This window comes from Lysinibacillus xylanilyticus (assembly GCF_001708185.1).
Lineage (GTDB): Bacteria > Bacillota > Bacilli > Bacillales_A > Planococcaceae > Lysinibacillus > Lysinibacillus xylanilyticus_A.
The window spans coordinates 1-57,671 of the sequence record NZ_MDDN01000015.1 but is presented as its reverse complement, the minus strand read 5'-3'; the positions used below and the strand labels follow the sequence as shown (position 1 = coordinate 57,671).

55 protein-coding genes and 4 pseudogenes are annotated in these 57,671 nt (G+C 35.1%); 19 read left to right on the top strand and 40 right to left on the bottom strand.

Going from position 1 to position 57,671, the window contains the following annotated elements; translation table 11 throughout:
* Positions 1 to 90 precede the first annotated feature (90 nt).
* From BFJ97_RS19415 to BFJ97_RS19325, 19 genes and pseudogenes are all read right to left on the bottom strand, one after another.
* On the bottom strand, positions 91 to 438 hold the full coding sequence (locus BFJ97_RS19415; RefSeq protein ID WP_254660212.1) for an ABC transporter: 348 nt from the start codon (positions 436 to 438) through the stop codon (positions 91 to 93).
* Between the two features lie 165 nt (positions 439 to 603).
* Entirely contained in the window at positions 604 to 969 is a 366-nt protein-coding gene (locus BFJ97_RS19410; RefSeq protein ID WP_068986293.1) for a DUF2750 domain-containing protein, read from the bottom strand.
* 172 nt (positions 970 to 1,141) lie between these two features.
* Entirely contained in the window at positions 1,142 to 2,596 is a 1,455-nt protein-coding gene (locus BFJ97_RS19405) for a hypothetical protein (protein ID WP_068986292.1), read from the bottom strand.
* A 46-nt stretch (positions 2,597 to 2,642) separates the two neighbouring features.
* Positions 2,643 to 2,900, bottom strand: coding sequence for an SMI1/KNR4 family protein (locus BFJ97_RS19400; RefSeq protein WP_068986291.1), 258 nt, complete (start codon positions 2,898 to 2,900; stop codon positions 2,643 to 2,645).
* A gap of 108 nt (positions 2,901 to 3,008) precedes the next feature.
* Positions 3,009 to 3,338: a hypothetical protein gene (locus BFJ97_RS19395; protein WP_254660211.1), complete on the bottom strand. Its 330-nt coding sequence runs from the start codon at positions 3,336 to 3,338 to the stop codon at positions 3,009 to 3,011.
* Between the two features lie 633 nt (positions 3,339 to 3,971).
* Positions 3,972 to 4,229, bottom strand: a complete 258-nt coding sequence (locus BFJ97_RS19390) for a hypothetical protein (protein WP_068986329.1) — start codon at positions 4,227 to 4,229, stop codon at positions 3,972 to 3,974.
* 1,290 nt (positions 4,230 to 5,519) lie between these two features.
* Positions 5,520 to 5,863 (bottom strand): annotated as a pseudogene (locus BFJ97_RS19380) (DUF6176 family protein).
* Between the two features lie 57 nt (positions 5,864 to 5,920).
* Entirely contained in the window at positions 5,921 to 6,532 is a 612-nt protein-coding gene (locus BFJ97_RS19375; protein ID WP_068986289.1) for a hypothetical protein, read from the bottom strand.
* Between the two features lie 312 nt (positions 6,533 to 6,844).
* Entirely contained in the window at positions 6,845 to 7,114 is a 270-nt protein-coding gene (locus BFJ97_RS25310; protein ID WP_254660210.1) for a transposase, read from the bottom strand.
* Positions 7,115 to 7,131: 17 nt separating this feature from the next.
* Positions 7,132 to 7,650 carry a transposase gene (locus BFJ97_RS25305; protein ID WP_254660209.1) on the bottom strand — a complete coding sequence of 173 codons (519 nt, stop codon included), beginning with the start codon at positions 7,648 to 7,650 and terminating at the stop codon, positions 7,132 to 7,134.
* 315 nt (positions 7,651 to 7,965) lie between these two features.
* Positions 7,966 to 8,121, bottom strand: a complete 156-nt coding sequence (locus BFJ97_RS24885) for a hypothetical protein (protein WP_175401812.1) — start codon at positions 8,119 to 8,121, stop codon at positions 7,966 to 7,968.
* Between the two features lies 1 nt (position 8,122).
* Entirely contained in the window at positions 8,123 to 8,947 is an 825-nt protein-coding gene (locus BFJ97_RS19365; protein WP_068986288.1) for a sugar phosphate isomerase/epimerase family protein, read from the bottom strand.
* Positions 8,944 to 9,915 carry a DUF6005 family protein gene (locus BFJ97_RS19360; RefSeq protein WP_068986287.1) on the bottom strand — a complete coding sequence of 324 codons (972 nt, stop codon included), beginning with the start codon at positions 9,913 to 9,915 and terminating at the stop codon, positions 8,944 to 8,946. Before BFJ97_RS19360 ends, BFJ97_RS19365 begins: the two co-directional genes overlap by 4 nt.
* Positions 9,916 to 9,928: 13 nt before the next feature.
* Positions 9,929 to 10,186, bottom strand: coding sequence for a petrobactin biosynthesis protein AsbD (gene asbD / locus BFJ97_RS19355; RefSeq protein WP_049666019.1), 258 nt, complete (start codon positions 10,184 to 10,186; stop codon positions 9,929 to 9,931).
* Entirely contained in the window at positions 10,183 to 11,415 is a 1,233-nt protein-coding gene (locus BFJ97_RS19350) for an AMP-binding protein (protein WP_068986286.1), read from the bottom strand. Before BFJ97_RS19350 ends, asbD begins: the two co-directional genes overlap by 4 nt.
* 2 nt (positions 11,416 to 11,417) lie before the next feature.
* Entirely contained in the window at positions 11,418 to 13,172 is a 1,755-nt protein-coding gene (locus tag BFJ97_RS19345) for an IucA/IucC family protein (protein ID WP_068986285.1), read from the bottom strand.
* On the bottom strand, positions 13,144 to 14,967 hold the full coding sequence (locus BFJ97_RS19340) for an IucA/IucC family protein (RefSeq protein ID WP_068986284.1): 1,824 nt from the start codon (positions 14,965 to 14,967) through the stop codon (positions 13,144 to 13,146). Before BFJ97_RS19340 ends, BFJ97_RS19345 begins: the two co-directional genes overlap by 29 nt.
* 1,683 nt (positions 14,968 to 16,650) lie before the next feature.
* Positions 16,651 to 18,333: a hypothetical protein gene (locus BFJ97_RS19330; protein ID WP_068986283.1), complete on the bottom strand. Its 1,683-nt coding sequence runs from the start codon at positions 18,331 to 18,333 to the stop codon at positions 16,651 to 16,653.
* A gap of 446 nt (positions 18,334 to 18,779) precedes the next feature.
* Positions 18,780 to 19,409, bottom strand: a complete 630-nt coding sequence (locus BFJ97_RS19325; protein WP_068986282.1) for a GNAT family N-acetyltransferase — start codon at positions 19,407 to 19,409, stop codon at positions 18,780 to 18,782.
* Between the two features lie 130 nt (positions 19,410 to 19,539).
* Between BFJ97_RS19325 and BFJ97_RS19320 the strand changes: the two genes are divergently transcribed.
* Positions 19,540 to 20,358 (top strand): MerR family transcriptional regulator, encoded by an 819-nt coding sequence (locus tag BFJ97_RS19320; RefSeq protein ID WP_068986328.1) that lies wholly within the window; start codon positions 19,540 to 19,542, stop codon positions 20,356 to 20,358.
* A 15-nt stretch (positions 20,359 to 20,373) separates the two neighbouring features.
* Entirely contained in the window at positions 20,374 to 20,481 is a 108-nt protein-coding gene (locus BFJ97_RS23845) for a hypothetical protein (protein ID WP_083227102.1), read from the top strand.
* Positions 20,482 to 20,659: 178 nt separating this feature from the next.
* Here BFJ97_RS23845 and BFJ97_RS19315 read toward each other — a convergent pair whose 3' ends face one another.
* The 7 genes from BFJ97_RS19315 to BFJ97_RS19285 form a co-directional block, all read right to left on the bottom strand.
* The gene (locus tag BFJ97_RS19315; RefSeq protein ID WP_068986281.1) at positions 20,660 to 21,760 is read right to left on the bottom strand and encodes an ABC transporter ATP-binding protein; all 1,101 of its coding nucleotides are present in this window, start codon (positions 21,758 to 21,760) and stop codon (positions 20,660 to 20,662) included.
* A gap of 292 nt (positions 21,761 to 22,052) precedes the next feature.
* Complete coding sequence (locus BFJ97_RS19310; protein ID WP_068986280.1) at positions 22,053 to 23,015, bottom strand: sugar phosphate isomerase/epimerase family protein; 963 nt, start codon at positions 23,013 to 23,015, stop codon at positions 22,053 to 22,055.
* Between the two features lie 259 nt (positions 23,016 to 23,274).
* Positions 23,275 to 23,985, bottom strand: coding sequence for an HAD family hydrolase (locus BFJ97_RS19305; protein WP_068986279.1), 711 nt, complete (start codon positions 23,983 to 23,985; stop codon positions 23,275 to 23,277).
* A gap of 108 nt (positions 23,986 to 24,093) precedes the next feature.
* Positions 24,094 to 25,446: an ABC transporter substrate-binding protein gene (locus tag BFJ97_RS19300; RefSeq protein WP_068986327.1), complete on the bottom strand. Its 1,353-nt coding sequence runs from the start codon at positions 25,444 to 25,446 to the stop codon at positions 24,094 to 24,096.
* A gap of 25 nt (positions 25,447 to 25,471) precedes the next feature.
* Positions 25,472 to 26,299: a carbohydrate ABC transporter permease gene (locus tag BFJ97_RS19295; RefSeq protein WP_068986278.1), complete on the bottom strand. Its 828-nt coding sequence runs from the start codon at positions 26,297 to 26,299 to the stop codon at positions 25,472 to 25,474.
* Between the two features lie 3 nt (positions 26,300 to 26,302).
* Positions 26,303 to 27,169 (bottom strand): carbohydrate ABC transporter permease, encoded by an 867-nt coding sequence (locus tag BFJ97_RS19290; RefSeq protein WP_068986277.1) that lies wholly within the window; start codon positions 27,167 to 27,169, stop codon positions 26,303 to 26,305.
* 243 nt (positions 27,170 to 27,412) lie between these two features.
* Complete coding sequence (locus tag BFJ97_RS19285) at positions 27,413 to 28,321, bottom strand: DUF2268 domain-containing protein (protein ID WP_068986276.1); 909 nt, start codon at positions 28,319 to 28,321, stop codon at positions 27,413 to 27,415.
* A 276-nt stretch (positions 28,322 to 28,597) separates the two neighbouring features.
* On the opposite strand from BFJ97_RS19285, the gene BFJ97_RS19280 reads away from it, so the two are divergent.
* Complete coding sequence (locus tag BFJ97_RS19280; RefSeq protein WP_068986275.1) at positions 28,598 to 29,788, top strand: MFS transporter; 1,191 nt, start codon at positions 28,598 to 28,600, stop codon at positions 29,786 to 29,788.
* Between the two features lie 187 nt (positions 29,789 to 29,975).
* Here the strand turns inward: BFJ97_RS19280 and BFJ97_RS25300 are convergent.
* Positions 29,976 to 30,445: pseudogene (locus tag BFJ97_RS25300) on the bottom strand (radical SAM protein); the annotation flags it as partial.
* A gap of 101 nt (positions 30,446 to 30,546) precedes the next feature.
* On the opposite strand from BFJ97_RS25300, the gene BFJ97_RS19275 reads away from it, so the two are divergent.
* The 6 genes and pseudogenes from BFJ97_RS19275 to BFJ97_RS19245 all read left to right on the top strand — a co-directional run bounded on the left by BFJ97_RS19275 (position 30,547) and on the right by BFJ97_RS19245 (position 36,521).
* A complete protein-coding gene (locus BFJ97_RS19275) occupies positions 30,547 to 31,230 on the top strand; it encodes a GntR family transcriptional regulator (protein ID WP_068986274.1) in 684 nt (227 codons plus the stop codon).
* A 21-nt stretch (positions 31,231 to 31,251) separates the two neighbouring features.
* Positions 31,252 to 31,885, top strand: a pseudogene (locus BFJ97_RS19270) (sterol desaturase family protein).
* A gap of 954 nt (positions 31,886 to 32,839) precedes the next feature.
* Positions 32,840 to 33,277 (top strand): LytTR family DNA-binding domain-containing protein, encoded by a 438-nt coding sequence (locus BFJ97_RS19260; RefSeq protein WP_068986271.1) that lies wholly within the window; start codon positions 32,840 to 32,842, stop codon positions 33,275 to 33,277.
* A 14-nt stretch (positions 33,278 to 33,291) separates the two neighbouring features.
* Positions 33,292 to 33,726 (top strand): DUF3021 family protein, encoded by a 435-nt coding sequence (locus BFJ97_RS19255; protein ID WP_068986270.1) that lies wholly within the window; start codon positions 33,292 to 33,294, stop codon positions 33,724 to 33,726.
* A 288-nt stretch (positions 33,727 to 34,014) separates the two neighbouring features.
* Positions 34,015 to 35,319 (top strand): alpha/beta hydrolase family protein, encoded by a 1,305-nt coding sequence (locus tag BFJ97_RS19250; RefSeq protein WP_068986269.1) that lies wholly within the window; start codon positions 34,015 to 34,017, stop codon positions 35,317 to 35,319.
* Positions 35,320 to 35,519: 200 nt separating this feature from the next.
* Positions 35,520 to 36,521, top strand: coding sequence for a LysM peptidoglycan-binding and 3D domain-containing protein (locus BFJ97_RS19245; RefSeq protein WP_068986268.1), 1,002 nt, complete (start codon positions 35,520 to 35,522; stop codon positions 36,519 to 36,521).
* A gap of 310 nt (positions 36,522 to 36,831) precedes the next feature.
* Here BFJ97_RS19245 and BFJ97_RS19240 read toward each other — a convergent pair whose 3' ends face one another.
* Positions 36,832 to 37,620 carry a DeoR/GlpR family DNA-binding transcription regulator gene (locus BFJ97_RS19240; protein ID WP_068986267.1) on the bottom strand — a complete coding sequence of 263 codons (789 nt, stop codon included), beginning with the start codon at positions 37,618 to 37,620 and terminating at the stop codon, positions 36,832 to 36,834.
* Between the two features lie 359 nt (positions 37,621 to 37,979).
* Here BFJ97_RS19240 and BFJ97_RS19235 point away from each other — a divergent pair, with 359 nt between their 5' ends.
* Complete coding sequence (locus BFJ97_RS19235) at positions 37,980 to 38,378, top strand: glucosamine 6-phosphate synthetase (protein WP_068986266.1); 399 nt, start codon at positions 37,980 to 37,982, stop codon at positions 38,376 to 38,378.
* Between the two features lie 158 nt (positions 38,379 to 38,536).
* On the opposite strand, the gene BFJ97_RS19230 is transcribed toward BFJ97_RS19235, so the two are convergent.
* A complete protein-coding gene (locus BFJ97_RS19230) occupies positions 38,537 to 39,313 on the bottom strand; it encodes a class I SAM-dependent methyltransferase (protein ID WP_068986265.1) in 777 nt (258 codons plus the stop codon).
* 555 nt (positions 39,314 to 39,868) lie between these two features.
* On the opposite strand from BFJ97_RS19230, the gene BFJ97_RS19225 reads away from it, so the two are divergent.
* A complete protein-coding gene (locus tag BFJ97_RS19225; RefSeq protein ID WP_068986264.1) occupies positions 39,869 to 40,240 on the top strand; it encodes a hypothetical protein in 372 nt (123 codons plus the stop codon).
* 196 nt (positions 40,241 to 40,436) lie between these two features.
* On the opposite strand, the gene BFJ97_RS19220 is transcribed toward BFJ97_RS19225, so the two are convergent.
* The 5 genes and pseudogenes from BFJ97_RS19220 to BFJ97_RS19200 form a co-directional block, all read right to left on the bottom strand.
* The gene (locus BFJ97_RS19220; RefSeq protein ID WP_068986263.1) at positions 40,437 to 42,200 is read right to left on the bottom strand and encodes a M60 family metallopeptidase; all 1,764 of its coding nucleotides are present in this window, start codon (positions 42,198 to 42,200) and stop codon (positions 40,437 to 40,439) included.
* Between the two features lie 554 nt (positions 42,201 to 42,754).
* Positions 42,755 to 42,988 (bottom strand): hypothetical protein, encoded by a 234-nt coding sequence (locus BFJ97_RS19215; RefSeq protein ID WP_068986262.1) that lies wholly within the window; start codon positions 42,986 to 42,988, stop codon positions 42,755 to 42,757.
* A gap of 152 nt (positions 42,989 to 43,140) precedes the next feature.
* Positions 43,141 to 43,661: pseudogene (locus tag BFJ97_RS19210) on the bottom strand (GNAT family N-acetyltransferase).
* A gap of 101 nt (positions 43,662 to 43,762) precedes the next feature.
* The gene (locus tag BFJ97_RS19205; protein ID WP_254660208.1) at positions 43,763 to 44,626 is read right to left on the bottom strand and encodes a GNAT family N-acetyltransferase; all 864 of its coding nucleotides are present in this window, start codon (positions 44,624 to 44,626) and stop codon (positions 43,763 to 43,765) included.
* A 203-nt stretch (positions 44,627 to 44,829) separates the two neighbouring features.
* On the bottom strand, positions 44,830 to 45,327 hold the full coding sequence (locus BFJ97_RS19200; protein ID WP_175401815.1) for a hypothetical protein: 498 nt from the start codon (positions 45,325 to 45,327) through the stop codon (positions 44,830 to 44,832).
* 110 nt (positions 45,328 to 45,437) lie between these two features.
* Here BFJ97_RS19200 and BFJ97_RS19195 point away from each other — a divergent pair, with 110 nt between their 5' ends.
* Positions 45,438 to 45,902 carry an NUDIX domain-containing protein gene (locus BFJ97_RS19195; protein ID WP_068986259.1) on the top strand — a complete coding sequence of 155 codons (465 nt, stop codon included), beginning with the start codon at positions 45,438 to 45,440 and terminating at the stop codon, positions 45,900 to 45,902.
* Between the two features lie 47 nt (positions 45,903 to 45,949).
* Here BFJ97_RS19195 and BFJ97_RS19190 read toward each other — a convergent pair whose 3' ends face one another.
* Both BFJ97_RS19190 and BFJ97_RS19185 read right to left on the bottom strand, forming a co-directional pair.
* Positions 45,950 to 46,393 carry a GNAT family N-acetyltransferase gene (locus BFJ97_RS19190; RefSeq protein WP_068986258.1) on the bottom strand — a complete coding sequence of 148 codons (444 nt, stop codon included), beginning with the start codon at positions 46,391 to 46,393 and terminating at the stop codon, positions 45,950 to 45,952.
* Between the two features lie 25 nt (positions 46,394 to 46,418).
* The gene (locus tag BFJ97_RS19185; RefSeq protein WP_068986257.1) at positions 46,419 to 46,736 is read right to left on the bottom strand and encodes a MazG nucleotide pyrophosphohydrolase domain-containing protein; all 318 of its coding nucleotides are present in this window, start codon (positions 46,734 to 46,736) and stop codon (positions 46,419 to 46,421) included.
* 77 nt (positions 46,737 to 46,813) lie between these two features.
* Between BFJ97_RS19185 and BFJ97_RS19180 the strand changes: the two genes are divergently transcribed.
* Positions 46,814 to 47,389: a TIGR00730 family Rossman fold protein gene (locus BFJ97_RS19180; RefSeq protein WP_068986256.1), complete on the top strand. Its 576-nt coding sequence runs from the start codon at positions 46,814 to 46,816 to the stop codon at positions 47,387 to 47,389.
* A gap of 350 nt (positions 47,390 to 47,739) precedes the next feature.
* On the opposite strand, the gene BFJ97_RS19175 is transcribed toward BFJ97_RS19180, so the two are convergent.
* Positions 47,740 to 48,069: a DUF6241 domain-containing protein gene (locus BFJ97_RS19175; RefSeq protein ID WP_068986255.1), complete on the bottom strand. Its 330-nt coding sequence runs from the start codon at positions 48,067 to 48,069 to the stop codon at positions 47,740 to 47,742.
* Between the two features lie 401 nt (positions 48,070 to 48,470).
* On the opposite strand from BFJ97_RS19175, the gene BFJ97_RS19170 reads away from it, so the two are divergent.
* The 5 genes from BFJ97_RS19170 to BFJ97_RS19145 all read left to right on the top strand — a co-directional run bounded on the left by BFJ97_RS19170 (position 48,471) and on the right by BFJ97_RS19145 (position 52,507).
* On the top strand, positions 48,471 to 49,061 hold the full coding sequence (locus BFJ97_RS19170; RefSeq protein ID WP_068986254.1) for a hypothetical protein: 591 nt from the start codon (positions 48,471 to 48,473) through the stop codon (positions 49,059 to 49,061).
* Positions 49,062 to 49,624: 563 nt separating this feature from the next.
* On the top strand, positions 49,625 to 50,053 hold the full coding sequence (locus BFJ97_RS19160; protein ID WP_068986252.1) for a cytidine deaminase: 429 nt from the start codon (positions 49,625 to 49,627) through the stop codon (positions 50,051 to 50,053).
* A 294-nt stretch (positions 50,054 to 50,347) separates the two neighbouring features.
* The gene (locus BFJ97_RS19155; RefSeq protein WP_068986251.1) at positions 50,348 to 51,199 is read left to right on the top strand and encodes an alpha/beta fold hydrolase; all 852 of its coding nucleotides are present in this window, start codon (positions 50,348 to 50,350) and stop codon (positions 51,197 to 51,199) included.
* Positions 51,200 to 51,920: 721 nt separating this feature from the next.
* Positions 51,921 to 52,118, top strand: a complete 198-nt coding sequence (locus BFJ97_RS19150) for a helix-turn-helix transcriptional regulator (protein ID WP_068986250.1) — start codon at positions 51,921 to 51,923, stop codon at positions 52,116 to 52,118.
* A gap of 5 nt (positions 52,119 to 52,123) precedes the next feature.
* Positions 52,124 to 52,507 carry a hypothetical protein gene (locus tag BFJ97_RS19145; RefSeq protein WP_068986249.1) on the top strand — a complete coding sequence of 128 codons (384 nt, stop codon included), beginning with the start codon at positions 52,124 to 52,126 and terminating at the stop codon, positions 52,505 to 52,507.
* Between the two features lie 1,050 nt (positions 52,508 to 53,557).
* On the opposite strand, the gene BFJ97_RS19140 is transcribed toward BFJ97_RS19145, so the two are convergent.
* From BFJ97_RS19140 to BFJ97_RS19125, 3 genes are all read right to left on the bottom strand, one after another.
* Positions 53,558 to 54,253, bottom strand: a complete 696-nt coding sequence (locus BFJ97_RS19140; protein WP_068986248.1) for a potassium channel family protein — start codon at positions 54,251 to 54,253, stop codon at positions 53,558 to 53,560.
* Positions 54,254 to 54,689: 436 nt separating this feature from the next.
* Positions 54,690 to 55,355 carry an HAD family hydrolase gene (locus tag BFJ97_RS19130; RefSeq protein WP_068986246.1) on the bottom strand — a complete coding sequence of 222 codons (666 nt, stop codon included), beginning with the start codon at positions 55,353 to 55,355 and terminating at the stop codon, positions 54,690 to 54,692.
* 19 nt (positions 55,356 to 55,374) lie between these two features.
* Positions 55,375 to 55,563: a transmembrane Fragile-X-F protein gene (locus BFJ97_RS19125; protein ID WP_068986245.1), complete on the bottom strand. Its 189-nt coding sequence runs from the start codon at positions 55,561 to 55,563 to the stop codon at positions 55,375 to 55,377.
* Positions 55,564 to 55,831: 268 nt separating this feature from the next.
* Between BFJ97_RS19125 and BFJ97_RS19120 the strand changes: the two genes are divergently transcribed.
* On the top strand, positions 55,832 to 56,995 hold the full coding sequence (locus tag BFJ97_RS19120; RefSeq protein ID WP_068986244.1) for a hypothetical protein: 1,164 nt from the start codon (positions 55,832 to 55,834) through the stop codon (positions 56,993 to 56,995).
* Positions 56,996 to 57,671 lie beyond the last annotated feature (676 nt).

Genomic DNA, 57,671 nt, shown 5'->3' with positions numbered 1-57,671 from the left:
TTAGTTTAAATAGAAAAAGGCTCTACTCCTTATCGGACCATTTCGCACAGCTATACTGCACCGTTAGTTAAACAAGGTTGGAACGGAATCTCATTCTTTTATTCTTAGCTGTCTCGTTAGTTCTTTAAATGGACTAGCATAAGATTCTTCATATATCATAAGATGTTGTTTTAATGGAGACCAATTTCTTTCGAGGAATGGATGTATCTGTGTGGTATCCGCAATACTATACAGTTGCATTAAAAAGTGAAGGGTTTCCCATATCAAATAGTCATCGTCCAATTTAAATAACACCTCAATCACATTCGGAATGTAGTTAAAGGCTTCTTCTGAAGACATTCCTTTGTAAATTGATTCGAAAGAATTACTAAAATACCACTCGTCATCACCTAACTTATCTTCCCACCCAACAAATATTTCCAAAAGTCTACAATCCATTTTAATCACACCCTAAAGCCGTCTTGTATAAGACATAATTTCACGTAATAAACCTGTTTACCTTCTTCAAGTCACTTGCACCGTTAGCACAATGAAAAAGTGAGCTGTCTAAACAGCTCAATATTCTTCAAGTAAAGCACCCTGTTGCATATGGAACAATTATTTCTAACTGATCTTACGTTCTATTTCACTAAATAATTCAGCAGGTTCTATTTCTAAGCCAATTAACTTTGCATTCCAGTTAACGCCTACTAATAAACCATCTTCATTCATTCCATAAAGCCAGCTATTCATAAATTCTTCTAATGGTATGGGAGTTGGATGATAATTTGACCAACCCTCTATCGCACATTGGCGTGCATACGCTTCATCTGACCAAAATGGCATTACATCAGTGTCTTCATATTCATTTGATTCACATACACACCAACCTTTTTCATTCGTCAAACCCCAAACCAATTTACTCTTCGAAACTCTTTCGATAAATTTTTCATATCTTCTTTTAGAATTTATTGTTAAATCAAATGACATTTTACTTCTCCCTTTAATTAATACTTCAACAATATCATTTAATTATTCTTATTGAACTATACTGCCCAGTTAGTCAAACGAAAAATGCTCTACTCCTTATTGAAGTAAAACCCTCGTTAGCTTAAGTGTTTCACAATACATCTTTTTCATGGATATACACTTCAAATTTTTATCATGTCTGCGGTATCTCCATTTCTTCCCACGAATAATTTGGTATAGTTGCAATCCATAACGTATCTCCCATGATATCGACATCCAAAACGACGAAATCCACCGCATCAAACACTTTTTCAGGTTTTCTTTCGTCTTTCGTGTTGATGGAATAAATAGCTTCACCTCTATGTGTGTATCCGAATAATTTCTTTCCTTTTTTAATGAATTTAACTACCTCTTCATCAACTTTAATTTTTCTCCAATTTCCCTCTTGAAGATCTCGGATCCAAATTCCACTTTGTGTCGTAATAATTAGTCTATTATTAATCACTTTCAAATCTAGAGGTTCATCATTACTATTCGGCATAGTTATCTCGGTCCACTCGTCATTGGTCTTTTGAAGAATCTTCCTTTCTTCTGTGAGTCCTACCAAGTCACCATTATCCGAGATTTGAACCACATATAATGGTTTAGGTACTATAGCTTGTTCCCATCTCTCTCCTTGATTGGTCGTACAATAAACTTTTCCATTTGATAGCACAGCTACATGGTTGTTGGTTGAATAATCGATTTTCTCGATTGATTGGTCTAATGAAAGGATTTTCGTACCTTTACTTTTTGATGTAGTACCTGCCCATAATTCTTTTTCCGTAGCTACATATAATTGATCGTTCATATCAAACCACGCGTGTGTTACATAATTATTAGCATGGAGTTCTGTCCATGTTTCTCCATTGTTATGGCTCCATTCAATAAAAGGTTGCTTGGTTGTACTAAATTGTGTTGGCTTTTTGTCTCCCCAAACCACTAAATTGTTGTTTCCAGCGATAACCCCCATAATCGCCATCCCTTTTTTTGTTAGGTTTTCGGTGCCAATACGTTTGGATATTAATCCTCCACCGTATGGTAATTTATGATTAGCACTAACCACATCTCCATTTTGGGCATTGAATGAAATTGAAGTAAAACGGCTATCTCGATCATTTCCAAACACTTTTAGAATGGGCGTACCATCGATACTATCAAGTGTAAAATGATATCCTGTCGCCCAATCCACCCCTTTTTGTAAATCATATTTTTCCTTTGCGATTTTCAATAAATAAGGACTGTCAAAATTAATATCATCTAATTTTATTGCTCCAGAACTAGGTCCCTTCCCCTCATGAATTCCACTTATTTCTCCTTTTGAAATAAATATAAATAATTGTTTATCGGTACTTGTAGTCTCAAAACTCAAAGTCCATTTATATCGTTTCCCTGTTGCTCCCCTTGTTCCTCCCATGTCTTCATCAACACTTGTTAACATTACTAAATATGCATTTTCATCCCATTTTTTCGCCCTATCTAATCCAAGTTGGATGGCCTCTTTTAGCGTAATTTCACGATCTGAAGCGATTCCTTCATGACCAATCAAATTTACAATAACTAAAAAAATAACTATCAAAAAACAAGTGATTATTTTTAAGAACTTCAAAATTACCACCATCCTATGAATAATGTGCCTATTTAGGATGGAGTAATTACATCGTTATATACCTTCTTAGATCCAAAACAAACAAAATACTCCTTTTATCATAAGAAGCATATAGCTCTCCCCATTCATTTCGTTGCCCGTTATGTATGAGCAATAATTCCTTCAAACTATTGGGAAACGTAACTCCCATCTTCTGTTCAGCCTTTGTAATTTCAGCTTTAGCAGCTGGTTCATTAAAACTGTCTACTATCTCTTGACAATTTAATTCCAGCCATTTCTCGAATTTACTCCAAAGCTTCTTCACATCATAACTCCCCTTACTTAACAAAATTAAAGCCATACAAAAACTTTGATTTTACATCAATTATAAGAAACGCCTTCTTTCACTAATCTGCACCGTTTGTACAACAAGCTAATCTTCACATAACTTAAATACACTTTCAAAAGTACCATCAACTAACAAGTTTTTTATAACCACTTCAATATCAATTCGAGTGATTTTCCTCACCAAAATCATTTCACTTGCCCAAAAATAACTACCTCTTAAACATTCTCCTGTTTCCTCATTTTTCTTTGCCATGCTAAAAATATTTTGATAAGTAAAGAAGGTTGCCATCCACTCGGAACCATCCTCAAACCTTACGACCACGTCAGTATTATCATCATCTTCATTCCATAACTGTTCCCACTGTTCAGCTTCAATCCAAACGGAATACGGAATATTTGTCACATTAATTCCCACTATTGATACACCTATGATATTTCACTAACCTGCACAGTTTGCTCAATGATCTTCAAGTAAAGCACCCCGTTAGCCATCCATGTCGCGTAAAATCAACGTTACACCACAGAAAATGAAAGATGATTAAGTTCTTTCATGGGAGTTTAATAAAGTTTACTCTAATATCAACGTTACATTTTCGTTTTCAAGGATAATTTCCTCTGTATCGCAGTTATAGACCCGTACATTCAGAAGTTCGTCAGCTTAACCCTTTCTTTTAGGTTTATTCGCATTCTCACCATATTCATTCAACTCAAGCATCATGATTTACACCACCCCCGCGGGTAGGCTTTCGTCAGCCGAACTGTTACGGTAAATTCTCACGCCTTTTCGCCGAGCTTATAACACTTTCATTCTTACTAAATTCAGTGCTATTCGACTAAGAGAGAACCCTTCTGAGCGTTACCTCTTCATTTGATTCTTCGAAGGAACTGCCTAGCTTTACCAGAGTAATGTGACCATTCTCCATTTGAGCTAGGAACATTTCGCACAACTATCCTGCTCCGTTCAATAAAGAAAAAAAGAGCTGCATATGCAACTCATTGTTCTTCAAGTAAAGCACTCGTTAGTTGAAAAAGCTAACATCAGAAGAAGCTATTCTGTTGGATTAGAAAAAGATTGCTGTTTTTCCCAATCAGAAGAACCGATTTTCATCCAATACTCCCCTTTTTGTTTATCAAAAATGATAAAGTAATCGGATGCTATTGTGATAAAATCATATCTATTTTGTTCGTTATCAGTCTTTTCAATATCTATATGATTGGTTATTAAAGATTGGGAAATTAACCATGAACTTAAAACAATACATATTCCCAAGAACACAATAGAAAAAGGTTGTAAACTTTTACTCATTAACCTTTCCTCCTCGTATAAAATTGATTTCTCTAACCATTCATTATTTCCTTCTTCAATTAACCTATAAATCATAATTGCCTACGACTCCTACGTACTCGAATCGTTGCTCTGAATATTCATTTCGTTGCCCATTATGTATGAGCAATAATTCCTTAAAACTATTGGGAAACGTTATTCCCATCATTTATCAGTTTTAGCAGCTGGTTCATTAAAACTTACTACTATCTCAAGTTTTTTATAACCACTTCAATATCAATCCGAGTAATTTTCCTCACCAAAATCATTTCACTTGCCCAAAAATAACTACCTCTTAAACATTCTCCAGTTTCCTCATTTTTCTTTGCCATGCTAAAAATGTTTTGATAAATAAAGAAGGTTGCCCTCCATTCGGAACCACCCTCAAACCTTACGACAACGTCAGTATTATCATCATCTTCATTCCATAACTGTTCCCACTGTTCAGCTTCAATCCAAACGGAATACCGGAGTATTTGTCACATTTATTCCCCTCTTGATACACCTATGATATTTCAATAACTGCACCGTTAGCCATCCATGAAGTGCAAAAATCAGCACTTCACCACAGAAAATGAAAAATGATTAAGTTCTTTCATGGGAGTTTAAGAAGAACAGCGAAGCTTATTAAACAATCGCGCGCTATTGTTGAAGATCACAAAATATAAAAAGTGACGACTGCATACATACGTTGTAATGAAATAAACTAAACTAATAAAGTACAAATGATTTTGGGCTTTATTAGTTTAATTTGACTCTTCACTAGGAGTTGGATAATTACGGAATATGAGGTAGGAATTATTAAGAAAAGAAGGAGAGATAGGATGTTCGATCAAGTTGCGTATTTTATTTTTCAAGCCCTGGTAATTCTAACGGTTTTGGTTGTTATAATTGGAATCCCTCTTGGGGATACACTGTTGAGAAAAAAATAAGGACGCTAGGACATAAGTATATTTCCAAAGCAAAATTTAAAAATTTCATATTAAAAAGCGTGAAAAATCAACGTCTCTAAAATTGATTTCTCACGCTTTTTATGATTTGGGTCAGTTATGTCCCAGCATTTTTTTGATTTTACGTCTTCCTTCGTTTCTATAATAGATTTAGGGATTGGTGAAAAATAGTGGACCATATTGAAGTAAAGCCCCACTAGCCATCCATGAAGTGCAAAAATTAGCACTTCACCACAGAAAATGAAAGATGATTAAGTTCTTTTATGGGAGTTGAATAAAAAATATGAGTTGTCTAAACATCTCAATATTGTTTAAAAAGTGCTTACTTCATAGAATTTCGTACTTTTTCAGGAATCATCACTACCTCAGTTTGTAAAGCTACAGGTTTAAAGCTTTTATCAATACATTCATCCCAGTATTCAATGTGTTTTTTATCAATCCAATGTTCTGATTCATCGACATCAATTCCGCCTGTCCCTTGAACAACATACCAATACAAATATTCTTCTCCATCTAAAATTTCTCGAAAAATCGTTTCAACGTACATTTTCTCGCCTTCAAGGGTAACTAGTACATCTTCCATATTTTCATTCAGGAAAGCCAACCACTCATTACTTTTTCTGTTTTATTTTGTTTCACTCGATATCGCGTGCACTCAATATTCATTGTACTTTGTTCCTTTCTTTTAATAATCCACATTCATTCTGCTATATTTTGCTTTATTTAAAATTCCGTACTCCATCCTTCAGTTTCATTATCATACAAAAAATTTACATATGCATGTTCAACATTCAATTCATGCTGTAAATAATCAATAAAAGATTGAAACATTTCTTCGTTTACTTCTTCTTTTTTGTTATTTAACCTAATAATAAGCGTAGGTGTACCTCTTGTATGATATGTAGGCGTAAATGAAATACTTTCCGGTTCCCCAAATGTTTTAGTTATATAACTATGAACTTTTGGTCTTAATTGTTCTATGAATTTTGCTTCTTCTTGAATTGTTATATCGTCTTCTATTTGTTTCGTATTTTTATTTTCATAAACCTTGAACGTTTTTTGTGTTTCTGTATTTAAAATCATTGCAGCATATTCAAAATCAGGGTATTGATCATCACTATCATGAAGGACATGGGAAATTTCGTATTTCATAGTTGGATATTTCTTTTGTATATATTGTTCTGCTTGTGAAATTACCTTTTCCTCCTCTTTTTCATCTGGTATCAACGATGCCTTATAATTAAATAATGAAAAGACAGTCCCGAATATTAGTAATATCACTATTCCTCCAATTGAAAAAATGAATATGCTCCAACCTCTTAGCCATTTACTCATCGTATTACCTCCTAATTTATTTACATAATGAGGTTTATTAGAACTTAGGAATATTATTGTATCCTTCAATGATATCCCCAAATCCTTGGTTGATGAGAGAATTCGCTACCGGTCGAAGAATTTCCTGCTTGGTTTCCACAAGATATTGTCATCCGTGTAAAACCTACGAATGATAAGGGTTTGGTATTATTCTTCTTCATTCCTTGTGTATGAAGAAATTTCAAACAAACATAGGCAATAAGGGCTGCGAATAGCTGATTGAATACGGCATTTTTCGTTGTACCGAATAGTACAGGTACGTTCAAATTTTGCTTAATCCAACGAAAAAAAGCTTTCAATCGCCCAACGCGACTTATACATGTTGGCAATTTCTTCAGCGATGATATCCTTTAAACTTGTCACGACTCGTATTACTTTGCCCTCATGATCCATGAATTGAACGACACGATGGCGCTTTTTCGTTTGTTTTTGTGATGTTCCAAGCGTGCAAGTAAAATCAGCTGTCACATTGGAATCGTTGGTACGACTACCTTGGAGCGATTTTTTGCGATTTAATTGCACATTGTCTTTTAAACGCAACACGAAATGTTGATGTTCTTTCAGGTAATATCAATAGAAAAGTAGGTACGGTCACAAACGAGGATAAACCTTTTATCTTCAAGGAATTCTCCAATGGGACCATCATGTTTTAAACCGGTTGTTTCTACAACTTTTAAGGGCATCGAAGTTTCATTAGTAAAACTAACATGTAATTTGATACCTGAATGTTCGCCGTGATATACAGCCCAAGGTAAACGTGTTTTGCCTACTGTAATTGTAGTTGAATCAACGGCTAATAACGTTTTCGGCATCTTCAACTGACGACGAGCTGCACAATTGAGTTTCCTGACAATCACTTCAAAAATACGTTTGATGATGCCGTAATCGAGTGCCTTTAAATATTTAGAAAGCGATGAATGATTCACCGAAACAAGACCGTTACTTGGACCCACATCCGCTGCGTGGCGTAAACTTTTCCACTCGTTCTTTGCAGCACCAATTAAATAAGAAATGAGTATAGGAACCGCACATTTTCGTGCTGTTTCTACATAACCGAATTCCTTAAGATTGATTGCCATTCTGCCTCTGAAAGAAAGTTTTGAATGAGCGTAAAAATCGTGTTATTCTTGTTCAAGAGAGATTCCTCATTTCGTAATTGTTTGTGTCGTAACTAACATTTTACATGAGAATCTCTCTTTTTATTTAATTTTTATTGGAAGAAACTAGATAATCAACACGCGTGGTATTTTATTTAAGTTTGTTTTTTTACTTCTTATTCTGATCTCCATCAAATTGGCTTATTGCTCCCGAGTGTACCTATTCGTGCTAGTTAAATAGCTTATACCTTCTCTTTAAATACCGCTGGTTTGCTTACTGAACTACTCACTATATTTTTAACACTTAATTCCAAGAGCTTCACTAAGTTGTTTTATTCCTTCCTCTATCGTTAATGTACCTGCCTCTACTTGGTTGAAAATTTCTTGTGCTTTGTTTTTAGAAATCTCAACTATGTTCGCTGGTTTACTTACTAGTTTTTTATCTCCCTTCATATTATATTTGCACCAACTGCACTGCCTTCTTAACCTCCTGAACATCTTTTGCTAATACACTCTTCACATTGGCTCCAAACCATTCCAATGACGCATCTACCTCCATGTTTGAATCTACTTCTGCTAGGAATTCACCATAATCAACTGCACCTTCAAACAATGGAACCATCCCTTCTCTAGACCCTGCTGCAGCATAAACATTGTTTGGAGCAAAAACACCAAGTTGTGCACGTGAGGCAATATTTTTAAAGTGAAAATGAGAGATATATGGACGAAGTTGCTTCATGGCGACAATAGGGTCCATCCCTGATTCCCATATATGTAAAACGTCAAAATTCACTCGTAGGCTTGAGTGATTCATTTCTTCGAGTAACTGCATTGTTGAAGGAAGATTATCTGTCAATGTGTTCGGATGAGTTTCAACAAGCAAATATTGTCCTTTTGACTCAAGATAATCACAGAGCATACTAAGTCTAAAAATAAGTTCTTCCCTTTCTTTTGTACTCGTGTCTGAGCTGCCCTTCTTTCCTACAAATGTACGAATCTTATTTGTTCCCCAACGCCTTGCAAGTGAAGATAACCTCTCTGTTTCAGCCATCATCACAGAAACTGGTGCTTCTAATGGCAAATAATCACTAAGCATGCTTGTTTCCAAACCGTAGGAGCTTAGCCAATCTGCTCCATAATGAAGTTCATCTGCCAAGTTCTTTGCATGAACACCCCAGAGCTCGATTCCTTGAAAACCTTGCGTTTTTGCAAATTGGGCTAATTGGTCAATCGAGTGGAGATGGTGCCGAAACGAGATTGTACAGATAGATAGTTTCATACTATAACCTCTTTCTTGTGCTGTAATGTTAACCATGCATGAAAGCATTCTTGTAATCCTTGCTTAATCTTGAACTCAAGGAGATTTTGTTCTTCTAACTTCACAAAAATATCTTCCGCTAATAACAAATTTTCCGTTAGCGCAAGCTTCATCGCTCGATACTGAATCGTTGTATAGCCATTCACTAGACGCTCAATTTCATCACACCATGTGTCAAAGCCTTCCTCTTCGCGGCCAAGCGCTTCCCAAAAAAATGCAAACGCATGCTCATATGCATACTTTCTAATCGCTATAACCGGCAATTGTTTTAATGCAGTCGGAAGTTTTTTCATCCTTTCTTTTTTTCCTTCGATATACTCTTTAATAATTTCGGTAATTGCATCTGTCAACGGATTACAATGAAGCTTTATACATGTATTAAAATATGCTTCAACCGTCTCTGTAGTTGGAGGAATAATCGTCTTTGCATCAAAGTAATAACCACCTTCGACAGTTGGCTCTTGAATTGCAGCTAAAATTCTCTCCTTCGGTAAAATCCCTTCCCAGCGAAAATCAGGGTCATACATAAACCATTCTTCTTCATTTTCTGTCGATTCTAGCATCACATAATGAGGGAATGGACGTTGATGAAATTTATTCTCTCGCTCTGGAAGCATCGATAAATCCAGCATCACCATCACATGTTGATGTGGAGATTTATTCTCTAATAATCCTAGCAGTTTGTTTATATTTTCTTGTTTTGATTGCTTTTCGTCATACCATTTGTAAAGCTTGATTCCATAGAGCATTTCATACCATGTTTGAAAGAAATGATGATCAATTTGATCAGAGTGGTATGCTAGCACTCCGTTATCAAGCACATCAAAGTCTGCGTCCCATACGCCAAAATAGTAGGGCCTATGATCGACGCCTTTCGTTTTCTTAATAACCTCACAAACACAGCTTACAAAACAATGAACTTTTATCATTTTTAGCCTCCGATTATTCTACCTTTTGCTGTTTTTCTAAAAAGCTTGCTAGTGTTCCTACTGTTTTGAAATCTTTTGGAACGAGAACCTCATCGGGAATGGAAATGCCAAGATCCAACTCTATATGAAGAATCAGTTGAAGGACCATAATTGAATCCATATACAAATCCTCATTTAATCGGGCATCTTCATTAAAAGAGGACAATGTCTGCAACTCTAATGAATTTTCCATAATATCATAGATGCTCTTGATCAATTGTTGACGCGTCATACTGGTATGCCTCCAAGTTTTTTTCTACTTACTTTTCCGTTAGGCAGCTTTTCAATTTCATGAACAAACACAAACTCCATCGGAATTTGGTGTGGCGCGAGAAATTTCCGGCACCATTCTCTAAGTTCCATATTATCGACCGGTTCACTAGACACATATTGTGCGCATACTCGCTCTCCTGATAAGTGGTCTTGTTTCTTATATACGACTACTTCGACTATTCTTGGCTCATCCATTAACACGGTTTCAACTTCTTGCGGATACACATTCAAGCCCGCTACATTAATCGTGTCATCTATTCTTGCAAGAAAAGAAAGAACATTATCTTCTATATAACCAAGATCTTTCGTATAAATCGTTTGTGTAGACGATTCAATGATAATTTCGCTCGGTGTTTGTTTGTTACCAGCTGTTACCTTTACATGAGGAAGGGGATAACCCATTTCTTTCGGATCTTCCACATTAGGGTGAATTGCAACACACCCTGATTCAGAGCATCCATACTGCTGTAATACTTGGTTAGATTTCTCTCTTAACGATGTCAACCAGCTATGTGGCATCACAGTTCCTGACGTCATCACACGATCAAAATGTTGTTCTTTAGGTAATAATCGACTTAGTGTATAAAGTAATGCTGGAGCCCCATAGAGTATGTGTTTAGGATATTCTTTTAGCTTTTTCAAAATATATTTAGGATTACTGTTCGTAATAATAACTGGCTTTGCTCCTCTTCTTATGCAAGCAAGGACACCACAAATGAATCCATAAGAATGAGTAACCGGACAAGCGACAACAGAATTTGTCAAGGAATCAACAGGTAACGTCTTCACATAGCTTTCAATCTCTTCTTCTACTGAGCTCCACGTTCGTTCTATACATTTCGGAGCTCCTGTTGTACCTGAGCTCATTTGAACTAATACTCCTTCTTGGTTATTGGAATGATTGAATAGTTCAATGAAAGAATCAATTGATTGGAACAACAAAAGATGACTACCTGCTGAAGAAGCAAGCCGTACAGATCCCTCTTTTGGCGTCGCAGGATGGATTGGGACAACTGATCCACCTTTTTCGCGAATGTATAAACAAAGAGCTATATATTGGAAAGTATCATCCGTACAAATAGCTAGCCTGCGATTGTTACACTCCCTTAGATGAGGTAAGCTTTCATATATTTCAAATTGCTTCTCGATATCTTCTACTGTATAAAATTGATCATTGACATAAAACATCATCATTTCCCCTTTTCATCCGCTTGCGCCAACGTATTGTTGACAATATGTCGAAAATTACCTTCTTCTTGATTTTGAACTTTCTTTGTTAGCAAAGATTCAACATAAATATGTGTGCTAGTATGCTGAAGCTGTTCATTTCTTGAGCATAATGATGGAAAACGTTCAAAGTGCTTCTGTATTCCGTTCTTAACTAGACTCCAAAAACGCGTTTCTGCAAATCCATACTGCTCTTCTAGCAAATAAGATAGTTCACTTAAATGAAACACGAATAGTGTATCCATAGCTAACTCTCGTAAAGCCTCTACAGAAGACATCCAATAATAATGATCGACAGGTGCATCTTTAAAACATTCGTGTATCGTTTCAAAGTCTGGAACGAGGCTTCTGTCTGCAATGAATTCTTCCATATATTCAATACTGTCATGGAAATCCCTCAGTACAACTCGAGTTGGCCAGCCATTTTGATGTAATAAAATCATATTTTGCGCATGTGCCTCAACAGCAATACCGTGAGCGACAAGCAAGTGCCACACAGGAATAACACTCACTTCGATCAAGCATTTTACCCACTCCTTCGTTCCATATCGGGAAAGCCAATCATCAATAAATGGACGCCCATCTTCCTCCATCATCATTAGTACCGTAAACGGTACCGCTTCCTCTTCATCCTTCATATACGAGCGCACACTTTCTCGCCATATGGAGCCAAGCTGACCTTCTAGTTTGCTGCTATGCTTTTTTACATTCGGTTCAAAAATAATCCCTGCATATTCTTCCAGTACAATAAGAGACGCTTCATTATGTAAATAGTCGTCTAATTGAATCACCCGTTTAAGCCATGCTGAAATATGAGGAGCTGCACAAACAGCATGAGAATGTAACTTTCGTAATGAAGAAGTATTCACCATATTCATCGAGCATTTTAATTGCGCCTTTTTTGGATTTGAAAAATTCCATAATGTTCGCACTGATTGGGTTGCCCTATAGTAATCTCCTTTCACATTTAGAGGTATTAGATCTTTTTGCTCCATTAATCCAGCTAGTTCTTGCTTCATGTTATGCCATTGCCAAGGATGAACCGGTAAGAACGTATATTCTTCAAATGTTCCATCGAATACCGCAAGCGTTGCAAGAAGGTCTTCCCACAGCAAATGCCCTAGCTCTCTTTTCCAAAAGTTCTCTTCCTCTTCAAGAACAGAAATTCGTACGTAGCTTCTTCTCACTGCAACCCATTGAAGGGTAAAAGATTGCTTTGCCTCAGGGCCATAGTCTTTATGGTCGTCGATCGTAAAACCGGTTCTGGATTTAAAACAAGGGTGATATGGATGTCCTTCAGTAATTTCTGATTCTAATTCTTCATAGCTCGAAATTCTTCTCGACATCGGCATTGGGAGATGTCGATCATTCCATTCACAAAGCTTACTCGTCAAATGAAGTTCTTTCAGTAACCGATCTTTGTCATTACGAGTCGAAAGTAATTCATCTACTAGATCCTCAAGCGTTGCTTCTAATAACGTTCCATCTTTTCCTACTAAAAAAATACTATCTCCCTGTATTCGGATGCGATCAAATGCCATTTTTCTTCCTTCACAACGATATGTGCACTTCTGACCACCAAGAGTAAAAATTGAAATCCCTTTATCTAGACGTGTTTCTTCATATTTAATTAGTCCTTCAAAAATCATTGCTTCTACAAGCTGCCGCCTTACACGTAGCTCTTCTTGTTTAGAAGCTAAAGGCTGTAGCTGCTGCATATTCTGCCTCCTTATGTTGAAGAACAAACGGATTTGGAATTTTCGTGTATACTGCTTGTTCTAGTTCGGCTTCTAGTTCATCTACATCATGAAACCTTGTTAATAAATTTGCTTTGAACGCAAGCTCTTCTTGTTTTAGAATGTTACAAACAAATGTCTTCCCGAAACCTGTAAATTCTTTTTCTAATAAGTGCAGTTGATCGATAGACCACTTCAAAAGAATTTTTTCATCGATTAGCTGATCTGCTCCGAATCGAGATATAACGGGAAACAGTTGATTCATAAACAAATAATATGTAAATCTATCATGAATAAGGGTATCTTCGTAAAATAGCTCTTCTGTTTCATGTAAAGAAGGCTCTATTGAAAGAAGTACTTCTTTATATGTTTTTGATAAGTAATAACCTTGGTTATCACGATAAAAATAAATAGTTGGATAACCAGAAGAAATGTTTAACAGACTATTTTGCTGGTGTGCTTCGAGAGCTACCCCATGCTCATCGTATAATCTTAATAATGATTCAATAGCACATTTCCAATAGTCTTTAAACCAGTCTAAACTTACACTCTCTATTGAGCGGAATTCTGATTGAGAGATTTTCATAATGAGCTGACACAGTTTTGATTTTTCGTTTGGCAAGGGCTCTTGCACAAGAGTAGCGATCATGCATATTCCTTCATCATGCCCTTTAGGAAATACGTTTGAGCGAAAAATAACCTCAAACCCTGACTCCGTCTGATTTGGGAACTCTACAGTCATATAGGCTGGATCATCAATCATCCGGAAAGATGGATGGTTCTGTAAGAAATCAATCTTATTCATTAACCGAGCCATAACAATTCCAGCTTTTAGTTCATGAGTTCTATTTACCCTCAATGAATTCGTTATCTTTACAGGAATTGAAAACTTATACATCATTTCTTCATTTGAGCTATATACCGTTCTAATTGAAGAGGTTGCTGTATAAAATGCCCCAAGCGCACCTTCGTATTTTATCAACCCTTCAGCAATCGCTTCTTTTACATACTGTTGCTGTAAAAGCCACTGTGCTTGAAGCGGGTGCATCGGAATGAGGCAATGCTTCTCTGACATAACAAAATCAGGTTGTGATTTTGTTAAAGACTGAGTAATGAGTTCACTTGCACTTTTTTCTAACTCAGAAGACTCTTTCACAATTTTACGGTCGACACAAAAATAGTGAAGTTGGAAAGAGCCTTGTAACTCTGGAGCAAAACTCGTTTGTTGCCAATCTGCCATCCCTTGTCTGCTTTTCGGTGTCGGATGAAGCCAATGTCCAAGTAAGAGAGACTGCTCAGCTTCAATAAACGTACAGTTAGCTCCATTTTGTTTCTTACCTTCCAAACTCTTTTCAATATAATTTGCCATCGTTTGATAGCTCTCTATTATGCGAAGAATGAGTTCATCAAAATGGGAAGAAATCCCAAGACATCCATCCGCCTTAGCCATAAAATGTAATTCCTGAATGAGCATGATGAGTATCGTTAATTTATCTTCGACAAGCCATTGTTTTTGTTTCGTACAATACTTCAACGAGACACCAAATATATGTCTTCCAACAAGAGATTTGTATTCCATGCCAAATGCAAAACGTGTGTTTTGGATCGGCAACTTAATCTCTAACATATGTGCCTCTGTAATCAGGATAGATAGTCGCTGTTCTTTTATCCACTCCTCCTTTCTGACCCAATGTCCGCTACTTACCTCTCGTATATAACAATTCATAAACGCCTGAAACGTTGCATTTTCTGCAATCTGTTTAGCTATCTGTTGCATGTAATTAATCATCCTTTCACAAAGTCTTCTCCCTATAAAATGATAATGATTATCACTCACTGCAAAAAAAATTAGTCTCTCTTATAGAAAGACTGATGATAAAAGTGAACGGGCACAAATGTGTTACCGAAAGCAATTGATAATGATTATCACTTTCAATTACTTTTACATAGTATAGGAAAGTTGGAAATGACTCAACTGTCTAAAGACCTATATAGCAATATAAACCATCGAATTAGCTAAAAATGTAGAAGAATATTTCGTTTCTTGTATCACATGCGCACGATAATTGATATAAGGTACGGTGTGACGACAAAATATTATGCAGAACTAGAAAACATCAAAAAAGTTCACATCATTTATGTGAACCTTGTTTGACGTTTTATAATGAATATTTACTCAGCTAATACAAAAATAATTTATATTATCACGGCTGTGCAATTACCGTAAGAATGGCTTTCTGGTTGAACTAGAAGTGATTGCAGTTACACGGACATTTTATGAGCCAACACAATGGCATTAATCGCTGATACGGTATCTTTAGTTACCATCTGTTCATCCAGCTTCAACTGAAGTTGAAATGTAGAGACTGGTGGTATTTTAGTAGAAATCTTGAGCTCAACATCCTGAGATGAAAGCACCTTCGCTTGCACGATTTGCAGCCAGGGAATAAGATCCGGTAATGTTTTATCCTCCTAAAGGCCCATTTCTGTACCATCCGTCCTAATAGGTGAATACCCATCGAAATACCCAATTCTTAGCACAGCATTAGAGGGGGTACTGTTCCTATTCAAGGTAGTGGCCGCTCCCATCCGATGACGGGAGTTTTTTTAGGACCGATAATCAGATTCCACACAATGATAAACATAGAAGGAATAAGGAAGCCGAGCACCTCCAACACTGGAGGTATTGACATAGACGGTAAGAAAAATGGCTGCGGACAGAATCGCCAGCAACCATATGTAGAGCTCCTTCCGCCATTTGGACTGCAGCTTCCCAGATGTTAGGGGAATAGACTGTGCTAGCTGAATTTCCGAATTTGCTTTAGTTGGATTACCGTACGTTCTCTCTATGTTAAATGTTCCCCATTCAGCATATAGGAGTTATCGGCTACTCCCTGCCAGACCTTCTCCTGCGATGGATGCGGCGACTGCCAGTGAGTAACGTATTTTTCAATGTCTTTCAGATAGAGAGTGGGATCACCTGTGAACGAGAAATATTGCGAAAGCTCCAGATGAATAACGGCAGCTGAATACTGCTGTACATGGGTTGATAAGGTTTCTAGCCACTCATTCACAGAAGTTGCTAGCGATCCTACATTGCTGGTGATGGTTAACGCCATTTTTGGGGTTTATGAGTTAAAAAAGATCACCCTACAATAGGTGATCTTGAATACTTCGTTTTCATAATTTATTACTATTTACCAAACGAAAGGAATTAGTTTTTTAGTTTCCTGTTTATATATTGTAAATTGTTCTCCGTACTTGTTTTATAAGTAATCATCAGACTTTGGAATATAATCAAAAACAAATACTAAGAATAAACTTAGAGGGATAAGCAAACTATAAATATTGTTGGAGATTAGCGCGAATCCTAGTACCCAAAGACAATCTCCACGATCATTCACGCTCATCTATAGAGTAAGAACAACCTTTATTTGCCATCTTTACATAATGAGGTTTATTAGAACTTAGGAATATGATTGTATCCTTCAATGATATCTCCAAATCCTTGGTTGATGAGAGAATTCGCTACCGGTCGAAGAATTTCCTGTTTGCTTTCCACAAGATATTGTGCCTTCGAACGAATGAGACGATCAAATATTTCACTTCGTTTTTCTCCAACTGCCTCCCATGATTGTTGAGACTTCAGTAAATCTTCTAAGGTCAAGAGAGGATAATCCGTTCCTTCAAATGTGAAATCACCATTTACTTGATACCACACATCCCCATTCTCTCGTAACCATTTTTCTCCGATGTTTTCAACGCCCCGTCTCATATTTCTGGCTACGTCTAAATAGGATTCTTCTTTTGTTTGTTGATAGGTTTCTAGTAAGAAATTCATTTCTCCTAAAGCGTGGTTTAAGGATACATGTGTCTTCTTTGTCTGCAGAGGAGAATAATAATCGGTCACAAGGTAACCACCTTTGGGAACTTCAATTTTGTTTCCATTTTCCGCCTGATTGACCAAGAAATCCGCATAGATGATGGTTGAGTTTTTAAGTTCTTTGATGTCAAGCATGTCCCCAGCTTCTTTTAGGAATAACGCGATTTTTTCGTTATGCCTAGTATCGATATAAGGAGCATTGATTCCGTAATCCTTTTTCAACCACGTACTCGTATATTCCGTTTCCCATAACCCTTTTTTATCTCCTTGAAAAATAAATAAGTTAGCAACAGAATTTAATAGCAAATCGTAGAAGTATCGCTCCTGTGTAGTTTCATAGTAATTTAATGCTTTTCTATCTTGGACCCTCACTAGGTTTCTCCCATATCCTAACTTTGTTTCAGGTTCAATCGACCACGGGAGTTTTGTATAAGGCCCTTCGTCTGTATACCATTTGTTAGTTTCTTTGTAATGTTTGGTACTTTGACTAATCCATTCATCGAGAGCTTGTTCTTTTTTAAACAGAGGCTCTTGTGAAACTAGCATCCAGTTTTCAGATAAATCATTTCCTACTGCGTGAAGTGGAAGAGTGACAGTAAGGCCTTTATAATCTTTAATTAATTCCAAGGACTTATTTTCACTCGTCAATTCCCGGACCACACTCTTGTCTCCGTTTTCATACTTTTTAATCCGTTCTTTCGATACATAGTTTCGGCTTATCATCATATTAGTAACTAGGTTTTCGTTTTCGTGTTCGTGTTCCTTTATTTTTAACAGACCAATAGGATAAGTGGTTGGATCTACGCCAGATACATTATCGTGCTCATGTTGAATTTCCTGTCGTTCGAAATCTATCAAATCATACCGTACATTTCCGCTGATAGGGTATGAGATTGTAGCACTACACCCTTTACTGCTTTTGTTTTGTAATTGAGTGAAAATGAAAAAATCCCCATTATCGATTTCTCGAACAGTAACCTTGATGGAGCCCATGTTTTCTCCATCTTCAAATAAATTAAAGACCGTTGTTTGATCCATTGAACGAATATACGTTTTATACGAACTTGTTGTTTTTTGCAGTAGTAAACCATTGGCTTCCAAATGTAATTGTGTGGAATTCGGTAACGCTAGAGAAACCCTCTCGCTAGGTTCATATATTTTATACTCATCGTCACCTGTTCTGTTAAATGAAATTGAAATCAAGATCATTAACACAAACATGGAGCATAAAATTTTGCACCAGATTTTTCTTTTAAGCAAATTGGCCCCCCCGATGTAACTATTCTTTTATATGAAATTTCCAAAATTATACCAGTATCAAATAAGAAAAACAATGTATGAACGTTTTCTCTACCTGAAGTTTTTATCGGACAGTGGGAGGTTGGTTTGGTGTTCGATTTCTAGGGGGCAATTTATGAATCATTTGTAGCAATTGTTCCTATATCTTTTTCGGTCAATTATTAACAAAACTTGATTTTGATTAAAAAATCAAGGATAAACGGCTATTCATGATCTGTACTAAAAACCTATTAATTGTCCTCAATGCAAATTATTCATCCTTGTCCGTGAAAAATTGGAATTCATAATCTTGTATCGTATGTGTTTGTTGTTCATTTTAAGCAAAAACAAGCGCACACCTGTCATACGGTGTGCGCTTGGTTCTATAGGTGTTGGCAGCGAATTGTCCAGCTCCTTATCGCTATTAATTAAAAATCATAACCATATATAAACACGTTAAGTTTTTCCTTTGTTGAATCAAATTGAATTTCTTTTTCACCTATACGATCGAAGTTTTGACTGTCATAATATCCATAGTTACATCTATTATCTGTATATAAATATAAAGATTTCACATCCATACTTTGCGTATAATTAAACAAATCATTCATTAGAGCCTTACCAACCCCAAGACCTCTAGATTCCCCCGATACAATAAATAATTCTATACAACCTTGAAAATCATCTTCTTTTCCGTGTATCAGTTCTTTATATGCCTTTTGAACCTTTCCATACTCTTTCATAAATTTTTTATTTTCCTTATTAGTTAAGAGGACTTTTATTATGGAATAGGCAAAACTGAAAATATTATGGGCTTTTTTTAAACGGTTTTTGTCCTTTTTCGCATGGCCCAAAATAATACCAATAACCTTATTGTCTTTTTCTGCTACTTTGCTAAATGAGCTTTCTAAAATGCAACCGTGTAAGTAGATGTTTAATACTGAATCTAAAAATTTCTTATCCTTAATAAATTCATTGAAACCAAATGCTTCACCAATCAATTCTTTAACCGCTTCATAATCTTCTTTAACTAGACTTCTGTATATTACTTTTTCCATATTTAAAAACTCCCTGTTATATAAGTAAATTCATTTAGTATTTCTTGCAAATGCCCTATAATGATCATAAGGTCTCCCCTAAGAGGAGAGTCAACGATTCAGTAAGAAAAAATATAAGGAAGTGATGATGGTGCAACACTTATTTTCTATTGGGGAAGTTTCGAAAATGAAGGACATTACAATAAAAGCTTTACGCTATTATCATAAAATGGGGATTCTTATTCCAAAATATATTGATGAAACAACAGGCTATAGATATTATTCTATAGATCAATTTATTCATATAGATATAATAAAAAGCTGTAGAGAATTAAAAACAAGCATTGTCGAACTTCAAGAAATTTTTAAGAACTGTAATACTGATGAATTACTGGCATTTTTACAATTAAAAAAATATGAAGCTGAAGAACAAATAAAGAAAATACAGGAAGTCATCAAAACCATTGATCGTTTAAATATAAAGGTAGAGACTTCTAAAGATATTTTAATTAATGATGACATATCTATTCAGTTCTTTGAACAGCGTTCTGTAGTTGTAGCACCGTGTAAAGAAGTAGGAAGTTTACAGGAGTTACTATATTATTCAGACTTAGAGAAGAGCATTCAAGATAAAGGCGGAAAAATGTCACTTGAAAGAGGGATCCTCTACAACGTTAATGCAGAGTCGAATGTAATACCAATGTATGTTTTTAGTAGACTTCAAGGAGATGCTGCTTTAGAAGCTGAACAAAATATAAAAACATTACCAAAAGGAAAGTACTTAACGATAGCTTATAGTAAAAAAAATGAAGAGGAGCGTAGAAATAAAATAATTAAATTTGTAAAAGAGAATAAGTTAACAGTAAGAAGCTTCATTGAAGTAGAGTTATATAACGATTTCTTTAATACAGAATCTTATAGTTGTCAAATTCAAATATTTATAGAAAATAACGAAACTGTTGATTGTTAGGATAATTCACAGGAGATGGCAGCAACTATTGGTATTAGTGAATTTACTTTACAAGATTATGTTCGTTCTGCCATTCGCAAACTGATACATTCAATCGTGTCCAAGGAGTTCCCGAAGCATTAGGAAAGCGAGTAGCCCGTAACGGAAATCCGAGTTTCACGATCGATAAAAATAGTTAATCAACACACCTGATTATGCGCAAAAGTAATAAAGTAGTATTTGATAAAGCAAAAAGAGATTTAGGTCTTAAGCTAAATCTCTTTTTATATCTTATATAGAAAGCTACTTCAATAATGATGATTTATAAAATAATTCTTTTTTCAGTTTGAGCATCAAAATAATGAGCTTTCTCCATATTCAACATAAGGTCCATCTTTGATTGGCTTTGCACATCGGTTGAGGAGTCAACACGTGCAACGAAAGATTGACCATCATGATTCGAATAGAGATATGTTTCCGAACCCATTAATTCTGCCACTTCAATATGGACTGTTACCTTCGTTTGATGTGGTAAGTCTTCAGATGTTTGACTAACAGAGAAGTCTTCTGGTCGTATACCTAAGATGATTTCTTTATTCATATACCCGTTATTTTTAAAGCACTCTAGCTTCTCTTCTGGCACCTGAAGCTTCCAATCTCCCACAATAAAAGCACTTTCCGTTAATGTTCCTTTGAAAAAATTCATTCCAGGAGAGCCAATAAAACCTCCTACAAATACGTTCGCTGGTCTATCATAAACTTCTTTAGGTGTACCCACTTGTTGGATGATGCCGTCCTTTAACACAACAATACGTGAAGCCATCGTCATCGCTTCGATTTGATCGTGCGTAACATAGATCGTTGTTGTTTGCAATTGGTGGTGTAATTTTGAAATTTCGGCACGCATTTGAACACGAAGCTTTGCATCTAAGTTTGACAACGGCTCATCCATTAAAAAAACTTTTGCATTCCGAACAATCGCACGTCCTAATGCCACACGCTGCCGTTGTCCACCTGAAAGAGCTTTTGGCTTTCTCTCCAAATATTCTTCAAGCCCAAGGATTTCCGCTGCATGTTTTACACGTTCTTCAATCTCTTTTTTGCTATACTTTCTAAGTTTTAAACCGAATGCCATATTTTCGAAAACCGTCATATGTGGATAAAGAGCGTAATTTTGGAAAACCATTGCGATATCTCGATCTTTAGGTGCAACATCATTCATCCGCTGTCCATCAATATAAAAGTTTCCATCTGTAATCTCTTCAAGACCTGCAATCATACGTAAAGTCGTCGATTTCCCACAACCTGAAGGTCCTACAAAAACGATAAATTCTCCATCCTGCACTTCTAGGTTAAAATCTTTTACGATTGTTGTATCATTATCATATTTTTTATAAATATGTTCGAATAATAGCTGAGCCATCATTGCCTCCTAATATTGTGATTTTCAAGTGAAGATTAGCTCATTACCATAATGTTGGGTTGATTTCCGTTCCGGCTGGGCGCTTTGCCGCTGACGCTTCGCTTTCGCGCAGAGCAGAGCTTCCTGGGGGCGTCCGATGAGCCGCTTCACTCGCGTTGCTCGCTGCAGGGTCTCATCTGTGACGCTGATCCCCAAGGAGTCGCCCAGCCTCCACTCCAATCAACTTATAGACATTGCATATGTTTTAACAAATATAATTCCTAATTTTTGGTGATGAGATTAAAAATTGACGTTATCTACAATACTTATCTCTAAGCGCTATTGCATGTTTAATCGATTGTTCAGCACCTTGAATTTGTTTTTCGATCAGCTCTTCTAAATGTTCTTCAGCAGGATAGTAATAATTTTCTGGCTCGATAACATTTCGATCAAATGGAGGATCCTCTACTTTGAACGCACCTTCGCCTACTTCAAAAACCCCTCCTGTACCTTTTTCCCTTTTAAACTGAGCTACATAAGGATAGCACATTTCAATATTAATTCTTGTTAACGGAGAATGCTCCACCATAATTTTAAAGATTTCATCTAAATCAATATTCCCTTGCCCTGCTGGAACACCGCACACTTTATAACCATCTTTTGCTTCGATGATAATATGATCTTTAAAGTGGGTTGTATACGTATATGGAGCGAGCTTTCTTGCTGCTTCCACAGGGTCTTCCCATGCCATCATTGAATTTCCAAAATCACAATGAGCGCCTACCCAATAGCTGTTTACCTCATTGACAATTTGTATGATTTCATCAGCTATTTCTTCCTCGTGGTTTTCAACGGCAAGTTTAATTCGATATTTTTTTAGAAGTGGCACAATTTTTTTTATATTATTCGGTGCTTGATCTAGTAATTCTTTATCATATTTCCCTGGACAGCAATACGTCCGAATCACATCTGCCCCAATTTTATGTGCTACTTCGATAACCTCTGATAAATGGTCAGGTTCTGTTCCTCTTGCGTCAATCTCAGCGTATAATCCATATTTTTCGATTTCCTGACGTACCTTCTGCAAATGATCCGGTTCAGCGCCACCAAGAGCTCCCCACTTAGGATGCAAATATTTATCGCCAGGATAAGCAATGACATTAATCATGACGCCATCTAATCCATGTTCTGCTGTTGTTCTAATAAAATCAAAAATATCCATGTGACCATTTTGAAAAAGTAAGTGATAGGTTTCTGTTTCTAAGCCTAATTTCATCCGTTTCACCTTCTGTGTAATAAAATTTTTGAATATCAGACAATAACATTTACTAAGAGCACTTATAACCCCTTAATATTTTACTGTCTTCCTAGAAAATTTAGCTTCAGCCCATTATCTGGCTTTTTTACCTGTTTTTTATTGAGTTAAGAGACTTCTGTAGCTGACCTTTGCTTTCGCTACAAAACCATTAGCTGAAAGAAGTTAAAATAGTCATTGTTTTTAGTTGGCTTGACCTCTCTCGTTTAATAACAATGTGCTATAAAATCTTTTGAATATCTTTAACACTATCTATAATATAATCCGCTTTTCCTTCAAGATCTTCCTTCCTACATGCACCAGAAAGAACTCCTGCAACTTCAATATTACTATTTCGTGCAAATCGAATGTCAGTTAATGTGTCACCTACCATTAAAACTTCTTCATCATTCAGTAGAAATTTATCTTTGAACTTATGATAACAATCACTATAAGGTTTAGGTTTGTTGATTCCATCATCAGCACTTAAAAAATCTATATACTCGTAAAGCTTAGTCATTTTAAGTGAATGAACAGCTGCATCAATATCATCTGCTGTCACAATACCGATAATATACGCATGATCTTTTAAATATTTTAGTGTTTCTTGTGCACCTTGTACTTCTGTAAATACGAGGTCATCTGATGTTGAATGCTTTTTGAATGACGCACACACATCATGTATAAATTCCCCTTTTTTCACATTCTTTTTTTCTTCTACTATTGAATACCATGCCGCTGCAATAAAGGAATTCGTTTGACTAGCTAGTAAGCTCGTACTCTCAAAATCATTATTGTCCATTCCAATAATTTGCAAGTATTCATTTCGTTTGTTCTTTTCATTCGGATACTTTTGAAAGACGTCATGAAGTACACAATCAACGATTTTATACCAAACCGAATCGAGCTGTATTAATGTGCCATCCTTATCGAAGATGATTCCTTTTTTCATTTTTTTGCCTCCTCTAACTTAAAACCTATTATTTTGTTCTAACTGTAAGACAATAAAGGTACTTCTTCCATTCAAAAGAGAAGCACCACCATTTCTCTTCGAAAAGTTTTATTTATTTACTTTGTCTAATTCTTGCTGGGCAATTGTTGCTGCTTCATCTAATGCTTCCTTAGCAGAGATCCCTTCGATTTCTACTTTATCTTTCGCTATATCTAGTGCATCATAGATTTTTCCGCCTGTTGGATCAATAAATGGTGAAACGCCATATTCATTCGCTTGCTCTAACGGAACTAACGCCTGTGGTTGTTTTTTTACGAATTCTGCATAAGGCTTATAATCAGTGACATTATTTTGAACAGGGATATAGCCTGTTTCCATTGACCATTCAGCTGTTTTTTCAGTAGTTGTCGCAAATTTCATAAACTCATATGCACCTTGTGCTACTTCTGGATCAATATTTCTAGTTAATGTGAAAAAATATGCTTCTAATTTCGGTGCTGGCTTATGATCACCCCAGCCTGGTTGCGGAACGGCTCCAAACGTAGCCAGTCTTTCCGCCTCATCCATCCCCTCACCTAACGATTTGTAGACAAATCCTTGGTCACCAGATGAACCTGTATATCCTAACGTTTTACCTTCAACAAAATCAATAATTGTGTTATCCCAATATTCCCATCCAGTACCACCTGTATGAATGTTCATGATTTTATCTTCATGAAGCCACTTACGGTATTTCTCCCATACCTTTACCCATGTTTCATCGTTAATTAAAACTTTTGTTCCGTCTTCACTTAATACATTTCCTCCAGCACTTCGAACCGAATCAATTAAATTTGTCGTACCCCAAATTGGCATCCACCCTGCATATTGAACGTTGCCATTTTCATCACGTTTTGATACTTTTTCAGCTACCTTCTCAAGCCCTTCCCATGTCTTTAAGTCATCCGTAGTAAAGCCATTTTCCTCTAATACTTTTTTATTATAATAAAGTATTTGAGTTGTACCATATAGAGGAATTCCATATATTTTCCCATCTACTGTTGCTTGACTAACAAAACCTTTACCATAATTCTCTATTTTCAATTCTTTATCATTATTGATAAATGGATCGATTGGGACAACTAAATCTTTGTTAATGTAGTTTTGAATAACGTCTGAACCTAGTAAAGCTATGGCTTCTTGATTGTTTGCCGCAAATCCACTTTGAAGCTTTTGATAAGACTCATCGTAGTTGCCTGCTTTTGTCGTTTTTACAACGTACTTGTCCTGACTTTCATTGAATTCCATCACAATCTTATCTAAACGATCCGCAAGGGACCCCCCAACTCCGTTAATAAATGGGACAACGATTTTTTCCCCTTCTTTCGTTACCTTAACTGTATTTCCTTCTCCTCCAGAACATCCTGCTAGTACACTAACAAATAATGATACAACCATAAAAAGCGTTAATAATTTCTTCATCATGAAATGCCTCCTTTAAAATTAGTTAACCTTTTATTCCAGAATCAGAAACACCTGAGAGGAACCATTTTTGCAATACTAAAAATACAAGTAAAAGTGGGACTGTAGCGATTGTACTTGCAACCATAATGTGTGACCAATCCCTACCTAATGAGCTATTAATGAAATAATCAGCAATCCCATTTGTGATTAATTTTTTATCGTTATCTTTTAATACTAACGCTGGCCAAATATAGTTATTATAGTTTTCTATAAATGTCACTAAACCTAGTGTTACAAATGATGAACGTGTCACCGGAAAGACAATCTTCCAAAGGATTTTCCAATCACTAGCTCCATCAATTTTGGCTGCTTCTACAATTTCATAACCAACTTTAAGGAACGCTTGTCTTAAATAAAAAATCCCAAATACACTAACTGCTAAAGAAATAATATATCCGAAATGGGTATTAAGAATTCCCATTTTTGCTAACATCACATAAACAGGAACATACGATACAGCACCTGGAATCATATATGTTGCCATGACAACGCCAAACGTTAATTCTTTCCCTTTAAATTTATAAAATGCCAACATATAAGCAAAGAGCGCTGACGAAATAAGAACATAGATTGTAATCAGCAAAGAAGTATAGAAACTGTTAAAGATATACGTGTGAAAAGGAATGATTTCTAATACTTCAGAATAATTTTCCCAATGGAATTCTTTTGGCCAAAAACTACCTTGTAGTACTTCACTGGATGTTTTAAACGAACTAAGGATCATCCATATAAAAGGAAAGACAAACAAGATACTTGATACAGCTAAAAAGAGATGCTTGAAAATCAATGGCGTCTTTTTTCGATTACTCATGTCTTAATAATTCACCCACTTGTCACCTATTATCTTGTTTAAAAACGATAGTAGGATTGTAATGATTAATATGATAAATGCGATGGCTGTCGCTGATCCCATATCAAATTGTTCAAATGCTTGTTCAAAGAATAAATAGAGTAATGTTCTTGTCGAACCACTCGGCCCACCTTGTGTTAAGATTTTAATTTGATCGTATGCTTGCAGCGATACAATCGTATTCACAACAATTAAGAAAAAAGTTGTTGGTGAAACCATTGGGAGTGTGACATGTCGAAACTTTTGCCATGCATTTGCTCCATCGATACTCGCCGCTTCATATAAGCTATCAGGTACTTTCTCTAATGCACCAATATAGAAAATCATTGTCCATCCAACTAGTTTCCAAACCGTTACAATAATAACTGCTAGCATTGCGGTTTCACTGCTCTTAAGCCATTCCAAACCAGGTATTCCTACTAAACCTAACAGCTTATTGATAACACCTAGTTCCGGTTCATATAGAAGTGACCATACAATCGATACAGCTACTGTTGGTGTTACCCATGGTGAAAAAATCATCAATTTATAAATGGCAGAGCCTTTGAAATTTTTTCTAAAGAACAGAGCAAAACCTAATCCTAATACAGTTGTTGGAATAACTGTCCCAAATCCAAAATAAAGAGTGTTTAGCAATGCCTGCTTAAATGATGCCTGGGTAAACAAATTGAAATAGTTATCTAAACCAACAAAATGAAAATCATTTGTCATGAAATCCCAGTCTGTAAAACTAATACCTAAACTAAACAAATTCGGAATGATCCAAAAGAGTATAAGAGGTATTCCAACCGGTAATAAAAAGAACGCAGCCTTTGAAAATTTTATTTGCATTCATGTCACCTCCTGTTTCACATTGTAAAGCCAAATTATTAATCAGATGTTGTACTTTTATTAACAAGTTGTAAAAATAAACATATAAACAAAGTAAAACAACATAAAAACCATTTTTCACATAAAAAAACTATTTCTCGTTTTCATTGAGAAATAGTTTGATTGATTATTAGGTGTAGTTTAGTAATAAATTTTGATTATTTATAAATCCGTTGTTGCCCTACCGATCAGTTGTAAGTGAGGTTAATCGAAAAATTTAGAGACGCTCACTATTTCTTCAGTAGGAGTCAGTGTCGCTTCGGCAATGCTCTTGTTACTGTTAGCTAAGTATTTCTTAATCAAATGGTAACCAATAGTATAACCTGCATTCCCTGATAAACCAACTGGACTATACCCCTTTCTCTTAGCAACCTCATCACCAAACATATAAGCTGATACTTCCCCAAAACCTTTCGTCTTTCGTCCTTCTTTTATCACTTCGATTGAGTACGCCATCTCTTCTTGATCAAAATCTTCAATCCAAGGTCCAATCAATTCTTTCCCATACATTTCTTCAGCAAAACATTCAGCTAAACCTTCCAATACTATATATTCTTCTACAGTCACGTCACCATGATTAAATGGTTCAAATGTAAAACGAACATTATGATTAAACTCGTGAGCTAAAGCGGATTTTAATCGTTTCTTATTAAAATCATTAGGAACAGCCATTAGCAAAATATATCCCGGTATTCCACCAAAACCTGAATATCCTTTATTTACTTTCATTTCTTGACTATCTTCATCCCCTAAAAGAATAGTTATGTCGATTTTTTCTAGTGGAATAGAATAACCGATCTTTTCAAATGCATCCATTCCTTTTGAAATCACTTCCTGATATTCATCAAAAATTCTAGATTCTACAAGCTCTGGTAGATTATCTTCAACTTGTTGAATAGATTTTCTAGGCGTCCAAATCCCTAACATCTCTGATGCCATAACAACATCGTATCCATTAGGTTGTGTTGCTTTTAACGGTACATTTAAATAATCCCATATTGTTTTCATTGGTTGCATCAAGTCATAACGGAATGAATTCTCATTAACATTTCCTAGTAAACACTTTTCATAGAAATCCAAGCTATTGATTAAATTGATCCTTACTTTTCCCACGTTATCGCCCCCTTTTCTAAAAGCTTAATCCTTTACGCAACGTCAATGTAAAGCTTTTAATGTTTACTATTGCATTCCATGTACTTAGTCCGTTTCTTAATCATTCAACAAAAATATGCATACTTTAATAGTCTTCTTCTTACTCTACAGCCTTGTCGATTGTGGTGTTCTATTGATTAAGAAAGGGTTTTTCTCGCTAAAAATTTTGTGGTATGATGTTCAGGTTGTGTATTTACTCTGTGACACATTTACATACATCTAAGAAAAGAGGTATTTATGCACCCCACAAAATTAACCAAGCGACATTGGTTGCTCATTTTAACACTCTCTTTATTAACATTTGTACTCGGGACAAGCGAATTTGTTATTGTCGGAATTTTAACAGATATTTCTTCGAGTCTTCATATGACAAATGCAAAGGCAGGCACACTCGTCTCTGCGTTTGCCATTACGTTTGCCATCGCCACACCCCTAGTGATGTCAGCAACAAGTCATTTACCAAAGCGTAAATGGATGTTGTTTTTGATAGGATCTTTCATCGTCTTGAATGCTTTGTGCGTCATTTCGACGAGCTACTTCATGCTCCTTGTACTTCGGATTATGACAGCGATTGTAACAGGAGTATTAATCTCTCTAGCTATGATTGTTGCAAGTGAAACCATGCCAATTAAAAAACGCGGACTTGCGATATCATTCGTTTTTGGTGGTTTCACACTTGCAAATGTCGTTGGAGTGCCAATTGGTATTGTCATCGCCGAACGGTACGGCTGGAATGCCACTTTCATGTTAACCACTTTCCTAGGAGGATTGGCGTTTTTGGCATCCTTTTTTGTCTTACCTAATGGTCTCAGCCAAGAACGCAGCTCGATACGGGATCAGTTTTCTTTAATGACCAAGCCACGAATTTTGATGGCTTTTTTCATTCCTGCTCTCGGATTTGGCGCAACTTATGCCGTCTTTACTTACCTTGTTCCTATCTTAAAGGGAATGGGAGCACCCGATCATTCAATTAGTTTAATCTTATTTGCTTACGGGTTTATCTCGATTTTCAGCAACATCCTTGCCGGTAAAATTGCCAGCCACAATCCAATCGGTCGCCTTCGGTTTGTTTTTCTCGTGCAGGCAGTTGTTCTGACAAGTTTATTTTGGACAACAAATCACTTTATTTTAGGACTGGTAAACATTGGCTTCATGTCGTTAATGGCCATCCTCTTAACAACATCTACTCAGCTATATTTAATAGACCTCGCTGGAATTTATCAGCCAAATGCTACAGGACTCGCGGCTTCACTTATGCCAGTGGCAAGCAATGTAGGCATCGCTTTTGGTTCTGCATTAGGCGGAATTGTATACCATCAAGGGAATTTGATGAATGTAACATGGGTCGGTGGAATCGTTGCAGTCTGTGCAAGTCTACTAACTTTCTTTTGTCATCTTTTAGACCAAAAACAAAAGAAATCAGCCTAAAAATGAAATGAGCAATTATACAAATGCAACATATACTTTAGTAGAAATACAAATCCAACAGGCACGTTCGCATGAAGCGAATGTGCCTGTTTTTAAAAAACGCACTTACTTTTGATCAGGTTTACCTCGTTATATCTAAATGAGGCATTGCTCAATCTAACTTACTATATCCTAGCCATTTGCCTATCTATTTTCCAAACCTTTTGCGAAATCCGCATTTTCTACATAGTTCCATCACTCCCACACTTCGTGAAAAACCATCTGCAAGGTTTTGGGCTCAAACTATCTCCAGAAATTGAATTTTCATTACTATTTCCTCTCACCACCTAGGCAACAAGGAATAACGGTTCTGTTTGCTAAAAACTCCCGCTTTATTTCGTATGCCTAACAGATGCCCTTCTCAACATCTTCTTCATGGAACGCAGGCTAATGAAACTCTTAATCTTGATTGATGAAGATGCGGTCCGCAATTTTCACGCCGCTTCTTGGTATGACCTTCACCTTAATTTTGTAGTCTAAATCAAATTCTTTCTCAATAATTTCTAGTAATTCTCTGATTCGTTTTCTTTCAATATTCGTCGAATTGTCTTGTGTAAGGTTCCATAATCTTAGGGAAACCATTAGATCTAATTGGATCGTTGCTTCTCTAATAAAATTTCGTCACATTCCATTGACAGAAAATTCAAACTTGATATATACTTTTTGGTATTACCACTGTCTTTAATTTGTATTACCAAAAAAACAAAGGGGAAGAGGATTTGAAAGAAAAAGAACGCTCCTCAGATAAAATTGAGAATGAATTAATTAGATCTATATTGGCTGGTGTTTATTCTATAGGAAGTACTTTACCGCCGGAAAGAGAGCTTGCAAAAGAATTTGGGGTTGGTCGACCAACTATTCGAGAGGCACTTCAACGTTTAGGAAAGAGTGGATGGATAACAGGGAGAAAAGGAATGCCTGCGATTGTAAATGATTATTGGCGCAATGGGAATCTATCGACACTTGTTAATATTGTTGAGAATCATCATACCATTACAGATGAATTCGTCATGTACTTATTAGAATTAAGAAGTTCTTTGACTCCGACTTATATTCGTGATGCTGTTACGTTTAATCAACCGAAAGTGGTTGCTCTCCTTGCCAATCTAGAGCAGCTTGAAGATTGTGCAGAAAGCTACGCAGCATTTGATTGGGATTTGCAAAAAAGGTGTGCTGGTCTGGCTGCCAATCCAATCTTTCTACTTATTTTGAATAGCTTCGATTCCATTTATATAGATATGGCGAAGAGATTTTTTTCTGTAAAAGATCATCGTGAGTTGTCCTTCAACTATTACCACGAGTTATTAAAAGCTGCATTAAAGGGAGATGCAATGGAGGCGGAAAGGTTATCTACGACAACAATGGCGAAAAGCTTGGCTCTTTGGAAAGATAGAAAAAAATAAAAAATGCTGGAGGCGTGATCAATGAAAATGAAATATATGAAAGAATATTTTTCCTACCCTGATATATTAATCATGAGCTGTCTATTCCTCATTAGCTTTGGTTATATGATTCTACATTTAACCTCTTTCGGAATTTTGGGTGCTTTTATTCTGGGCATGATTATGTATTCCTTAGCTGAGTATGTTACACACAGGTTTCTTTTTCATCTGAAACCACCAAAGAATGCTTTTTTGTTAAAAATGCTTAAACGCTTACATTATGACCACCATTCAAGTCCGAATGAATTACATTTATTATTTTTACCCTTATGGTATAGTGTGCCAAACATTGTAATTGTAGCAGCCATTTTTTATTTTCTTTCATCTAGCTTTATCATGACAAACGCATTTATTGCAGGCATCATGCTCTTTTTATTATTTTATGAGTGGAAGCATTATATCGCCCATCGCCCCATACAGCCAATATCTCCATGGGGGCGTTGGATGAAAAAGGTTCATTTATGGCATCATTTCAAAAATGAAAATTACTGGTATGGTGTTACGAATCCTGCCTATGATTTTCTCATGGGTACCTTTAAAAACCAAAAGGATGTTGACCAAAGTAAAACTGCTAAAAATCTAGAGAAACGTGGTTGACCAGAAAATAGAATTATAACAAATAATCCACTGTCACTCCCTGAGAAATGTCGAATGAACTTTTGCATGTTAGAAGAAATCTGTTCCGTGAAGTATAAGAATGTGCGGGAACACAGGGACGATATTTATAAACTTTAAATAAACATAAAAAGCCACAACCCATTCATAAAGCGGTTTTGGCTTTTTTGTGTTTTCAGTTACTTATGATAATTTTCGTTGTTTTTTTGCTTTTTAAAAGAAAAATGAAAACACGGAAGCACAATGGTAGTGACCATCCATTTTTTTCGAGAATCTTAACGAGTGCGGTAAAGACAAGAAATCTTTATGGTACGGAATTTCATGCGATTTTACATCATCAAATGCAGGCTGCTTTTCTTAAGACAAACTCGAGGAATGAGTGAGGCCGTTCCCCTACTCTCTCGCTACAAGGTCTCATCTGTGATCCCCAAGGAAGTAGCCCAGCCTCCACTACAATCAACTTATATACAAAACAACTTCTTAACAATGTCACCCACATCTTTTGGTGATGAGCCTTATTTGTAGAATTCATTTCACTTATGTTCTCAGCTTTTGCTCAACACTCCCCCTTGTCAGTATTCTACCTTGTATTGTCAACTGCTATCTTTGTTAGTCAAGTAAGATCAGAAATTATTATGAGAATCGATTTACACAACCATGATTCCTTTTTGCCCAAACAAGTTCTCTAACCGTTTGACTTTAACATTGTTATAAGCTGCACTACACTTTTCCTGTACCGCTGCCTTTTCTCCTCTGGCTAATATCTAGTATAAATCCCAATAATCAAATAAAATGTAAAATAGAACTGTATATGGAGTGTTATAATAAAGTAGTCTGAAGGATGGAAGTATTATCCCGATCCGATTGTACTAATCAACGCGCCAACACTTGAAAACAATGAAAAACAAAAACCCTTAGTCGACCTGAAATAATTTGAATTTTCGCAGGTGATAATATGAAAATTAGAATAGAAGAAATAAGCAAAGAAATGAAAGAAGAAATCCTCATCAGATGTCATGAAGTGAATGACGAAATATACGAAATCGTAAATAGGCTGAAAACTGAAAACCTCATTGTACTCGGCTATCAAAATGATAGAGTTCACCGTATTAAGCTTAGTGCTATCTATTATTTCGAGGCAGTTGATGGAAAGGTTTTTCTTTACTGCAAGGAAAACGTTTTTGAGGTAAAACAAAAGCTTTATGAGCTTGAGGAATTATTACAGGGAAAGAACTGTTTTCGTGCATCCAAATCAACAATTTTGAACATAGCCAAAATTTCTTCTATTAATCCGTCCATAAGTGGCCGATTTGAAGCGGTACTTGATAATGGGGAACGGGCTGTTGTATCAAGACAGTATGTGCCAGTCCTTAAAAATATGCTTGGATTATAAAAGGAGGGATAAAAATGAGAACTAGCGCATTTGTACAGAAGATTGTTAAAGATTTCTTGATTATCTTCGCATCCATCATCATGATCATTACTATTTTGCGACAAATGTTTTATCCCGATATGTCCTTTGATTTGAATTCGATTTATATCATTATGGCATTTTCATTTTTAAGCGCCTCAATTGGATTTATTTTGTATTCTCCTAATGCTATAAGCGAGAAGCAAATGCGGATAAGAATGGCCATACACTTTTTCACTTTAGAGATTCTATTGATTACCCTTAGTAGTATTTTTGGTATTGTGAATAGTGTATTAGATTGCATCATTTTGGCCTTACAAATTGCCGTAATCTATCTCCTAGTTCGTTTACTGTCATGGCAAAAGGATAAAAAAGAAGCAAAAAAAATCAACGAAAAACTAAAAGCATTTAAGAAAGACGCATTTGAGTAGTCAATAAAATCATAAAGCAGCAGTTATCTGGAAGCAGTATATTATGAGGCTAGAACATAACTGATCAAAACCTTAAAAAGCGCGAGAAATCAATTTAGCAACGTTGATTTCTTGCGCTTTTCTGATGTAAATTTTTTTGATTTTGCATTGAAATATTTTTATGTCCCTGCCCCTTTTTTACAACTTAGTCGCTCGTGGATACAACTTACCGTTTTTCTATATACTTCCTTTCAGCGATTACATATGATGAGTTCAATAAAAATGAATCGAAAAAAAGGAGTAACTACTATGGGAATTTTATTATTATTGATCACTTTGATTTTCGAGATTACTTTTGCAATCTACTGTGTTATAACGAAACAAAATCACAAAAAAATGAAGAGTTGGATGAGGATTGCTATGTTTATAGCCTTTGTAATACTCACACTTTCATCGGTGATTGTGTGGAATTTCCGCTGGGTAATGCCTACAATAGTACTTTTCATTTTGGCAGTACAGGGAACGATTTCTCTTATCCGTAACAAAACAAATAACCAACAATACAAAACTTCATCTATTATGTGGAAAACCATGATTACGATATTGGCATTGGTATTTGCATTTACACCTGCAATTGTTTTTCCACAGCATAAATCACCAAAAGTGACTGGTCAATTTCAAGTCGCAACCGCTACTTACACATATATTGACAAGAATCGTATTGAGCAATTTACTGATAAGGGGGACAACAGATTTGTTAATGTGGAGTTTTGGTATCCAAAAAACGCAGATGAAACATACCCTCTATTGGTGTTCTCACATGGAGCAACTGGTATTAAGGCAAGTAATACGTCTACCTATACTGAACTCGCAAGTCACGGTTATGTAGTCGCTTCAATCGATCATCCTTATCACTCTTTTTATACCGTTTCAAATGATGGAACGAAGGCTTTAATCAATACTGATTATAACAGTGAAATCAGCAATTCTAATAAAGAAGGCATTTACACGAAGGAAGAAGTTTATGGACTCATTCAAAAATGGATGAAACTTCGAACAGACGATATGAATTTTGTCATTGATACTATACTTACAAAAGCCAAAAGTGACAATGACCCCATTTATCAACATATCGATACAGAGAAAATTGGTGTGTTCGGGCATTCAATGGGCGGTGCTGCAAGTGTTTGGATCGGTAAAGAACGTGATGATGTAGATGCAGTTGTAAATATTGACGCACCGTTCTTTAGTGAGCTTATTTATAATAGAGAAATAGATGATTTTGTAGCGCGAAACGAAGACTTTACAATCCCACTTCTTAACATTTATTCTGACGATGTTTGGGAACAACTCGAAAGCAACTCTACTTACGTAGCGAACAAACTCAATAACGAACACTTCAAAGATGCATATACTACTCATTTAAAAGGGGCAAAACATTTAAGCTTAACCGATTTACCACTTTTCTCTCCTATACTTGCAAATATTCTTCAAGGCGGAAGGGCCGACATTGATCAATATTACAGTATTGAAAAGACAAACGAACTCATTCTTGAATTTTTTGACAATAAGTTAAAAGACAAAGGACATTTCACTCCCAAAGAAACATATTGATTTTTTTCTAGTAGCTATAATAATTTTTGATATTGAAAGCGACTCAAAAAATAATAATACTTTCTTAGTAATAGTAGCAATATTATTGCAATATAATTGACATGGACGTAAACGAATTAACATCTCCTTGTTCTTTTTCTCAGAAAAATCTATGTTACGATTATTTTAGATTAGCAACCAAGAACATGGAGGATAAAAAAATGCTTAAAAAAATTATATCAATTGTACCAGTTGCAATGCTCTCGGCAACTTTAAGTGCTAATGCTCAAGCTGCAACGATTACCGTACAAAAAGGAGATACCCTTTGGGATTTATCACGTGCACATAATACTTCTGTAGAAAATATCCAAACGTTGAATCATCTTACTACCGACCTTATTCACCCAGGGGATGTCCTAACCATTGCACAACAATATACCGTTAAACAAGGTGATACATTATGGGACATCGCCCTAGATCATCAAGTAACAGTTTCGCAAATTAAAGAATGGAACCAATTACAGACTGATTTCATTCATCCAGGTTTAAAACTATTCATCTTTGATGGTTTGAAAACTAGTAAGACGGCTGTCACTGAAAAACCAATAATGCCTGCAGCAAATGAAGCAAAGGGAACTACAACTTCAGCAGCCCCACCATCAACAAATAAAACAACTTCAAAGGATCGTACACCTGAAGCAACTGCTCCATCAACAAGCAATACTGCTGCAAAGGATCATACACCGGAAGCAATCGCTCCAGCAACAAGTAATACTGCTGCAAAGGATCATATACCGGAAGCAACTGCTCCAGCAACAAGTAATACTGCTGCAAAGGGGCATACTCCGGAAGCAACTGCTCCAGCAACAAGTAATACTGCTGCAAAGGGGCATACTCCGGAAGCAACTGCTCCAGCAACAAGTAATACTGCTGCAAAGGAGATTACAGTGGAAGCTTCAGCCTATACGGCTTCATGTGAGGGATGTACCGGTATTACCGCTACTGGAATTAACCTTAAAACAAACCCAAATGCAAAGGTCATCTCAGTTGACCCTACTGTAATCCCACTTGGTAGTAAAGTTTATGTTGAAGGCTATGGTGAAGCAATTGCAGGAGATACTGGCGGAGCCATTAAAGGAAATCGAATCGATGTCTTTTTCCCTTCTCAACAAGATGCAATCAATTTCGGAGTAAAAAAATTAAAGGTAACAATCTTAAACTAACAATTCTAATTTCATCCTATTCTTAGGATTTCATATATATATATAAAAAGGTGATTTTGTATCCTTTTAATAAGCAAAAAAGAACCAGCTTCGGTCCTTTTTTGCTTATTTTTTCAGCTCTTTTAAATCAATAAATGTTATATAACTAACCTGATTGGCAATTTAATAGATGAAACTATTCGACTTCGTCAACCTTGTTCCCATCTAATTGGTGTGTGCCCCCGACTGTTTCGCCCTTCCCTTTGCAATTTATTACAATATCGATATCGTGAAGTAAATTCGGTTCTTGGCAGTTGGATATTCTTTTCCTCTAAACGGTTATTATTTCAACACCTTTTGCTATTAAAGCTCTTTGCCATTCTGCATCGAGCTTAGCATTCGTAAATAATAGATCGATATCATCAAAACTCCCACTTTTATAAAACTTCATTAAGTTGAATTTTGATTCATCGACCATCATGACAACTTGTCTTGCATTTTTCTTTAATCGATTAAATATTTGAGCGTCCTCAATATACGTGCATGTTAATTCCTTTTCCAATGAAATTCCATCACAAGAAGCAAATAATTTATTCACCGTAAAATGATCAAGTAAGTTTAATGTCATATCACCAGATAATGCTAATGAATTTGTATTTAACATTCCACCGGCTACTATCAGTTTGCAATCAAATGACTCATACTGTTCCTTTAGCTCTATAATTTTATTCGCAGCAGGTATAGAGTTTGTCAAAATAGTGAGGTTTTTTTTGTCATATAGATAGTCCAATATTTGCATCGTCGTTGTGCCAACTTCAATGGCAATAATATCATTATCCTCTACTAATTTACTTGCTGCCATTGCTATACTACGTTTTTTATCAATGTTTTCATTGCGACGTTTATTAAAAAATAATTCCACGGTATGATCGTTTTTCTTTAGAGCTCCACCGTGTATTTTCGTTAGCTTGCCTTCTTTATGCAACAAATCTAAATCTCTTCGGATGGTTTCTGTCGTGACATTTAGTACTTTTGCTAAATCGTTGACCATCACTCGATTGTATTGATCTAGCTCATCAAGTATGTATTTTCTTCGTTCAAATTGTGTATAAGATTTCATCATAACACCTCTTTGTATTCCACAATATACTTTAACCTTAAAGGCTCTTCACCAAAAATGTACTGATCCTTAGTTCTATTGTAATTAAGTTACCCAGCAAATGAAAGTTTCCTATAAATACTTAACCTTTTAAACATTCCCTTTACAATTCCTTCAAAAAATCTCTGAGAAAAGTTGAAACCATTCATTTCGAACTAAATCAAATTTATTCTTGCTAAATCTTTATAATACGACTACCTTCTTCATATTCTCCCCTTCCATTCACGACAAGATAAAATCATTAAACAGAAAATATTATTGTAAGCTAGCAATAATTAGTATAAAGATGATAAAATATACTATTAAAGGGGGCTGCAAATATGGGGAAATTAAGCAAAAGAACTATACTGTGGATTGTGCCAATCGGTATTTTAGGGGTATTTTGGTATTTTTACGGTCCACAAAAGGACATTACAGATAATGAATATATTACATATGTTAAAAACTATTCATTTGAAAATAGTAGTAAAACTATAGAATCGGGCTTTGCAAGTGCTTGTGAAAATCCGTATTGGGTGTATTTTGAAACACAAAAAGGACAAGATGTAGTGGAATTTAAAGGTGATTGTCCCGTTAATAAAAAAACGGAAAAGGTGAATGTTCAATTTTTAGTTGACCGTGACATGACTAATGTGCGGTACGGTGCCATGCTGGTTGACAATAAAATGCAGGAGGAAGCGGATCGGGACAAATACCTTTTAGCTCTATCAGGCGAATAAATGAAGATAAAGCTCTCGTGTGATAATCAGAACGAGAGCTTTTTAGATTAAGTTAAACAGTCCGTTAACAGTACGGAGGTGATGGATTGAATCTCTGTAGCGACGGATTGAATCTACCAAAAATTGAAATAGAACCTTCATTTTCGGAAAACAATTAATCATTTTACCGCTTTCCAAATGGTCCATCTGTCTTTTTCAACTATAGTACTTTCTATTGAAATTGACTTATCCATATAAGTCACTAATGCATTTAATTCTTCATCGTCTAATTCATGTAAAATGCTTCTTCCTGTTCTTTCCTTTAAATCTTTTAATAATTGCTCTTTCTGTTCATACACTTCCCTGGTTTCCCATAGTTTTACTTCTTTAATCTCGCTAAATCCTATTTCCTTCAGTGTTTCAACTACTCGGTCGCTACTATGTCTGCGTTTAATTTCTTGTTCTTTTAATTTTGGAAAACGTTCAAAGAAATAACCTCTTATATGGCAGTCATCACCTTTTAATAAACAATCTTCTGGTGTACGGTCTTGGATAATGTAGACCCCTTTATCCTCCAAAATTCGATAGGCCTCTTGAAAACAAGTTTTTAAATCTTGGATATGATGAATTAAAGCTCGTTCAAGTAATAACTGAAAGCTGTCATTCTCTAAGCCTGTATCCAACGCATTCCCTTGTTTGAACGTAATATTATGATAGTCTTTACAATTTTCTTTTGCCCCTACGAGCATGGCCTCCGAAAAATCCACGCCTATTACAGATGGTATACCTATATCTGCTAGTGCTTTTAAATAAATTCCTCCACCACAGCCTATATCTGCAGCCTTAGAAATATTTGTGATCGTGACAAGTTCTTTCAAGGTTTCCATCCATGAGTTGTCAGCATGTCGAGTTGTATAAGAAGTTTGATTGCCCTTATTGTGAAAATCAATTCCCATCTTTATCACTCTTTTCTTTATGGATATTTTTGTTATCTACATTTTACACCTATTATGGAACATAAGTAAAATTAATGTTAATTATAATTTTCAATAAGCTATCCTTATTGATATAAATCACTCTAATGGTTTTAGTTTTTCATATGCATAAAAAGCTGCAAAATAAAGTGCTTCCCAAGAAATACCACTACCGAAACATAAACAACCGTTAATAAATGTGATTATTTACCGTTATAATAACTCTTTACATAAAGGTAACTTTCAGTGTAAAATTACACTATAAGTAACCTTTATTGATAAGGATAATGTTATTTGAATAAAGATTTGATTTTTAAGAATGTTCGACTTATTCATCTTGAAAGAAGATATTCTCAAAAACAATTAGATACTGTTCTATAAAGACACTGGTTATGTTGAAAAAAGAACATCTTTTGATTGGTCGAAACGTATTAGGTCACGAGGTCAAAAAGGAAAAACATTTGGGGGAAATTATTTTGGAATGAGACCACGAAAAAAGAACGTTTATACTATTTAAATTTTAAAGGAGCAATTAACATGAAAAAAAACAAGAAAGTCATTATTTTAAACAGCCTATTAGTAGGAACAATCCTATTAAATCTTTTTATCTTTACTTCACGTATGCCCATTTTCCCTTGGTTTATTGAAGATGCATGGGGATATTTAGGCGTATTCCTAACGGCACCAATCTTAATAGGTATTTATTTCATCCTAAGACATTACCACAAGCTACAATTAGTCACAAACATCAATAAAGTAATTCCCTTATTTGTCGCAGTAACATCACTGATTATTGTATTTATGCCGACAAATGACTTTTTAAATATTGTTGCCCTTGTCATTAACGTAGCAGCTATGGTATTTTTAGCAGCAGGTTCCCTATTCACTCAAAAAGAAATGGCGCTTTAATCAACATATAGACCTTAGTAAGCACAAAATAACCAGGTACTCATTTGTAAAGTGAGTCCTGGTTTTTTGTTTAAATGTATATAATTTAAAAAGTTGATAGCCTTTGGGTTACCCGTACAATAAATAAGCAACCCCTTTAATCACACAAACAATTAACTCTATAGAAAGGATAACGTCTATTTCGTTTTATGATAAATTAATAGCCTAAAATATCTACTTCTGCTGCTGAGGCGTATCCATTTATTCCGTTTACTACCTCTAATTTCACATATTTAGCAGATACGGGATCAAATGTTGCAAATTGTTGTTTCGTGCTATTTTCCCATGTTCCAGAAGTTGCTTTTTGATAATTAACACCATCTGTACTTGTGTAAATGTTGTAGTTAAGAATACGACCATTTGCAGGTCCAGATTGCCTTGGAACATATGCTAGTTGTGTAATCGTACGAGTATTGCCAAGATCAATTGTTAAATAGAACGGATATTTGTTTTGCTCGCTCCATTTACTATGCCAAATCGTACTAGTTCTTCCATCAATCGCATTCGTTGCAGGTTCCACACCTAATTCTTCACTACTTGCAATTACCTTCATGTTTTCTTTAGATAATGTGTTTAACGAAATATGTCTAGTATCCGTCGCTTCCCAAATAGGTGCAGTTACTGTTGGATAATGTAAAGCTTCTATATTCTGTCTAGTTTCTGCCGATGCTTTAAGTCCCCATTGATCAAAAAACGGAAGCAAATTTTGTTTTGCTACTTTGGATGTGTTATAAATAAATGCTTGTATTTTCTCTTCATCCGTTTTTGGAAGTTGATTTTCGGGTAATTCACGATATATTTTATGAAGATTCGGATAAAAATCATCACCATATGCTAAATGAAGTTGCCAAATCATCACAAGCTTCACAAACAAGTCATCAATATTTTTATAATCTTTATCTGTTTGTTTTAAGTATTGAAAGGCTCTTTCATAATCCCCTTCTTTTTCTAAACGTGTTGGTTCATTCGGGAATAATTGCTTTTGTGCAGCTAAAGAATATAGATTAACCGTTACTTCACCCATACCTCTAAGGTCATTCCACTTCCACGGGTGTTGTTGTCTTGCGTGTCCTGCTTCATGCATCTGTCCCCATCCAAACTTATTTACATTCAAAGCACTTTCGATTGCGTTCCCAGCAGTAGTAAAAAAGCCTCCATCAAGAGATGCATACATTCCCCAATCTGATTTGTTAGGGTTTTCTACAAAAGCCCAAAGGCGGCGAGTTGGTCGATGTAAAGGATTAGCGTCTGTTTCAGATAATCCTGATATCTTATCTTGTGCTCGAATCATTTCATCATATTTCTCTAGTAAGGGAACAGGGTCTTGATCTACGATATATTTTCTAGCACTAGCCTGAGTAACAGTAAGTACTGCTTTCTCTGATTTTAGTTGGACGGCATGTGCATCAGGGTATGCATTCATCATAGCAATCCAGTCTTCTTTCGTATGCTTCCCTAATTCAAATAATGGAACAGGGCTTCCACCTTGTGTTACTTTCACGTGAATTGTTCCTGTATTTTGATAGTTATCAAATCCTAATAAACCACCATTCGGAGAGGAAATGGTATTAGAGCCGGGAACAAGTGTAAATTCTTTACCCCATTCTTTATCGTATCCATGTGTACCAATAATAGCTCTAATTGGTTGTGATCCTGATACTTCAATTGTAACTTGTTCATTTGGTTTTACATAGATTCCAGTTGGAGTAAATGTTTTTTGCTGTCCTCTTCTTTCTCTTTTTGCTTCCTCCCCATAGCTCCCTGTACCTGGAAGATCAAATTCTCTTTGTTCATATTGAGCTGTGGTTTGCGTAGCAGCTGTTTCAGCATGAACAACTGAATGATTTGTCATGATAGGTGTAAATAGTGCAGTTGTTAAAATAGCCGAAGTTGCAAATATTTTTATTGATTTTTCTAACATATAAGTTCTCCTTATATCACAAGATTTTTTTAACGTCGATGAAGCAAAAGCTACCAGTGATAGAATGACAAGAATTAAAACCGTCTTTCCCTTTGTGCAGAAGGAAAAGACGGTTTTAATTCTTTATTTACTCTAACACTACTAATAACACCTAACAATAATTATTAAAGCTTAAAAAGCTTGTTTTAATTAAGCGAAAAAACTACTTTTATATAAGAATAAAGGATTAGACATAAAAGCTACCCCGTTATTATTATTTTTTTACAGGCACTTAGACCTAGAACTTATATTTAGATACAATAAAATCATTTATTTCTCCTCAAATAAAACGAAAACTTTACTAATTATACTACTTAGAATGCTGTTTTAAAGGTGTTTAAATAGAGATCAATTGAATCCATATTGTTCAAAAAATAGATAATAAAAACGGTTTCATTCCGATTTTCCCACCGAGTTTTCTATCGTTTTTGAATGTGTAATAGAATAAGTACATAAATTCTTAACAAAAAAACTCATGCAATTAATTATTTTTGCATGAGTTAATCTTATTAAATTCATTTTTCTTCCTCATTTTCAGCAGTATCTACGGATTGGATAATGTTTAGCTCAAGAATTCGAATTTCCTGATTTAACTTAGAAATTGCCGCTTCCATTTGTTCAAAGCGCTCCAATTGACTTTTGCTGAGATTGTCCATTGGTATAGCTTCTTTTAACGCTGCCTGCCTTGCATATAGAATTTCTAGTAAATCCAACTTTTCAAAATAAGCTGTACTATAGTGTATTTCCATACTCAAAGCCCCTTACATTTTACTTTTTCACCACTATAAAATACATGCTTTTACTAGTACTATAACCGAAAAAAGCAAATACAAAACCGGGTCTTAGTTAGCATCTATTATCCAATTTAAAGCTATACAAGAATATATTTCCGTAGGATTTATTATCGAGAAAATGCACCTTCCATATCTCTTTGTAAAAATGAATAGACAAAAGTATCGTGCGCTTGACCATTTTGATACATATAATCTCTCAGAATCCCTTCCTTTTGAAAACCAATTTTAGTTAGTAATTTATTTGAGGCTTCATTTTCTATAAAGACAACAGCCCCTATACGAGTCAGTCCCATGTGCTCAAAGCCATAAGTTACAATTTCGGTAACCGCTTCTAACGTATATCCTTTTCTCCAATAATCAGGATGAATTTCATAACCGATTTCTGCTCGTTTATATAGAGGTGACCAAGCGTTAAAGCCAATTGTTCCGATTATATCATTCGTTCCTTTTCTTTCAATTCCCCATCTTATTCCTCTTTTTTCAGCAAAGTTCTTTGAAAATAATTTTACTAGATTTTCCGCTTGCTGTATTTCTAGGAATGGCTCTTGTCCATAATAAAAATGCTCTCTGCATCATCCTGTGTAAGCTCTCTTAAAATAAGTCTTTCTGTCTCTAAATTAGGAAACATTCAATTCTCCCCCTTTACTTTCTATTTCTCTATATTTCCATTAAAACCCTTTAAAAAATAAAAAAAGAGCACATCCAATAGAATGATGCCCTCATAGGGTTTTAGCCAAAGATTTGCGCTGCTATGGCGAATAGCGTATTATTTCTTGCTGGCATTTTTTCAGCATGAAGAATCATAACTGGAGGTATATTTGCCTTTTTAAAGCCACTTTGCTCTAAAAATTTAGTGAATTCAGCATGTCCAGATGGTACATCCATTCTTAATTTTCCATGATGGTCTTTCGCTAAAGCATCTAAAATATAGGTAGCCGTTTGTGAATCTGGCGCCACAATAGGACCTAAAATTAGATTGATTGGCCCTGCAATAGACATGCCAAAGCCTATAATATTTGCCTGATGGTCTTTCACAACGATACAACGCTGTGATTGTTGAATTCTGTTCTTTAGGAAATTACTTCTTTGATCTCCAAAGGCTGCTGCATCCAGATTAACGATGGCAGCAAAATCAGGCTCTTGAAAATCTTCAAGTGACCACTCGTGAGAAGCAAAGTTTTTTGCCCTACTATAATTGTCGGCAAGATGTTTATGAATATAGTCTACAGTGGTAAAGCCCATTTTCTTATATAAAGGCTCACCATCTTTGGTCGCAACGAGCATAATTGCTGTATGTTCTGAAACACTGTCGATACATTTTTGAGTAGCTAATTTACCTAGACCGAGTCCTCTATAATTCTCATGAACTATGACCATGCCAATTGAAGCTAAATTTCTTTCATATGTAGTAATGGCCGCACTTGATACAATTTTTCCCTCAGCATTTTTGTGACCAAATATTTTACCTGACAACATAACCGTTGTTATTTCGAATTCATCGTAATCCCACCCGACAGAGTCAGAAAGGGCTATTAATCCTGGAATATCATTTGCATCAAATAACACTAACTGTAATGGATTATATGTATTCAATTTATTTATTCCTCCTCAAAAGAACATTTGTTTCCATTTTATATGTATCGATTATTCTATTCAAGTGGAATTTCCAGAAAATTTTTACTCAATACCAAAACGTGAGATTGATTTCCGTTCTGGCTGACCGCTTTCCTTAGGTGTCAAATGAACCCAAGGTAGTCGCCCAGCCTCCAATCCAAATAATCATTAGCGCTTCCTTTTTACTGAAAATAGTAATTGACGGCCTCGTCCGCAGAATTTAACACGATATTATTTTTGGTTTTATAAATAAACTTTGGTGAAGTACAGGCTTTTTCGAGACTTTTTGCTTGTTTCAACGTATCGGTCATTTGCTCGATCATATCAGAATAGCCATCAAGATTATTAGATATTTTCGGCAGCATTGAATCCGAAATGTCGAGCTTAATGGAAACTTGATCCTCCACGTAATTATTTAAATTAATGAAAAAACATTCTTCTAGATTTTTCGAAGACTTATCAACATTAATAACAGCTTCATTATAATTGGCAATTAGTCCCGTAGATGTTACAGTTATTGTAAAACCTTGTTCTGTTAATTTTTTATTTATACTATCAAGAAATGTATTGACTTCAGCATCTAATTTTGGCGTTACATTATTTTGTATTAATGTATCGCAATTTTGATAAATAGTATCAATTTCAGCCTGCTTTTCAACGAGTAATTTAAAATTTGACATAGAGTACACACTAAATCTCCCCTTTTCTATAAGTTTGACATTCGGGCGTTTTTTTAGTCATCTTTAAGCCATATATTTTCATTACATAATCTAATTTAGGAGAGATATACATGCATATTAGGAATTCCATTAAAGCTGTAATTGTAGAAGAAAATAAAATTTTACTGACAAAAAATAAAGACACTGAAGGCTACTTTTATCTTTTTCCTGGAGGTGGTCAGGAACATGGAGAAACTTTTCACACTGCTTTAAAAAGAGAATGTATCGAAGAGATTGGTTGCTCGGTTGAAATCGGAGATCTACTGTTCATTCGGGAATATATTGGGAAAAATCATGAGCATGCAGCTTTCGATTTTGATGCTCATCAAGCGGAATTTTATTTTGTTTGTCAGTTATCACAGGGAAATGACACGAACTTTCAGCCAACAAATCCTGATAGTCATCAAATAGGACTAGAATGGGTAACGATTGAGGATTTATCTAATTATCGACTTTACCCAAAAGAATTAAAAAAGTATCTCCAGCAGTATGATAGCGGTCAAGCAACGCCCATCTATTTAGGAGATATAAATTAATAAAACAGAAGGCTGTCATAACGAAAGAATGTGACAGCCCTTTACCCTTAAACTAAATGTTTTATCATTGTGTAATAGCTACTTCCTGGAGGATAATCTTTTATTTCTCCTACAACCTGGTAGCCCCTCACTTCATAAAACGTACGTGCTTGAAATTCATATGTAGTTAACAGTGCCTTTGTAGCTCCCATTTGCTTAGCTGTTTCTTCAGCTTTCGCTAGTAGCTGTCCACCAATTCCTTTTCCACGGTATTCTTTAGTAAACCAAAACTTGTTGATTTCCACCCATCCCCAATAAACCTCAGCAGTGATACCACCAATCCATTGTTGTTGGTGATCTGTGACGATTAAGTTTAAAGGACGTACAGAACCTTTTTGTCTACTTTCTTTATGATACGGTGAATGTTCGTCATTGTACTCTTTTAACTTTGTATTTAAAAACGTAGTAAAGTCATCGTGATTTTCTAATAAAACCTCAATTTGATAATCCATATGAATCCCCTTTCTATACAGATTTTTACGCTTTATAACGAGCCATTAGCTTTTCCTGATGAGCTGTGAAAATTTCTTCAAGTGAAATATCATATTTATTGGCTATCACAATAATATTCCCTAGAACGTCTCCCAGCTCCTCTACTAATTCTTGCTTATTTTCTTCATAAGAATTAACCTTTTCATCTGGTCGATCTCTCCCAATTTCTAATGCTCGTATAGCTCTTGCGACTTCCCCTGTTTCTTCAGCAAGAAAGCCTATACGCGTAAATATACTTAAATCAGACCAACCACGTGTATCATAGTAATCTTTCACCCATTTTTGAAATTCATTTAATTCCATTTCATCTTCCTCCATTTCTTTCCTTTTAAAATTAAATTATACTATATAAGAAAATAATTAGTTATGGAGGAAAGATGATGAATAGTATTGCAGTGTTTTGCGGATCGAGCATCGGTGCTTCTGAGGCATATAAAGAAGGGGCTATTCTTCTAGGAAAAGAATTAGCTAAACGTAATATTACCTTAATTTATGGTGGAGCTAGTGTAGGTGTGATGGGTACAGTTGCAGACACAGTTCTTCGTGAAGGCGGTAAAGTGATTGGCGTGATCCCTACTTTGCTAGAGGAACGAGAAATTTCACATAAACATTTAACAGAGCTTATTGTCGTTAATTCAATGCATGAACGCAAAAGCAAAATGATGGAACTAGCTGATGGCTTTATCGCTTTACCGGGTGGACCTGGTACGTTAGAAGAATTTTTCGAAGTATTCACATGGAATCAAATTGGCCTTCTGCAAAAGCCATGTGGTCTTTTAAATATTAATCATTATTACGATTTACTTATTGGGTTATTTGACCATATGCAAGGCGAACAATTTTTACAACCCCAATATCGTAACGCATTGCTTGTCGATGAAGACGTTACAGCGCTTTTGGATCAATGTGCTGCATATGTCCCTCCTGCAGTTAAAACATATCAAACTAGTAAATGATTAAATTGGTTAAAGTAGCTTGAAATTATAAGATATTGTATTGGTTTTAATAAAAATGCTTTACTATCTTACATACTCAAAAAACAGCTGAAATATGTTTATCAGCTGTTTTTCATGTTCAATTGGGGTGTCTTATTAAATAAAGTATGACTCTATGGCAAAACGCGGGGGTTGATTTCCGTTCCGACCAAGTGCTGTCGGTTCGCTTTCGCATAGAGCAAAGCTTCCTGGGGTCGCCCGATGAGCCGCTTGGGGCAACAGATGTTTTTTTGATGTATTCTCGGACTATTTATTCTGCATTGTATACATTGATGATTTAACAAAAACTTCAAATAGCAAAATAACATAAGTTAATTCCGTTTTTCTGTCGTTCCAAAAACTTCATCTACCTCTTTAGCGAAGACTTGGAATATATAGTCTTTCTCTTGTTCTTCTGAAGCAATACCTATCGCTGCACCTTCAGGCCGTTTCCCCCCTTGCATACGCATCAAAACATTATGATCATGTTCAACTATTGAAAAATCACCCTTTTTCCAACGTTTTAATATATCTATATACGTTTCATGACGTTCATATTTATCTTTGTTTTCTTCTACCATCTGTAATAAAATGTCGATTCTTTCTGGCGTAATCATAATAGAACCTTCTTTCATTTCAGCGATAATCTTTTGGTGCGCCATCTGTTGAATCACTTCTTCTACTAGATTGCCAACGAAGGGTTCATCTCCACTTTTCCATTCATCAATCCTATTGGAAAAAGTAGGAATTTACCACCCCATGCCCCTCGTATCCACCGTCGATACAAATTTTTCTTTTTCATCTTCTTTTGAACCATTCTCTAATTCGTTCTCAGCACGTTCGGACTCTTCTTTTTCAAATGGGTCGCGCGGCAGACTATGGTATTCTGAGCGAACATGATAAGCATCTATTGCAGATGTAAGGGAAGCGATGGATCAAATCCATTCTTTGGTAACTTGTTTTGTACTTTGATTAATATAATGAATTAATTTGTTTTATGGTGGTAAATTAAGTAAAATTAATAGTGGCTATAAAATATTATAAACGGTGGGAGGGGTTAAATGTGGATTCAACATATATTCTTTACAATATTGTTCCCGTAGCATTCTTAATTTTGCTGGTATATATTTTTATTGATATCTTTCTTGATTATTTTAGAAAAGCAGAAAAAAGCAATAAGAAACGAGTTATTCTGTATAGCTTTATTTTTTACTTAATCAGCCTTATTCAAATTAAATTTGGTGGATTTACACTTCCTCAAAATTCATCAGATAATAGTAGAACTTTTATTTCAACGAATGATTGGTTTGGAATATTCGATACAATGAACTTTAAGATTTCTATGTGGAGCTACTCAGCTATGGTTTATAACGTCATTTTATTTGTACCATTAGGCATTTATTTATTCCTTTTATTCAATTTAAAAAGTAATAAGAAAGCCATTTCAATGGTCATTTTAAGCTGTTTAGTGATGGATTTAGCTCGTCTTTTACTTGGGTGGACTGGTTTTACTATAAGTAGCTTTACTTATACAGATATTATCTATTTGTTATTTAATATTTCAGGCGGAGTATTAAGCATATTTTTAGTAAAGTACACAGTAAATTTTATTCGCTCTTCTAAATTAAATAGCCAAGCAAAAATTGTCGAATAAAATATACACATATATACTTAAAAACGGTCCCAAATAAGACTTAGGTGACCTTACAAGGAAAGCTTTCAAAACGAGGGTTTGGGAAGGTTATAATCCAATTAACGCAGCAGGTTTGCTGAAAATAGGGAATTGCTTTTATTTGTAGATGATTGGGGGATAATTAATGGAGTTTAATATTTTGATGTATATAATGCTCATTTTAAGTCATTTAATATCTGTCAGTTTAATATTGGCTATTTTTACTTCCGTCTTTGTGAAAAGTAGAAAGAAGGGATATGTATTTTTAACAATCTATATATTACTAAGTATATATTCGCTAACCACTGGATTTAAGGACTCAATGTTATTGGGAAGTTATATGTTGATTATATACATTTGCTTAGGTGTAGTAACTTACTTTGTTATTAAAAAGAAACTTTCAAAAAGAACCGAAATTTAGAAATGGATGTTTAGTGCAACAAGCACTTCAAACCTTCCCAAACCTCGCTTTGGGAAGGTTTTTTTAATCATAAGATATAACCTACCAAATATTGTATAATTAATTATATTGGGAGGGAGATTTTATGTTGAAAGTTAAGCCTTTAGAAAATAAAGATTATGAATTGATTAAAGAAGCAGAAAAAGTAATAGAGAAAAATTATAGATATGGACGTCATCACATCGGGTCGGCTATTAGAACAACTTCGGGAAACATATTTTCAGCTGTACACGTTGAAGCGAATGTAGGCAGAATAACGGTATGTGGTGAAGCAATGGCTATTGGAAAGTCGATATCAGAGGGTGACCACGAGTTTGAAACGATTGTAGCTGTCGCTCATCCACATCCACACGAAGATATTGAAAAATGCTGGGTAGTAGCTCCTTGTGGAATGTGTCGTGAATTAATAAGTGATTATGGAAAAGATATCAATGTAATTATTTCTTACAAAGGTGAATTAGTAAAATGTAACGTAATGGAGCTATTACCAGAAAAATATACAAGTGATATATAATATGACTTTAAATTCACTACGACATAAGTACATTAATGATTTATAAGATATGCAAAATAAACCTAAATAACGTTCCCAAATGGAAGTTAGGGAATACCCCCCATTCAATTGAATGAGGGGTTATTTTGGCTGCTAATGATTGTTATGTTCCCTAATGAGACTTTGGTGACTCTACAAAGAAATGTACCCAAAGGTGACGTTTTGGGAATGTTTCTTTTCCTATTGAGCAATCCAAAAGAGTATAATTGTATTTGTTAGAATATTACAAATTATAGAAAATAGGATGTGTCAAATATGTGGGAACAAAAATTAATTGAAACACCAAGAGGAACTTTCGAATATTTTGTAAGGGGAAATGGCGAGCCACTTGCTATTACACACTATTACATGGCTTTTAATGAAAAAGGCAATTGGTTTGCTAATCCATTCACAGAACATTATCAAGTATTTTTAATTAATGTCCGAGGTGCAGGCAATTCATCTGTCATTGAAACGGATGAACAGATGAATTTAGAAGAAATTATTTTAGATTTAGAAGCGATTCGTGAAGAATTACATATTCCTAAATGGGCTTTTGCAGGGCATTCAACAGGTGGCATGCTTGCATTGCAATATGCTGTATTAAAGCAACAATCTCTAACAAAATGTATCTGTGGTTGCAGTGCAGCAAGTAAAGCTTACGCAAGTCATCCAAATAGTGTTTACTGTCCTGAAAATACGAATTTCAATCGAATGATTGAAATTATGGAAGCATTGAATAATCCAAATACAATACAAGAAGAACGAAGTAAATTATCTTTTGAATGGGCAATGATGTCCTTTGTAAGTGAGGAAAAATTAAAGCATGCACTTACATTGCCAAGTAGTGGTCGCACAATTGGTAAAGCTTTGGACTATTTTAGAAAAGTGGCAGTAAAATCATTGGATTTACGAAAAGACCTTCCAACAATTCAAGTGGATACTTATGTATTTGGCGGAAAATATGATGCACAGTGTCCGATTGAATTTAGTCATGAAATTACTGACCTCATTCCTACGTCTGAATTAACAATCTTCGAACAATCGAATCACAATCCATTTGTTGAAGAAGAGAAAGCATTTATGGATTTTGTTAAAGAAACTACTAAGACACTCAAGTATGTATAATATATAAATTAAACGTTCCCAAATCAAATCTTGGTAACATTTCAAACATCGCTCCATCTTCAGGTGGAGCGAGGGTGGAAACACGATTTACTCAAATGCCTTATACAGATAGTAATAGTAATTCGCAATCGGGACAGATGGTTACAAAGAATTCGTATATTGCGTTCGTAGCTTACTCTCGATAAGAGTAAAAAATCCACGAGTTATGGACTCGTGGATTTATTTTTTTTGTAGAGAATAAAATTATCACACATGAAAATGGTGGAATTAGTTAGAAACCCCAAGCTCTATAAACTGATTTTTACCATTGTATAAAGTATAAAAAATAAAACTAAAAAACGTTCCCAAACGCAAGTTTGGACATACACCAAAAATCCACAAATGTTGTTAAATCAACGTTTCGTGGATTTTCTTATGAACATTGTTTATACGTCTTTTATACAGGTGGCGTAAACGGTTGATGTAGCAGTATTTTTACTTGTTTGGTTTGTTCTTCACTTTGCATAAAATCGTGTATATTTCTGTAACGTTATCCGTATTAATCTGACGGGACCCCATGATCGGGAATGGTATGAAAATGACGAAGATTGTACTTTTTAATGTTTCTAAAATTCATCTATGATAGATGGATTCTTGAGTGCTTTTTGTACTTGACGACCTCCAAAAAGTAAAGTAAGCTTTACGTAAAGTTAAGTTTACTTTACTTTCTGGAGGGCAAAGTTTGAAGAATAATATAAAGAATTTACGCGCTAAGCATGATTTAACTCAAGATAAATTGGCTGAACTACTTAATGTATCAAGACAAACAATTATTTCACTCGAAAAAGAACGCTACAACCCATCTATCATATTAGCATTTGAACTAGCTCGTATATTTAATTGTAGAATTGAAGAGATATTTATTTATCAGGAGGAATGAACTTTATGTCTGATGCAAAGAAAAATCAAATATCATTTTTAACTTCTGGACTTTTTGCAACTGGAATGGGGATTTTTTTAAATTATGAGGCTATATTCAAGGGAGAATTTCCTAATTATATTATACTCCTAGCTTTGGGGTTAAATCAGCTAATGCTAGCATACCTTTCACCACATATTTTCCCTAAGGATGAACGTGCAAAAGAAATTATTGGAAAAGCAATGACAGTTAATTATTTCGTTTTATTCGGTACGATCAGCGTTCTTTTTTTACTAACAAGTTCCTTAGGACCTTTAACGCTTAGCTCGACACAAGCACTTAGTGTTCTATTTTGTATCATGGCCCTGACTATTCCAGGAACAATGATTCTTTATTCTAAAAGAGTTTAGTAATTAACAATCTAGTACTAATAAATTGTTAATTACGAAGTTTATCTTACGATGTAAAGATCAATCAGAAAACTTAATTCCATAAAGAGGTGATTTAGTATTAAAACAAAAATAATTATCCCTAGTATATTAAGTAGCGCTATATAAAAATACTGTATATTATCTTAAAAAGGAGATTATATACAGTATTTTTTATTTTGCTATTTTTTATTGTGGTTCCACATCAAAAATCATTGCCCAAGTAAGATTACATATTACTCCAGTACTATATGAATTGTTTGCATAAACACGTGATGAAAATAGACCAGCATATCCTGCTGCAATTATACTTGCCCATCCCATTCCTGGAACCCAAACTGCTAAAAGAGCAGCACTACCACCACCTACTGCTACACTAGCTAAATCAGCTGCAAATTTATTAGCATCACATGAATTAAGTTTCCTACTTTTCCCCCACCAATTTGTTGTTGAGCTTGTTGTTACTCCATTACAATTAGCAAATAAAGATAAATTATTAGGTAAATATCTGAATTAGAATCTAAATTAGTGATTTCTAAATTTAGAGAATCGAAATATCTTTACTGACCTTCTAATAGCTCTAAACTAACGCCATCTTTAACAGCACTTGTTGTATCCAAATTAAATAATCCTTCATTGACAGAAACATATTTTTCCAAAGACGAAAATAGTACGGAATATGATATAGGTACAATTAAGAACGAAACTGAATTATTGTGTATACAGAATTTTATACATGGTTGATTCGAGAGTGTTTTTCGGCTAGATCATCAGATGCAGCATGTATAATACTGCATACTGATTCTTGTTTCTTTTTTAATTTCTAACTAAAGTCTATGTACATATAACAAATCGTTTTTCACATTCCAAAGTAATCTTTAAGAAGAAAAAAGACAATGATACATATTATTAAAATAAGCATACAACCAGGTGACCCAAAAAACGTTAAAAGGTGAATTAATGGATTTCTGAAAACAAACCTCTGTTAAATAAAGAGTAGGCGCTTCAGATGGCTAACTCATTTGCATATAGTCATAATTTCCTTTTCAAGAATAACTGGATAAACTCAATATCCTCTTTTGTTATGTCTTCAATCTCATCAATTGACTGAATTACTTTCAAAACTTGCTTATCTCGAGAATCTTTAGGTTTATTACTAAAATAATTAGTCATTGCAGATGTGAATATACCGACAATCCCAATCCCTACCATTAGTAATACAGCAGCCATTAATCGACCTAATACGGTAACAGGCGCAATATCTCCGTAGCCAACAGTAGTAATTGTAATCAAACCCCACCACAACGCCTCAGCGTAGGTTTCAATCGCGGGTTCAACTATAGCAATTGGTATTGGTATGAGAAATAACATGGCGACACCAAACTTAAAAGCTGTGTCTAATCCATTCGTTCTTAACACCGCATAAAAAGGTTTTAAATAACGTGAACTAATGCCAAGCAATTGAAGAACTTTAAATATACGGACGAGTCTAGCTGCTCTTAAAAGGGAATCGAAAGGGATTAAAGCTACTAACTCTAAAGGATGTTTCTTAACATAGTGCCACTTATTTTCTGCTCGTGCAAAACGAACAATGTAATCCACTACGAAGATGAGCCAAATAGTTTGTTGAAAAATCACAAATCGTTTATCAAACATGAGTGCCAGGACTACTGAGATAAGGATTAAAACAATCATAAAAATTTCATATGTAATTACAAGCTTTTTCACTAAATCTACCGCCTATATCAAATAGTTTACTAGTCAATATTTCATATCAAGCGTGTTGATTAACCACTTTTATCCACACTGATTAATTAAATGCTCTGATTTCCGCTACGGGTTACTCGCTTTCCTGCGGGAGTCGAGTAGCCCTACGCTACAATCAGTTAAAATGTGAAGTATTAGCAAAATCGCAACAAAAAATCCTTTTATCGCTCAATAATAAACCTACTTTTCCCTAATCAACACGCCTGATTTCATATTATACTTCTAAATCCAAATTGCATTTGGCACGGGCTCTGCGAGGCTATGTCTGCGCCCGCCGAAACACGATGGCACCGTCTGCTCCTGTTGGATATTTTAGGTTTCAAACCCTTCTGCATTTTAAAGAACACCGCTTTCAATTCTTCAATACTCATTTCCTCATTCTGTTTATGTTCCACGTTTAACATCCATTCAATGATTTAATATAGTCTTGAATTTCTATTAAATGATCAATGATGTAATCCGCTTCAACACTTTGCCATCCATCATTTCTTTTCCAAATAGCCACCATTCCTACTTTTTTAGCCGCTTCCACATCATTGAAAGGATGATCCCCTATGTACATACTTTCGTTTGCTGACACCCCTAGTTTGGATAGTGCTCGATGAAATATTTCAGCATTCGGCTTTTTGATGTCTTCCCATTCAGAAATAAGAATCACGTCAAAATGATCTTCAATCCCTAATGCCCGTATATTGTCTAATTGAAATTGCCCATAACCATTTGTAATAATGCCAAGTTTGAAGCCTTGCTTTTTCAAATTGTGTAACATACTATGCAAGTTTTCAAATGGAACACTGTGATGTTTAAATTGTTGTAAATAATCTTCTAACAATGCTTCTGGAGAAAGCTCAATAGAAAATTCTTCAACCATTTGCTTATAAACTGTGTCTTTCCATACGTAACCTCCATTATCTAACTCAATAAAGCGATGAACATACGTCTCCTTTAAAATATGTGACAGATGTGGCTTTAATCGCTCGTACTGTTGGTCAATGAATACACGTACAGAACGATCACGATCTAACAATGTTCCATCTAAATCAAATATTACCGCTTTAATCAATGTCCTTGATCCCCTTTCACTACACCTCTTTACGTTTTTTCACGGCTACCGCAGCAATTATGACCGTTATTAGCTTTATCACGAAAATTAATAGGTAAATACTGAAAGAAATGATTGCTGGTAATAGCACTAACCACCAAGACCATGCAATAACACCTGTAAGCTTTAACACTACCAAGACAATTGTTAATACTTCAGCGACTCCCATGTTCACACCACCTGTCAAATATAAAGTCTCTACAATGAATGCCTGAATTTCGTCATGTCTCAGACTTAATGATGAAGTCTGTACTTAAATTAGAATGCTTAAGCTTTTTTGTTCTACAACTATTAAAGCACCAATCATAAAATATGTCTTTTCATCCACTCACCTTTTTTATTTTTCAACTTTTTTTCTAAAACGTTGAACTTTTTCAAATGGTAAATCGTCTAATTATTGGTAACAACCAATTATAAAAATAAAAGGAGAAATAAATATGAATAAACCGATTAAAAGAACTTGGATGCTTGCATCTGCACTAACATTAGGAATGGCTGTTCTGACACCACTTTCAGCAGGAGCTGAAGAAGTAAAAACAACAGATAGTAGTAGTATTACTGTTCAACTTGAACACAAAATTACAGGAAAAATTAAAGACATCTACGGCGATGGAATGAACCTTAAAGGAAATGATGGTAAAAATTACTTTATCAGTTTCTATAAATTTTCTGCCGAACAGCTAGAAAAAATGAACTTAGTAGAAGGACAGGAAATTTCTGTAGAAGGTAGTGTTGTAGAGAGTTATTCAGACTTCTATACGTTTGAAGTTTTTAAAAAAGAATTGCCTAAAGAAGTAACTAAAGAAGATTTAACAAAATTAGAAAAAATGTTTAATGACATCAAGAAGTTAGAAAAAGAAGTGTCCGCTGAAATAGGAAAAGAGGCGACTGATGAAGAAATCGAAAAGAAATATGAAGAAATAGAAAAAATTCACGAAGAAATGTATAAAATTGCAAAACCTTATATTTTGGCTAATTGGCAGCCTCAAACTTTTGAAGAGTATATAGAAGATTTCGGGTTTAAAGAGAACAATATCGTTATTAAAGAAAACGATATTACACAGCTTAAAGCTATTTATGCAGAATGGATAAAGCTTTATAAAAACGGTGATGAAGTAAAAGCTACTGAAAAAATGGATGAATTTTATAAAATTCTCCAACCATATTTAGATGTACTATATCCACCACAAACTTTTGAAGAGTTCATGGAAGGCTGGGAATTAGATATCCCTACCGAAACTTTAGCCAAACTAAAAACGATCTATGAAAATATTCTAAAAGCAGATAAAGAGGAAAATACGGAGTTGTCTGAAAAACTATGGGGTGAATTCGATCAAATTATTAGCGAGTTCATCAAACCAGTACCATTTGAAGAATACATGTCTGACTTCGAATTTGAAGTCAATGAAGCGGATAAAAAGCAATTAAAACCACTTTATGAAGAAGCATTAGCTCTTGATAAAAAAGGGGATTTTGAAAAAGCTCAAGAAAAATGGGAAGCATTTTACAAAATTTTAGACCCATATTTTGAAGCAAATAAAGACACGCTAATCTCCGCTTCTAAAGTAACAATTAACGGCCAAGAATATCTTGCTCAATAAGTAATGGTATTTGGGGTATATCAGAAGTCATTGTAAAATGGCTTTTGATATACCCCTTTCTTTTGGTTACTCGACTAAAGCATCTTAGCGGAATAATAAAAAATACGCTTAAAAAATTTCGATTCTATTATCATTGGATTCATACACTTTATTTCTTCAATAAACATTTGAGTCTTTTCCTTCACTTCATTCTCAAACTGTTCTTTTAAAATCGTAATATCATGAAAGGATCCAAATTTAGCACCTTTAAAGTATTTTTCCTCTGTGCAAATAAGGCTATTCCATGAAGGTCCTATTTCACATTCCAATTCACTTACTTTGATGCAATCTTTTTCAACCTGCAATTCTAACCAGGTAGAGTTATTTTCTATATATTTTATAGCGATATAATGGTGATGAACTAATAATGTAACAGCCTCATTTCTTACCTCCAGTCAAGTGTAATTCTTTAATTTCTTTTGTTTTTTGATTTAGTTGTAGCTGGGAGGGGTACCCCTCCCAACTACAACTAAATTTTCGCACGACTAAAAGACCTTACGATTTTCTTTTTTTCGAAAGGTCGGTGTGTTATAGTAAATATAAACTTGGTTACGATTTCAGAGCTGGTAGTGCGGACTCATAATCGTACAATATGCCGTGTGTAATAAGGTGAAATGCAACTTTCAAGAACTTATTC

Coding starts and splice junctions, on each gene's coding strand:
- BFJ97_RS19415 (WP_254660212.1), bottom strand. CDS start 438: ATGGATTGTAGACTTTTGGAAATATTTGTTGGGTGGGAAGATAAGTTA.
- BFJ97_RS19410 (WP_068986293.1), bottom strand. CDS start 969: ATGTCATTTGATTTAACAATAAATTCTAAAAGAAGATATGAAAAATTT.
- BFJ97_RS19390 (WP_068986329.1), bottom strand. CDS start 4,229: ATGAGTAAAAGTTTACAACCTTTTTCTATTGTGTTCTTGGGAATATGT.
- BFJ97_RS19375 (WP_068986289.1), bottom strand. CDS start 6,532: ATGAGTAAATGGCTAAGAGGTTGGAGCATATTCATTTTTTCAATTGGA.
- BFJ97_RS25305 (WP_254660209.1), bottom strand. CDS start 7,650: ATGGCAATCAATCTTAAGGAATTCGGTTATGTAGAAACAGCACGAAAA.
- BFJ97_RS24885 (WP_175401812.1), bottom strand. CDS start 8,121: ATGAAGGGAGATAAAAAACTAGTAAGTAAACCAGCGAACATAGTTGAG.
- BFJ97_RS19365 (WP_068986288.1), bottom strand. CDS start 8,947: ATGAAACTATCTATCTGTACAATCTCGTTTCGGCACCATCTCCACTCG.
- BFJ97_RS19360 (WP_068986287.1), bottom strand. CDS start 9,915: ATGATAAAAGTTCATTGTTTTGTAAGCTGTGTTTGTGAGGTTATTAAG.
- asbD (WP_049666019.1), bottom strand. CDS start 10,186: ATGACGCGTCAACAATTGATCAAGAGCATCTATGATATTATGGAAAAT.
- BFJ97_RS19350 (WP_068986286.1), bottom strand. CDS start 11,415: ATGTTTTATGTCAATGATCAATTTTATACAGTAGAAGATATCGAGAAG.
- BFJ97_RS19345 (WP_068986285.1), bottom strand. CDS start 13,172: ATGCAGCAGCTACAGCCTTTAGCTTCTAAACAAGAAGAGCTACGTGTA.
- BFJ97_RS19340 (WP_068986284.1), bottom strand. CDS start 14,967: ATGCAACAGATAGCTAAACAGATTGCAGAAAATGCAACGTTTCAGGCG.
- BFJ97_RS19325 (WP_068986282.1), bottom strand. CDS start 19,409: ATGGAAAAAGTAATATACAGAAGTCTAGTTAAAGAAGATTATGAAGCG.
- BFJ97_RS23845 (WP_083227102.1), top strand. CDS start 20,374: ATGGCAGCAACTATTGGTATTAGTGAATTTACTTTACAAGATTATGTT.
- BFJ97_RS19315 (WP_068986281.1), bottom strand. CDS start 21,760: ATGGCTCAGCTATTATTCGAACATATTTATAAAAAATATGATAATGAT.
- BFJ97_RS19310 (WP_068986280.1), bottom strand. CDS start 23,015: ATGAAATTAGGCTTAGAAACAGAAACCTATCACTTACTTTTTCAAAAT.
- BFJ97_RS19305 (WP_068986279.1), bottom strand. CDS start 23,985: ATGAAAAAAGGAATCATCTTCGATAAGGATGGCACATTAATACAGCTC.
- BFJ97_RS19300 (WP_068986327.1), bottom strand. CDS start 25,446: ATGAAGAAATTATTAACGCTTTTTATGGTTGTATCATTATTTGTTAGT.
- BFJ97_RS19295 (WP_068986278.1), bottom strand. CDS start 26,299: ATGAGTAATCGAAAAAAGACGCCATTGATTTTCAAGCATCTCTTTTTA.
- BFJ97_RS19290 (WP_068986277.1), bottom strand. CDS start 27,169: ATGCAAATAAAATTTTCAAAGGCTGCGTTCTTTTTATTACCGGTTGGA.
- BFJ97_RS19280 (WP_068986275.1), top strand. CDS start 28,598: ATGCACCCCACAAAATTAACCAAGCGACATTGGTTGCTCATTTTAACA.
- BFJ97_RS19260 (WP_068986271.1), top strand. CDS start 32,840: ATGAAAATTAGAATAGAAGAAATAAGCAAAGAAATGAAAGAAGAAATC.
- BFJ97_RS19255 (WP_068986270.1), top strand. CDS start 33,292: ATGAGAACTAGCGCATTTGTACAGAAGATTGTTAAAGATTTCTTGATT.
- BFJ97_RS19250 (WP_068986269.1), top strand. CDS start 34,015: ATGGGAATTTTATTATTATTGATCACTTTGATTTTCGAGATTACTTTT.
- BFJ97_RS19245 (WP_068986268.1), top strand. CDS start 35,520: ATGCTTAAAAAAATTATATCAATTGTACCAGTTGCAATGCTCTCGGCA.
- BFJ97_RS19240 (WP_068986267.1), bottom strand. CDS start 37,620: ATGAAATCTTATACACAATTTGAACGAAGAAAATACATACTTGATGAG.
- BFJ97_RS19235 (WP_068986266.1), top strand. CDS start 37,980: ATGGGGAAATTAAGCAAAAGAACTATACTGTGGATTGTGCCAATCGGT.
- BFJ97_RS19230 (WP_068986265.1), bottom strand. CDS start 39,313: ATGGGAATTGATTTTCACAATAAGGGCAATCAAACTTCTTATACAACT.
- BFJ97_RS19225 (WP_068986264.1), top strand. CDS start 39,869: ATGAAAAAAAACAAGAAAGTCATTATTTTAAACAGCCTATTAGTAGGA.
- BFJ97_RS19220 (WP_068986263.1), bottom strand. CDS start 42,200: ATGTTAGAAAAATCAATAAAAATATTTGCAACTTCGGCTATTTTAACA.
- BFJ97_RS19215 (WP_068986262.1), bottom strand. CDS start 42,988: ATGGAAATACACTATAGTACAGCTTATTTTGAAAAGTTGGATTTACTA.
- BFJ97_RS19200 (WP_175401815.1), bottom strand. CDS start 45,327: ATGTCAAATTTTAAATTACTCGTTGAAAAGCAGGCTGAAATTGATACT.
- BFJ97_RS19195 (WP_068986259.1), top strand. CDS start 45,438: ATGCATATTAGGAATTCCATTAAAGCTGTAATTGTAGAAGAAAATAAA.
- BFJ97_RS19190 (WP_068986258.1), bottom strand. CDS start 46,393: ATGGATTATCAAATTGAGGTTTTATTAGAAAATCACGATGACTTTACT.
- BFJ97_RS19185 (WP_068986257.1), bottom strand. CDS start 46,736: ATGGAATTAAATGAATTTCAAAAATGGGTGAAAGATTACTATGATACA.
- BFJ97_RS19180 (WP_068986256.1), top strand. CDS start 46,814: ATGAATAGTATTGCAGTGTTTTGCGGATCGAGCATCGGTGCTTCTGAG.
- BFJ97_RS19175 (WP_068986255.1), bottom strand. CDS start 48,069: ATGGCGCACCAAAAGATTATCGCTGAAATGAAAGAAGGTTCTATTATG.
- BFJ97_RS19160 (WP_068986252.1), top strand. CDS start 49,625: ATGTTGAAAGTTAAGCCTTTAGAAAATAAAGATTATGAATTGATTAAA.
- BFJ97_RS19155 (WP_068986251.1), top strand. CDS start 50,348: ATGTGGGAACAAAAATTAATTGAAACACCAAGAGGAACTTTCGAATAT.
- BFJ97_RS19145 (WP_068986249.1), top strand. CDS start 52,124: ATGTCTGATGCAAAGAAAAATCAAATATCATTTTTAACTTCTGGACTT.
- BFJ97_RS19125 (WP_068986245.1), bottom strand. CDS start 55,563: ATGGGAGTCGCTGAAGTATTAACAATTGTCTTGGTAGTGTTAAAGCTT.
- BFJ97_RS19120 (WP_068986244.1), top strand. CDS start 55,832: ATGAATAAACCGATTAAAAGAACTTGGATGCTTGCATCTGCACTAACA.